48 protein-coding genes (1 of these 48 running past the window's edge) are annotated in these 57,671 nt (G+C 64.2%); 17 read left to right on the top strand and 31 right to left on the bottom strand.

Translation table 11 applies throughout. The features are described 5' to 3' along the window. On the bottom strand, positions 1-468 hold the 5' portion of the coding sequence (locus AC0L3U_RS28335; RefSeq protein ID WP_473364029.1) for a LysR substrate-binding domain-containing protein. It extends 432 nt beyond the left edge of the window; 468 of the gene's 900 nt are visible here — the first part of the coding sequence; it begins with the start codon at positions 466-468; the stop codon falls past the left edge of the window. 201 nt (positions 469-669) lie between these two features. Between AC0L3U_RS28335 and AC0L3U_RS28330 the strand changes: the two genes are divergently transcribed. Then, positions 670-1,467 carry a fumarylacetoacetate hydrolase family protein gene (locus AC0L3U_RS28330; protein WP_473364028.1) on the top strand — a complete coding sequence of 266 codons (798 nt, stop codon included), beginning with the start codon at positions 670-672 and terminating at the stop codon, positions 1,465-1,467. Between the two features lie 269 nt (positions 1,468-1,736). On the opposite strand, the gene AC0L3U_RS28325 is transcribed toward AC0L3U_RS28330, so the two are convergent. Then, complete coding sequence (locus AC0L3U_RS28325) at positions 1,737-2,588, bottom strand: HpcH/HpaI aldolase/citrate lyase family protein (RefSeq protein ID WP_473364027.1); 852 nt, start codon at positions 2,586-2,588, stop codon at positions 1,737-1,739. After that, on the bottom strand, positions 2,588-3,040 hold the full coding sequence (locus tag AC0L3U_RS28320) for a MaoC family dehydratase (protein ID WP_007613845.1): 453 nt from the start codon (positions 3,038-3,040) through the stop codon (positions 2,588-2,590). Before AC0L3U_RS28320 ends, AC0L3U_RS28325 begins: the two co-directional genes overlap by 1 nt. A gap of 228 nt (positions 3,041-3,268) precedes the next feature. Between AC0L3U_RS28320 and AC0L3U_RS28315 the strand changes: the two genes are divergently transcribed. Further along, a complete protein-coding gene (locus AC0L3U_RS28315) occupies positions 3,269-4,435 on the top strand; it encodes an acyl-CoA dehydrogenase family protein (RefSeq protein ID WP_007613843.1) in 1,167 nt (388 codons plus the stop codon). A 55-nt stretch (positions 4,436-4,490) separates the two neighbouring features. Here the strand turns inward: AC0L3U_RS28315 and AC0L3U_RS28310 are convergent, their stop codons facing one another. From AC0L3U_RS28310 to AC0L3U_RS28270, 9 genes are all read right to left on the bottom strand, one after another. Then, positions 4,491-6,077 carry an AMP-binding protein gene (locus tag AC0L3U_RS28310; protein ID WP_473364026.1) on the bottom strand — a complete coding sequence of 529 codons (1,587 nt, stop codon included), beginning with the start codon at positions 6,075-6,077 and terminating at the stop codon, positions 4,491-4,493. 33 nt (positions 6,078-6,110) lie between these two features. After that, entirely contained in the window at positions 6,111-6,746 is a 636-nt protein-coding gene (gene upp / locus AC0L3U_RS28305; protein ID WP_473364025.1) for a uracil phosphoribosyltransferase, read from the bottom strand. A 159-nt stretch (positions 6,747-6,905) separates the two neighbouring features. Further along, positions 6,906-7,034, bottom strand: coding sequence for a hypothetical protein (locus AC0L3U_RS28300; protein WP_256374891.1), 129 nt, complete (start codon positions 7,032-7,034; stop codon positions 6,906-6,908). Positions 7,035-7,124: 90 nt separating this feature from the next. Further along, positions 7,125-7,511, bottom strand: coding sequence for a hypothetical protein (locus AC0L3U_RS28295; protein ID WP_473294068.1), 387 nt, complete (start codon positions 7,509-7,511; stop codon positions 7,125-7,127). 17 nt (positions 7,512-7,528) lie between these two features. Next, on the bottom strand, positions 7,529-7,720 hold the full coding sequence (locus AC0L3U_RS28290) for a hypothetical protein (protein WP_473263599.1): 192 nt from the start codon (positions 7,718-7,720) through the stop codon (positions 7,529-7,531). Positions 7,721-7,832: 112 nt separating this feature from the next. Next, positions 7,833-8,813 (bottom strand): 4-hydroxy-tetrahydrodipicolinate synthase, encoded by a 981-nt coding sequence (gene dapA / locus AC0L3U_RS28285; protein ID WP_473364024.1) that lies wholly within the window; start codon positions 8,811-8,813, stop codon positions 7,833-7,835. Positions 8,814-8,837: 24 nt separating this feature from the next. Continuing rightward, on the bottom strand, positions 8,838-9,092 hold the full coding sequence (locus tag AC0L3U_RS28280; RefSeq protein ID WP_473364023.1) for a hypothetical protein: 255 nt from the start codon (positions 9,090-9,092) through the stop codon (positions 8,838-8,840). A 132-nt stretch (positions 9,093-9,224) separates the two neighbouring features. Continuing rightward, positions 9,225-9,485, bottom strand: a complete 261-nt coding sequence (locus tag AC0L3U_RS28275) for a hypothetical protein (RefSeq protein WP_473364080.1) — start codon at positions 9,483-9,485, stop codon at positions 9,225-9,227. Positions 9,486-9,523: 38 nt separating this feature from the next. Next, complete coding sequence (locus AC0L3U_RS28270) at positions 9,524-9,994, bottom strand: hypothetical protein (RefSeq protein ID WP_473364022.1); 471 nt, start codon at positions 9,992-9,994, stop codon at positions 9,524-9,526. 340 nt (positions 9,995-10,334) lie between these two features. On the opposite strand from AC0L3U_RS28270, the gene AC0L3U_RS28265 reads away from it, so the two are divergent. The 7 genes from AC0L3U_RS28265 (at position 10,335) to AC0L3U_RS28235 (ending at position 18,756) form a co-directional block, all read left to right on the top strand. Beyond that, a complete protein-coding gene (locus tag AC0L3U_RS28265) occupies positions 10,335-10,502 on the top strand; it encodes a hypothetical protein (RefSeq protein WP_473294052.1) in 168 nt (55 codons plus the stop codon). Between the two features lie 11 nt (positions 10,503-10,513). Then, the gene (locus AC0L3U_RS28260) at positions 10,514-10,603 is read left to right on the top strand and encodes a K(+)-transporting ATPase subunit F (protein WP_007595755.1); all 90 of its coding nucleotides are present in this window, start codon (positions 10,514-10,516) and stop codon (positions 10,601-10,603) included. A 111-nt stretch (positions 10,604-10,714) separates the two neighbouring features. Then, positions 10,715-12,418, top strand: coding sequence for a potassium-transporting ATPase subunit KdpA (gene kdpA, locus AC0L3U_RS28255; protein WP_473364021.1), 1,704 nt, complete (start codon positions 10,715-10,717; stop codon positions 12,416-12,418). 65 nt (positions 12,419-12,483) lie between these two features. Further along, on the top strand, positions 12,484-14,598 hold the full coding sequence (gene kdpB / locus AC0L3U_RS28250; RefSeq protein ID WP_473364020.1) for a potassium-transporting ATPase subunit KdpB: 2,115 nt from the start codon (positions 12,484-12,486) through the stop codon (positions 14,596-14,598). Between the two features lie 108 nt (positions 14,599-14,706). Continuing rightward, entirely contained in the window at positions 14,707-15,309 is a 603-nt protein-coding gene (locus AC0L3U_RS28245) for a K(+)-transporting ATPase subunit C (RefSeq protein ID WP_473364019.1), read from the top strand. A gap of 37 nt (positions 15,310-15,346) precedes the next feature. After that, a complete protein-coding gene (locus AC0L3U_RS28240; RefSeq protein ID WP_473364018.1) occupies positions 15,347-18,070 on the top strand; it encodes a DUF4118 domain-containing protein in 2,724 nt (907 codons plus the stop codon). Further along, positions 18,067-18,756, top strand: coding sequence for a response regulator (locus tag AC0L3U_RS28235; protein ID WP_446479964.1), 690 nt, complete (start codon positions 18,067-18,069; stop codon positions 18,754-18,756). The genes AC0L3U_RS28240 and AC0L3U_RS28235 overlap by 4 nt, the downstream gene beginning before the upstream one ends. A 223-nt stretch (positions 18,757-18,979) precedes the next feature. On the opposite strand, the gene ku is transcribed toward AC0L3U_RS28235, so the two are convergent. Beyond that, a complete protein-coding gene (gene ku / locus AC0L3U_RS28230; RefSeq protein ID WP_473364017.1) occupies positions 18,980-19,864 on the bottom strand; it encodes a non-homologous end joining protein Ku in 885 nt (294 codons plus the stop codon). A 118-nt stretch (positions 19,865-19,982) separates the two neighbouring features. On the opposite strand from ku, the gene ligD reads away from it, so the two are divergent. Beyond that, positions 19,983-22,673, top strand: coding sequence for a DNA ligase D (gene ligD, locus AC0L3U_RS28225; RefSeq protein WP_473364079.1), 2,691 nt, complete (start codon positions 19,983-19,985; stop codon positions 22,671-22,673). Positions 22,674-22,781: 108 nt separating this feature from the next. Here ligD and AC0L3U_RS28220 read toward each other — a convergent pair whose 3' ends face one another. Further along, on the bottom strand, positions 22,782-22,946 hold the full coding sequence (locus AC0L3U_RS28220) for a DUF3309 family protein (RefSeq protein WP_007595743.1): 165 nt from the start codon (positions 22,944-22,946) through the stop codon (positions 22,782-22,784). Positions 22,947-23,131: 185 nt separating this feature from the next. On the opposite strand from AC0L3U_RS28220, the gene AC0L3U_RS28215 reads away from it, so the two are divergent. After that, entirely contained in the window at positions 23,132-23,449 is a 318-nt protein-coding gene (locus tag AC0L3U_RS28215) for a polyhydroxyalkanoic acid system family protein (protein ID WP_219681182.1), read from the top strand. 3 nt (positions 23,450-23,452) lie between these two features. On the opposite strand, the gene treY is transcribed toward AC0L3U_RS28215, so the two are convergent. The 6 genes from treY to AC0L3U_RS28185 are packed head-to-tail and all read right to left on the bottom strand — an operon-like array spanning position 23,453 to position 37,459. Next, the gene (gene treY, locus AC0L3U_RS28210; RefSeq protein WP_473364016.1) at positions 23,453-26,239 is read right to left on the bottom strand and encodes a malto-oligosyltrehalose synthase; all 2,787 of its coding nucleotides are present in this window, start codon (positions 26,237-26,239) and stop codon (positions 23,453-23,455) included. 1 nt (position 26,240) lies between these two features. Then, positions 26,241-27,995, bottom strand: coding sequence for a malto-oligosyltrehalose trehalohydrolase (gene treZ / locus AC0L3U_RS28205; RefSeq protein ID WP_473364015.1), 1,755 nt, complete (start codon positions 27,993-27,995; stop codon positions 26,241-26,243). Continuing rightward, entirely contained in the window at positions 27,992-30,070 is a 2,079-nt protein-coding gene (gene glgX / locus AC0L3U_RS28200; protein ID WP_473364014.1) for a glycogen debranching protein GlgX, read from the bottom strand. Before glgX ends, treZ begins: the two co-directional genes overlap by 4 nt. Positions 30,071-30,073: 3 nt before the next feature. Next, a complete protein-coding gene (gene glgB, locus AC0L3U_RS28195) occupies positions 30,074-32,212 on the bottom strand; it encodes a 1,4-alpha-glucan branching protein GlgB (RefSeq protein ID WP_473364013.1) in 2,139 nt (712 codons plus the stop codon). Next, the gene (gene treS / locus AC0L3U_RS28190; RefSeq protein WP_473364012.1) at positions 32,205-35,501 is read right to left on the bottom strand and encodes a maltose alpha-D-glucosyltransferase; all 3,297 of its coding nucleotides are present in this window, start codon (positions 35,499-35,501) and stop codon (positions 32,205-32,207) included. Before treS ends, glgB begins: the two co-directional genes overlap by 8 nt. An 11-nt stretch (positions 35,502-35,512) precedes the next feature. Continuing rightward, positions 35,513-37,459, bottom strand: coding sequence for a maltotransferase domain-containing protein (locus tag AC0L3U_RS28185; RefSeq protein ID WP_473364011.1), 1,947 nt, complete (start codon positions 37,457-37,459; stop codon positions 35,513-35,515). A gap of 204 nt (positions 37,460-37,663) precedes the next feature. On the opposite strand from AC0L3U_RS28185, the gene malQ reads away from it, so the two are divergent. Together malQ and AC0L3U_RS28175 are read left to right on the top strand one after the other, a co-directional pair. Further along, positions 37,664-39,625: a 4-alpha-glucanotransferase gene (gene malQ / locus AC0L3U_RS28180; protein WP_473364010.1), complete on the top strand. Its 1,962-nt coding sequence runs from the start codon at positions 37,664-37,666 to the stop codon at positions 39,623-39,625. 43 nt (positions 39,626-39,668) lie between these two features. Next, positions 39,669-41,474: a glycoside hydrolase family 15 protein gene (locus AC0L3U_RS28175; RefSeq protein ID WP_473364009.1), complete on the top strand. Its 1,806-nt coding sequence runs from the start codon at positions 39,669-39,671 to the stop codon at positions 41,472-41,474. A gap of 9 nt (positions 41,475-41,483) precedes the next feature. Here AC0L3U_RS28175 and AC0L3U_RS28170 read toward each other — a convergent pair whose 3' ends face one another. The 7 genes from AC0L3U_RS28170 to AC0L3U_RS28140 are packed head-to-tail and all read right to left on the bottom strand — an operon-like array spanning position 41,484 to position 49,706. Continuing rightward, complete coding sequence (locus AC0L3U_RS28170) at positions 41,484-42,170, bottom strand: phytanoyl-CoA dioxygenase family protein (RefSeq protein WP_473364008.1); 687 nt, start codon at positions 42,168-42,170, stop codon at positions 41,484-41,486. A 13-nt stretch (positions 42,171-42,183) separates the two neighbouring features. Beyond that, positions 42,184-42,996, bottom strand: a complete 813-nt coding sequence (locus AC0L3U_RS28165; RefSeq protein WP_473364007.1) for an HAD family hydrolase — start codon at positions 42,994-42,996, stop codon at positions 42,184-42,186. 35 nt (positions 42,997-43,031) lie between these two features. Then, on the bottom strand, positions 43,032-43,562 hold the full coding sequence (locus AC0L3U_RS28160) for a gluconokinase (RefSeq protein ID WP_007595717.1): 531 nt from the start codon (positions 43,560-43,562) through the stop codon (positions 43,032-43,034). Next, positions 43,549-44,298 carry a 6-phosphogluconolactonase gene (gene pgl / locus AC0L3U_RS28155; RefSeq protein ID WP_473364006.1) on the bottom strand — a complete coding sequence of 250 codons (750 nt, stop codon included), beginning with the start codon at positions 44,296-44,298 and terminating at the stop codon, positions 43,549-43,551. The genes AC0L3U_RS28160 and pgl overlap by 14 nt, the downstream gene beginning before the upstream one ends. Beyond that, positions 44,295-45,806, bottom strand: a complete 1,512-nt coding sequence (gene zwf, locus AC0L3U_RS28150; RefSeq protein ID WP_473364005.1) for a glucose-6-phosphate dehydrogenase — start codon at positions 45,804-45,806, stop codon at positions 44,295-44,297. The genes pgl and zwf overlap by 4 nt, the downstream gene beginning before the upstream one ends. Before the next feature lie 38 nt (positions 45,807-45,844). Then, the gene (gene gnd, locus AC0L3U_RS28145; protein ID WP_473350228.1) at positions 45,845-46,843 is read right to left on the bottom strand and encodes a phosphogluconate dehydrogenase (NAD(+)-dependent, decarboxylating); all 999 of its coding nucleotides are present in this window, start codon (positions 46,841-46,843) and stop codon (positions 45,845-45,847) included. 13 nt (positions 46,844-46,856) lie between these two features. Next, complete coding sequence (locus tag AC0L3U_RS28140) at positions 46,857-49,706, bottom strand: bifunctional transaldolase/phosoglucose isomerase (protein ID WP_473364004.1); 2,850 nt, start codon at positions 49,704-49,706, stop codon at positions 46,857-46,859. Between the two features lie 307 nt (positions 49,707-50,013). On the opposite strand from AC0L3U_RS28140, the gene AC0L3U_RS28135 reads away from it, so the two are divergent. The 4 genes from AC0L3U_RS28135 (at position 50,014) to AC0L3U_RS28120 (ending at position 55,748) form a co-directional block, all read left to right on the top strand. Then, positions 50,014-50,676, top strand: coding sequence for a hypothetical protein (locus tag AC0L3U_RS28135; RefSeq protein WP_473364003.1), 663 nt, complete (start codon positions 50,014-50,016; stop codon positions 50,674-50,676). A gap of 299 nt (positions 50,677-50,975) precedes the next feature. Further along, complete coding sequence (locus AC0L3U_RS28130; protein WP_007595704.1) at positions 50,976-52,919, top strand: PrkA family serine protein kinase; 1,944 nt, start codon at positions 50,976-50,978, stop codon at positions 52,917-52,919. A 19-nt stretch (positions 52,920-52,938) separates the two neighbouring features. After that, positions 52,939-54,216, top strand: a complete 1,278-nt coding sequence (locus tag AC0L3U_RS28125; RefSeq protein ID WP_473294067.1) for a YeaH/YhbH family protein — start codon at positions 52,939-52,941, stop codon at positions 54,214-54,216. Continuing rightward, a complete protein-coding gene (locus tag AC0L3U_RS28120) occupies positions 54,213-55,748 on the top strand; it encodes a SpoVR family protein (protein ID WP_007613791.1) in 1,536 nt (511 codons plus the stop codon). The genes AC0L3U_RS28125 and AC0L3U_RS28120 overlap by 4 nt, the downstream gene beginning before the upstream one ends. 217 nt (positions 55,749-55,965) lie before the next feature. Here the strand turns inward: AC0L3U_RS28120 and AC0L3U_RS28115 are convergent, their stop codons facing one another. The 4 genes from AC0L3U_RS28115 to AC0L3U_RS28100 are packed head-to-tail and all read right to left on the bottom strand — an operon-like array spanning position 55,966 to position 57,429. After that, on the bottom strand, positions 55,966-56,409 hold the full coding sequence (locus tag AC0L3U_RS28115) for a DUF1801 domain-containing protein (protein ID WP_473364002.1): 444 nt from the start codon (positions 56,407-56,409) through the stop codon (positions 55,966-55,968). Positions 56,410-56,411: 2 nt separating this feature from the next. Beyond that, the gene (locus AC0L3U_RS28110; RefSeq protein ID WP_473364001.1) at positions 56,412-56,630 is read right to left on the bottom strand and encodes a hypothetical protein; all 219 of its coding nucleotides are present in this window, start codon (positions 56,628-56,630) and stop codon (positions 56,412-56,414) included. A gap of 44 nt (positions 56,631-56,674) precedes the next feature. Continuing rightward, entirely contained in the window at positions 56,675-57,106 is a 432-nt protein-coding gene (locus AC0L3U_RS28105) for an SRPBCC family protein (RefSeq protein ID WP_456768297.1), read from the bottom strand. Then, positions 57,103-57,429 (bottom strand): ArsR/SmtB family transcription factor, encoded by a 327-nt coding sequence (locus AC0L3U_RS28100; protein ID WP_027570575.1) that lies wholly within the window; start codon positions 57,427-57,429, stop codon positions 57,103-57,105. The genes AC0L3U_RS28105 and AC0L3U_RS28100 overlap by 4 nt, the downstream gene beginning before the upstream one ends. Between the last annotated feature and the right edge of the window lie 242 nt (positions 57,430-57,671).

Here is a 57,671-nt window from a genome sequence, read left to right as displayed (position 1 = left end):
CGTAAAATCGTTCATGCGGGTGACGAGCGCGATATCGACATCGCCGCGCTTGACGAGGCCCACCAGCGGCGTCGAGAGCGCGCAATTGAGCTCGACCTGGACGCGGGGGAAGGATTTTCGGAACACGCTGAGGATCTGCGGCAGCATGAAGGCCGCATAGAGATCGGGCGTGCCGAGCACGACCTGACCCTCGATCTCCTGTGACGCCAGTTGCGAAATCAATTCGTCATGCAACCGCAGGATGGATTTGGCGTAGGTGAGAACCGTGGTGCCGTCCTCGCTCAGCGTCAGCCGGCGCCCGACATGCTCGAACAATTGCTTGCCGGTCAGCTCCTCCAGCCGCTGCAATTGCAGGGTGATCGCCGGCTGGGTGCGGCCTAGCCGCCGCGCGGTCTCGGTGATGCTGCCGGTCTCGACCACGGAGATCAGCGACCGGAGCATGCGGATATCGAGGCTGATGAGGTTCATGCGGCGTCCATGTCGCCCAGAATTTATGCAAGTTCCATGCTAGGGCTAAAGGGAGCCGGTTTGGAAGGCGCGGCTGCGGGCGGCCTGTTCTCGTCGATCGGAGGACGTGCCGGTCCAGCATTGCTGGCATACTGAATATTGATTATCAGGCGGCTCGGCGCGCATGATGCGCCCAACGAACATAAAAAGGGAGCACAAAACATGAAAGAGACATCCGCAACGCGACGAGAGCTGCTCGCAATTGCCGCGGCCGCAAGTGCTGCCTCAATCGCGGAAGTTGCGCCGGCTGCGGCGCAGCCCGCGCCGAAGCCGATCTTTCCGGTGCCGATGGTCACCATCCCGATCGTCGGAGAAATCCAGGTGTTCCAGGTCCGCCGCATCTACTGCATCGGACGCAATTATGCGGCGCATGCGATCGAGCGCGGATCGGACCCGAACCGCGAGCCGCCGTTCTTCTTCCAGAAGCCGACCGACGCAATCCAGAACGTCGCTGTGGGCGAGGTCGCCGACCATCCCTATCCGTCGCTGACCAAGAACTATCACCACGAGGTCGAGCTGGTCGCCGCGTTGAAATCCGGCGGCAGCAACATCCCGGCAGAGAAGGCGCTCGACCACGTCTATGGTTACGCCCTTGGCCTCGACATGACCCGGCGCGATCTCCAGAACGGGATGGCCGCGGAGAAGAAGCCGTGGGAGATCGGCAAGAGCTTTGACCACGCCGCGGTGATCGGCCCGATCCACCCGGCCAGCAAGACCGGCCATTTCGACAAAGGCGCCATCTCGCTGGCGATCAACGGGACGGTGAAGCAGAGCTCGGATCTCAGCAAGATGATCTGGAGCGTGGCCGAGCAGATCGCAAAACTGTCGGAAGCGTTCGAGCTGAAGGCCGGTGACATCATCTATTCCGGCACGCCCGAGAATGTCGGCCCGGTCGTGAAGGGCGACGTGCTCTTGTGCAAGCTCGACGGCTTGCCGGACATGTCGATCAAGATCGTCTGATCTTCGCCTCTCCCCGCGTGCGGGGAGAGGCCGGAATTTGCGCGAGCAAATTCCGGGTGAGGGGGACTCTCCGCGAGTTCAACTGCTACCGTGATCGTGGAGGCAGCCCCTCACCCCAACCCTCTCCCCGTAAGAACGGGGCGAGGGAGCGCACTGCCGGTAGGGCTATAGCTCGGGCGCAGTCGTCTTGGAGCTTTGCGGGGAGCACTCCATGATCTCCAGAACATTGACGGCTTGGCGCACAATCATGGTGAGGCTTGCGTCCTGATCTAGCTCTGGCCGAGGATCTTCTTCGCGGCGCGAAGATGCGGCTTGTCGATCATCTGGCCGTCGAGGCGCAGCGTGCCGGAGTTCGGATTGCTCGCGAACGCCGCGATCACCTTCTCCGCCCAATTGCGCTCGGCCTCGGTCGGCTCGAACGCCGCGTTGACCACGTCGACGTGCTTGGGATGGATCAGCGCTTTCGCCGAAAAACCGTCGCGCCGCGCCGCGCGCGTTTCCTGTTCGAGCCCCGCCAGATTGTCGATGTCGGTATAGACGGTGTCGATCGGCGCGACCTCGGCCGCGGCGGCGGCCATCAGGCAGAGATCGCGCGCCAGCCGATAAGGGCTGTGGAACACGCCGCCTGACGCCTTTTCGGTCGCGCCGAGCGAGGCCGAGAGATCCTCCGCGCCCCACATCAGGCCCGCGAGGCGAGGGGAGCAGCCCTTGTAGCTGCCGAGCCCGAAGATCGATGCTGCGGTTTCGGTCGCGACGCAGACGATGCGCGTTGCGCCGATCGCGATGCCAGCCGCAGCCTCCAAAGCTTCCAGCCAGGTCGCGACCTGTCGCACGTCGTCGCCACCCTGCGATTTCGGCAGCACGATGCCGTCGGGCTTGCCTGGAATCACCGCGGCAAGGTCGGCGAGCGTCATGCCGGTGTCGAGCGCGTTGACGCGGACATAGAGCTGATGGGGTTTGTTGCGGCCCTTGAGCATCGCCAACGTCAACCCGCGCGCCTCCGGCTTCTTGTCGGTGACGACGGAATCTTCGAGATCGATGATCAGCGCGTCGGCCTTGCCTTCGCTGGCCTTCTCGAATTTGCGCGGGGAGTCGCCCGGCACGAATAGCATCGAACGCATCAGACCGGCCTCTTGTGCATCATCGCCATGCGGCGGCATTTTCCGACGATCTCGTCGTTCTGGTTGAGAGCGTGGTGCTCAAACTCGACGATGCCCGCCTTGGGGCGCGATTTGGATTCCCGCAACGAAAGCACCTTGGTCGTCGCCCGCAGCGTGTCGCCATGGAAGACCGGTTTCGGAAAAGTGACGTCGGTCATGCCGAGATTGGCAACGGTGGTGCCCATGGTCGTATCATAGACCGTCATGCCGATCATGATGCCGAGGGTGTAAAGGCTGTTGAAAATGCGCTGGCCGAACTCGGTCTGGGCCGCAAAATGCGCGTCGATGTGCAGCGGCTGCGGATTGAGCGTCAGCAGGCTGAACATGGTGTTGTCCATCTCCGTGACGGTCCGCGTCAGGGGATGCCTGAACTCCTGGCCCACGGAAAAGTCTTCGAAATAAAGTCCGGCCATCGCGGTTTCCTCCTGCGAAATAACGGCGCGCCCGCATCCTCGCGCCGCATGACCCTATGCATGCTACACACAGTTGATAGGGAAATTCACGTATCTGTACCCTGTTTTTCAAGTTAAAGAACGCAAGCAAAGGCACGTTCGGGCGCAACAATCCGCCACGGCCTTCGCGTGGGGAACGCGACGAGGGGAGATTGCGCGGTCGCTTCTCCCAAGAAGGAGATCAGGAACATGGATTTCGCGCTCACCGCTCAGCAGGAAGCCATTCGCGACGCCGTCGCAAAGGTTTGCGAAGACTTTCCCGACGCTTATTGGCTGAAGAAGGATCACGACGGCGGCTTCCCGCACGACTTTCACAAGGCCATGGCGGACGCCGGCTGGCTCGGCATCTGCGTGCCGGAGGAATATGGCGGCTCCGGCCTCGGCATCACCGAGGCCGCGATCATGATGCGCGCCATCGCGGAATCCGGCGCCGGCATGTCCGGCGCATCCGCGGTGCACATCAACGTGTTCGGCCTCAATCCCGTGGTCGTGTTCGGCACCGAGGAACAGCGCAAGCGCATGCTGCCACCGATGGTCGAGGGCCGCGAGAAGGCGTGCTTTGCCGTCACCGAGCCCAACACGGGCCTCAACACCACCCAGCTCAAGACCCGCGCGGTGGCCAAGAACGACCGCTACATCGTCAACGGCCAGAAGGTGTGGATCTCGACCGCGCAGGTCGCGCACAAGATCCTGCTGCTGGCGCGCACCACGCCGCTGGAGGACGTGCGCTCGCCGACGCATGGGCTGAGCCTGTTCTATACGGACTTCGATCGCAACAGAATCAAGGTCCACGAGATCGAGAAGATGGGCCGCAAGGTCGTCGATTCCAACGAGCTGTTCTTCGAGGACTTTGAAATCCCGATGGAGGATCGCATCGGCGAAGAAGGCAAAGGCTTCCAGTACATTCTCGAAGGCATGAACCCGGAGCGCATCCTGATCGCAGCGGAAGCCGTCGGCCTCGGCAAGCTCGCGTTGTCGCGCGCGACCGAATACGCCAAGACCCGCGTGGTGTTCAACCGGCCGATCGGCAAGAACCAGGGCATTCAGCATCCGCTGGCCGTCAACTGGGTCGAGCTCGAGGCGGCCTGGTTGATGGTGATGTCGGCGGCCTGGCAATACGACAAGGGCATGCCTTGCGGCGGCGCCGCCAATGCCGCGAAATACATCGCGGGTGAGGCCGGATATCATGCCTGCGAGCAGGCGGTGATGACCCATGGCGGCTTCGGCTATGCCAAGGAGTTCCACGTCGAGCGTTACTTGCGCGAAGTTCTGATCCCGCGCATCGCGCCGGTCAGCCCGCAGCTTGCGCTCAGCTTCATTGCGGAAAAGGTGCTTGGGCTGGCCAAGTCATACTAGGTAATGCGCGACCTTTTGGCCGGGACGAGTTCGCGCGCTATCCCAGTGGCCGTGCTTATTCCGCGGCGATCCGCTCCATCGCCATGGCCCGAAGTCGGGCGCGCTGGATCTTGACGCCGTTGGCGCTGTCGGTGACGGGGAAGGCCTCCACGACATAGATCCGCGCCGGGACCTTGTAGCCGGCGAGCCGCTCGCGCAGGCGCGCGGTCAACGCATCCTGCCGCGGCGGCTCGTGATGGGGGTCCTGGGTGGCAATCACGAAGGCAACGCAGCGTGCGTTTCCCTTCAGATCGACCGCGACGACCTGGGCGTCGGCCACGCCAGCGCACGATTTGAGCTCGTCCTCGATCTCGCCGGGCGCGACAAGGAAGCCGCCGAGCCGCATGGCGTCGCCCGCGCGGGTTTCGTAGACGAAGGAGCCGTCGCCGCGCAGCCGGCCGATATCGCCGGTGCGGAAGAAGCCGTCCGCGGTGATCGCGTCGCGCGTCGCATCGGGATTGTTGTAGTAGCCGAGGAAGCGTGACGGCGCATGGATCTCGATCTCGCCGGAGACGCCGCGAGCCGCGAGTTCGCCGGTCTCGGTGTCGCGCACGCGGACCTTGGCCTCTGGCGACATCGGCCAGCCGCCGCCGTCGATGCGATCGGTGAAGGCGTCACTCGAGCGTGCGATCGAGAACAGCGCCTGCACCTCGCTCGAACCATAGAGGCCGTGCAACCGCATGCCGCGCGCCTCGGCCTCCGCGGCAAGCTCGCGCCAGCCGGGCTGGAACGCGGCAAAGCCGCAGACTTCGAGACGCGGAAACGGACGCGGCGCGTCGGTGAGGCCAAGGATGCGGCGGAACATCTCGTCCGAGCCAAAGGCATGCGTGATCCCGCACTCGCGGAGAAGCTTCAGCGCCGGCGCCGCCTCGAAGGCGTCGAGCACATGGACGGTCGCGCCCGCTGCGATGAAGCCGAGCAGGCTCGTCATGCCGAAGGTGCCGCAGAACGGCAGCATGGCCAGCAGCGCATGGCGTTGCGGCGAGAGTTTTAGAGCCTCGGCGACGGAGGCAGCGTGCGTGGCCAGCGTCCGCTGCGAATGCGCGACAAGCTTCGGTCCTTTGGTCGTGCCTGACGTCGTGTAGAGCAGAACCGGCAGATCGAAATCATCCTGAGCCGGCGGGGCAGGCGGATAGCGCTTGTCGAAGGCGTCGAAGCGCACGCATGGCCATTGGGCGGGAATCTCATCCGCGCCGACCACCGCAATCTCTCGCAGCGCAGGCACCTCGTCCTTGGCGACGTCGGCGAGAATAGCGGCAAAGTCGATCGAGCGAAACGCGGCTTCGATCACCATCAGACGGGCGCCGGACAGCTTCAGGAGATGCGCGACCTCCGCGCTGCGGTAGCGCGTATTGACGGCGGCGACGATTGCCCCGAGCCGCCCGGCGGCGAACAGCAGCGTGATCCATTCGATCCGGTTGACCAGCCAGACCGCGACGACGTCGCCCTTGCCGACACCGTGCGCGGCAAGCCAGGCGGCGGTCTGTTCGACCTTTTCCGAGAATTCAGCGCGCGAGACCGGCGTGCCATCGAACACGAAGGCGGGATCGGCGGCGGCTTCGGTCCGGATCAGTGATTGCAGCGAAAATTCGTTGGCGCTCATGGCAACCGGACTAACCCGACCGCGCGAACCTGTCTACTTGGTGCCGAACATCCGGTCGCCGGCGTCGCCCAGCCCCGGCACGATATAGCCGTGGTCGTTGAGCCGCTCGTCGATCGCGGCGGTCCAGACCGGCACGTCGGGATGCTCGCTCTGGAACTGCGCGATGCCTTCAGGTGCCGCCAGAAGGCAGACGAAGCGGATGTCGCGGGCGCCGCGCGCCTTCAGCAGCGAGGCGCCGGCGCAGGCCGAGTTGCCGGTCGCCAGCATAGGGTCCATCAGGATCACGGTGCGGTCCGACAGGTCCTGCGGCGCCTTGAAGTAATACTCCACCGCCTGCAACGTATCAGGATCGCGGTAGAGCCCGATATGGGCGATGCGCGCCGACGGCATCAGCGCCAGCATGCCATCGAGGAAGCCGACGCCGGCGCGCAGGATCGGCGCCAGCGTGAGCTTCTTGCCGGCGATCTTGGGCGCCCGCATTGGCGAAATCGGCGTCTCGATATCGACCAGCTCCAGCGGCAGGTCGCGCGTCACCTCGTAGCCGAGCAGCATCCCGATCTCGTTCAGGATCTCGCGAAAGCTCTTGGTCGAGCGGTCCTTCTCCCGCATCAGGGAGAGCTTGTGCTGAACCAGGGGATGGGCGACCACGTTGACGTTGCTAATGCTCATGAAACCGATCTACACGGTTCCGTGAAATTGCGCCAGATCGGCCGGGTATTTTCCGCGGGATACGTGGCCTCAGGCGGGTATCGCGACCGCGCTGTGCGCCCGGCTGCTTGCCTCGTAGGCAGCCATGGTCAATTGGCGGTCGATCGCCGCGCGGAAATCCTAGACCCCGAGCCCGCGCGCGACGAGCGTGATCACGATCGTTAGGATCGCGCCCCAGACCAGACTCAGCGTCATGGTCAGGATCGTCGTGGTGACCGCGTGCTCGAGATTTCCCTTGAGGAGCTGCACGTTACCTGTCCGGGGCAGGCGCAGCGCCGATGCGCGTGCCGAGCAGCAACGCACCCAGCAATGCGACCAGGATGGCGATCTTGAGCTCGATCACGGCCACAGCCTTGCCGCCACGCGCGCAAGAATCTGCCTGGCTCGCTGCGCCAGCACGATCAGGAAATTGCCGCGGTTCTCGACGTCGAGTTCGAAGGTGTCGGTGGGGAACACCAGGGCGCAGTGCGCCGGTGCGCTCTGACGGTTGGCAAAATCCACCGCCGAGCTCTTGAACAGGAACAGACCGCCGACACGTTCATTCGCTTCGCGCGCGACCCAGAGGCCGGCGCTGTTGCGCCCAATGAAGAAGGCGGGAATGGCGGTGCTGACGACATCCGGATCGAGCGGCCTGAGCGTTGCCGCCTGTTTGATGTGAGCTCCGCGACGGGAAGTCTGAAGGCTAATTGCGGCCATGGCGGCCTCTTCACACATCTGCAAGGTCATGATGGTCTCCATGCCGGTCAGACGTGCATGTGCCAGACATAGATTGCGGTCCTCAGTGCGATCAGCGCAGTGAGTACGCTACCCATCGAGAGCAGCGTGAGCGCGCCGAGGACGAGGCGCTTGAGCTGGGCTTTGCGCGCGGTCGAGATCCCCGACGGGCGATCGGCCTCACCGAAGGGCCGGTCAAGGCTATGTGTCAGCATCGACATCTTGAAAGTCCTTGTCAGTGGAGCGGCGAGACGGCCGCTCCAATCTGCCTCTCATGATGACCACCGCAGCGTAAGATTGCGAGATGACTGCCGGGGCCGCCGCATAGGAATGTCATAAAGACGCCGGCGGTCGCACCTTGGCTGCATGCGATATCCGCAACGCTACGCGAGGCGTCAGGCCCCCGACGCTGTCGGTCAGCTCCTCGTCGGCGAGCGCCGCGAAGGCGCGTACCACCTCCCGCTGCGCGGCCGCGTCCAGCGGCACGATCGGCAGCCTTGTGGCCGGCGACATCAGACCCAGCACGCTCAGTGCGCTCTTGAGCGCCGCCGGGCTGTCCTTGGCGAGGCAGGCGATGAGCGGGATCAGGCGCTTGTGCAGGTAGCGGGCGGATTGCAGGCGGCCTTGCCTGACCTGGGAAAAGATCGTTCGGCACAGACCCGGCGCGATGTTGGCGACCTCCGAGATCGCGCCGTCGCCGCCGCTTGCGATATAGCCTAAGGCGGTGACGTCGTCGCCGGAGAGCAGGCGAAAGCCTGATGGCAGCAGCCGGGCGAGGCGCATCGGGCGGGTGATGTCACCGCTTGCGTCGCGCAGGCCCACGAACTGACGGGATTCGACGAGGCGCAGAAGCGTCTCGTCGGCGAGTGGGCGCAGCGTACGGGAGGGAATGTCGTGCAGGATCAAGGACAAACCGGTCGCACCGGCAATGGCGCGGAAGTGCGCGAGCATCCCGTCCTGCATCGGCTTGTTGTAGGCCGGCACCACAGCCATCATGGCATCGGCGCCGGCGGCCTCGGCGCGGCGGGCAAGTTCGATGGCATGGCCGGTCGAATTCGACAGCGCGCCGGCGATGATCCGCACGCGGCCGCGAGCGACATCGACCGCGGTGCGAATCACGAGCTCCTGCTCGGCCGGCGAGAGCGTTGGTGCCTCGCCGGCGGTCTCGCAGACCACGATGGCGGGGACGCCCGCCGCGACTTGGCGCTCGCAGAGCGCTGCGAACGCCTTGAGATCGATGGCGTCAGCCGCGTCGAACGGCGTCGGCAGATCCGGAATGAAGCCGGTGAACCAGGCAGAGGGAGGAATGAACATGGCTTCCCGCGGAAAAGCGCCGGCTCAGGCGGCGCCCTGCGAGACGATGGTGTTAGGGTTCTTGCCCATGTCGAGCTCGATCTCGCGCGGCAGCTCGACGACGGTTTCCGGATGCTGTCCGTTCTCGAACAGCGCATATTTGACGGCCTGGGCGCGGCTGACGAACAGGCCGCCGTAGAGGCCATCCTGCTCCTGCGCGATCCACTGGCCGCGACTGTTCCTGCCAATGAAGACGATGGTGGAAGGCGCGCTGCACGAGGGAGGTTCGACGAGTTTCACGGATGTATTCCTTCTGAACAACGCCGGCGCGGGAGGCATGTCCCTGCCTGCGCGCTCAATATCCTGTCTTGCGAATATGATTTCGAGGGCGCCTGCGCGGCGATCTCATAGGAAGGTCATAAAGGCGGTCGCTCAGGCCACATCATTGGCGATGTGGACCAGCGCGAACAATGCGCCGAAGGCGACAGCTTCGTCCCAATGATTGAGGGCAGGGCTGAACAGCGGTTCGCGCCTGACGAGGCCGGCGAGCGCGCATAGGATGATCGACATCCAGAGCAGGACGGCGAGGCTTCGGCCAAAACCGACGCTGCCGAATGCGGCAAAGACAACGAGCAGCACAACGCGAACGGCGAAGCGTGCGATCACGCGCGCCGGGCTCAGCGTGTGCGACATGTCGGGGGCTTGCGACACGGCGTGAATCCGTCAGGCCGCTAGCCGAAATTGTCGCAGGCGAGCGGTTCGTAAAGCGGATCCAGTGCATGACGAACGGAGGGAACGCTCGGCCGCGACGCTTCCGCGGCGAGTGCCTGGACCTCGACGAACGCCGACAGCAGGGCGACCGCGAGGTCGCTATGGCATCCTTCGATCGCGGCGTCCAGCCAGTCCGGTAATTCGCGCTCCCGCGAGAGCGCGCAGTGCCATTCGCCCTCGTCATAGGCGAGGCGGCGGACCTGCCACATCGGCAGCTCGAGCTCGATCAATGCCAGCGCCGCATCGGCCCAGGCCTCGGCATCGATCAGGCGCATGACACGTGCCGTGCGCTCGCTTCGGCCGAGTGAAGGGAAGCGCCGGCAGGCCTTGTCGATGATCTCGAGCATCAACGGTTGCGTCATCACCTGCGCATTGCGCAAGCGGTCGCCAAGTGACGGGGGATCGTAATGTCGGAGAGCGGCGGTGGTCATGTCAGGCCTCCTGGAGGTGGCGTCGGTCAGTCGGCCGGCGTCTCCAAGATGGCCAAAGCGGCATTTGAAAACGAGATGGGGAAGGGGCGGCAGATATAGGGATTTCATAAGTGTGGGATGGGGCGGTGGCACGCCATTCTCCGCCGTCGTCCCGGCCCCGTGCGCAATTGCGCACTAGGCCGGGACGACGATGTGATGTGCCTCGCGAGCGTTGTCCGACCACGCCGTCAGCCCCGGCCTTTTATGAGATTCCTATAACTTCACCATGGCCCTCGTCTCGAAAACCTATGCCCGTGGTGGCACTTCAGCACGGTCAAAAGTCCTGGTTGGCGTTGTGGAAATGGACTGCGCTTCCTCCCACTCACTCACCAGGTCTCCCGAGAAATGTTGCACCGAAGCCAAGGGCGCAACGAGGAGTATCTCCATGATGGACATTCTGATGCTGGCGCTGGGCTTCGGCTTCTTCGCCCTTGCGATCGGCTACACCTACGCCTGCGAACGGCTCTGAGGGAGCGGACCATGATCTTCGATTATTCGCTCGCCGGCGTCGTCTCGCTCGGCCTCCTGTTCTACCTCACTTACGCGCTGCTGCGGCCCGAGCGATTCTGACCGTGCTCCTGCTTCTCAAACTGCTGCTGGCGGACGCCGCGCTCGTCGCCTGCCTGCTTGCACTGCTCCTGCCGCTCCTGCGCAGGGCACAAGTCCTAAAGGGTTAAATCCATGACCGTGATCGGTTGGCTCCAGATCATCCTATACTGCGTCATCATCGTCGCGCTGGCGAAGCCGCTCGGCTGGTACATGACGCGCGTCTTCAACGGCGAACGCACCTTCCTGTCGCCGGTGCTGCGTCCCATCGAGGCCGGCATCTATTGGTTCTCCGGCGTCGACGAGAAGCGCGAGCAGCATTGGCTGACCTATACGGTCGCCATGCTGCTGTTCCATGTCGGCGGCTTCCTCATCATCTACGGCGTGATGCGGCTGCAGGATGTACTGCCGTTCAATCCGGCCGGGCAGTCGGCGGTCGCCGCGGATCTCTCCTTCAACACAGCGATCTCCTTCATCACCAACACCAACTGGCAGAACTACGGCGGCGAGAGCACGATATCCTATCTCGTGCAGATGCTCGGCCTGACACACCAGAACTTCCTGTCGGCGGCAACCGGCATTGCGCTCGCAGTGGCGCTGATCCGCGGCTTCTCGCGCGCGTCGGCGCGCACCGTCGGAAATTTCTGGGTCGACGTCACCCGCTGCACGCTCTATGTGCTGTTGCCGATCTGCATCGTCTACACGCTGTTCCTGGTCTCGCAGGGCATGCCGCAGACGCTCGGTGACTATGTCGATGCCACCACGCTCGAAGGCGCCAAGCAGACCATTGCGGTCGGGCCGGTCGCGTCGCAGGTCGCGATCAAGATGCTCGGCACCAACGGCGGCGGCTTCTTCAACGCCAACGCGGCGCATCCGTTCGAAAATCCGACCGCGCTGTCCAACTTCATTCAGATGCTGTCGATCTTCGTGCTGGGTGCGGCGCTGACCAATTTGTTCGGCCGCATGGTGGGCAACCAGCGCCAGGGCTGGGCGATCCTGTCCGTGATGGGCGTGCTGTTCGTCGCCGGTGTCGCCATCACCTATTGGGCGGAGGCCAACGGTACTTCGACCCTGCACGCGCTCGGCCTGACCGGCGGCAACATGGAAGGCAAGGAGGTTCGCTTCGGCATCGTCGCGTCCTCCCTGTTCGCCGTGATTACGACGGCCGCCTCCTGCGGCGCCGTCAACGCCATGCATGACAGCTTCACCGCGCTCGGCGGCATGATTCCGCTGATCAACATCGAGCTCGGCGAAATCATCGTCGGCGGCGTCGGCGCCGGCATGTACGGCATGCTGCTGTTCGTCATCCTCGCGATCTTCGTGGCGGGCCTGATGGTCGGTCGCACGCCGGAATATGTCGGCAAGAAGATCGAAGCGCGCGAGGTCAAGATGGCAATGCTGGCCATCCTGGTGCTGCCGCTGATGATCCTCGGCTGGACGGCCGTCGGCGTGGTCTATCCGGCGGCGGTCGCCTCGATGGCGAATGCCGGGCCACATGGCTTCACCGAGGTGCTCTACGCCTTCACCTCGGCGACCGGCAACAACGGCTCGGCCTTCGCAGGCCTCACCGGCAACACCTTCTTCTACAATCTCACGCTTGCAAGCGCGATGTTCGTCGGCCGCTTCTTCATGATCATCCCGGCGATGGCGATTGCGGGGTCGCTCGCCGCCAAGAAATCGATCCCGCCGTCCGCGGGCACCCTCCCGACCACGGGCGGACTGTTCGTCGGCCTGGTCGTCGGCGTGATCCTGATCATCGGCGGCCTCACCTTCTTCCCGGCGCTCGCCCTCGGCCCGATCGTCGAGCATCTCGCGATGAACGCCGGCCAAATCTTCTGACCAGCAAGTGTTTTGAACAGCAAGTGTTCTGATCGACAGCCTTCTGATTGTTTGGAGTGACCTCCATGGATACCATGAAACTGCAAAAACGCGCGTCCGTCTCGGCGATGCTCGATCCCAAGATCGTCGTGCCTGCGATCCGCGCGTCCTTCACCAAGCTCGATCCGCGCTTGATGATCAAGAATCCCGTGATGTTCGTGGTCGAGATCGTGGCTGCGCTCACCACCGTGATCTTCCTGCGCGACCTCGTCACGGGCGGTGGGAACCTCGGCTTTACCTTCCAGATCATCGTCTGGCTCTGGTTCACGGTGCTGTTTGCCAATCTTGCCGAAGCGGTGGCCGAAGGCCGCGGCAAGGCGCAGGCGGAATCGCTGCGCAAGACCCGCACCGAGAGCCAGGCCAAGCTGCTGACCGGCGCCGGCCTGGCCTTCAATCTCGTGCCGGGCACCAGCCTCAAGGTCGGCGACATCGTTCTGGTCGAGGCCGGCGATACCATTCCCTCCGATGGCGAGGTGATCGAGGGCGTCGCGTCCGTCAACGAGGCCGCCATCACCGGCGAGTCCGCACCCGTGATCCGCGAATCCGGCGGCGACCGTTCGGCGGTGACCGGCGGCACCCAGGTGCTCTCCGACTGGATCCGCGTGCGGATCACGGCAGCGCAGGGCTCGACCTTCATCGATCGCATGATCAAGCTGGTCGAGGGCGCGGAACGGGCGAAGACCCCGAACGAGATCGCGCTCAACATCCTGCTGGCCGGCCTCACCATCATCTTCGTGTTCGCCACCGTCACCATCCCGAGCTATGCGGCCTATGCCGGCGGCTCGATCTCGGTGGTTGTGCTGGTCGCGCTGTTCGTGACGCTGATCCCGACCACGATCGGCGCGCTGTTGTCGGCGATCGGCATCGCCGGCATGGACCGCCTGGTTCGCTTCAACGTGCTGGCGATGTCCGGCCGCGCGGTCGAGGCCGCCGGCGACGTCGACACGCTGCTGCTCGACAAGACCGGAACGATTACGCTTGGCAACCGCCAGGCGACCTCCTTCCGCCCCGTGCGCGGGGTCACCGAGCAGGAGCTCGCGGACGCGGCCCAGCTCGCCTCGCTCGCCGACGAAACCCCGGAGGGCCGTTCGATCGTGGTGCTGGCCAAGGAGAAATACGGTATCAGGGGCCGCGACATGGCCGAGTTGGGAGCCACCTTCATCCCGTTCACGGCGCAGACCCGCATGAGCGGCGTCGATGCCGGCGGCTCGTCGGTGCGCAAGGGTGCGGTCGATGCCATGCTCAACTACGTCGGCGGCGGTGCGCCGCTGGCCGTTGCCTCGGGCAACACCGCCCGCGCCATCCAGCCAATGGCATTGTCGGACGTCGGCCGCGAGATCCAGACCATTGCCGACGACATATCGAAGGCCGGCGGCACGCCGCTGGCGGTCGCCAGGGACGGCAAGCTGCTCGGCGTCATCCAGCTCAAGGACATCGTCAAGGGCGGCATCCGCGAGCGCTTTGCCGAGCTGCGACGCATGGGCATCCGCACCGTCATGATTACAGGCGACAATCCGATGACGGCCGCCGCGATCGCAGCGGAGGCCGGTGTCGACGACTTCCTGGCGCAGGCAACCCCCGAGGACAAGCTCAAGCTGATCCGCGACGAGCAGGCCAAGGGCAAGCTGGTGGCGATGTGCGGCGACGGCACCAACGACGCCCCGGCGCTCGCGCAGGCCGACGTCGGTGTCGCCATGAACACGGGCACCCAGGCGGCCCGCGAGGCTGGCAACATGGTCGACCTCGACTCCAATCCGACCAAGCTGATCGAGGTGGTCGAGATCGGCAAGCAGCTCCTGATGACGCGCGGCGCACTGACCACGTTCTCGATCGCCAACGACGTCGCGAAATATTTCGCGATCATCCCGGCGATGTTCCTGGCGTTCTACCCCCAGCTCAACGTGCTCAACGTCATGAACCTGTCGAGCCCGCAGAGCGCCATCCTGTCGGCGATCATCTTCAACGCGCTTGTTATCATCGCGCTGATCCCGCTGGCGCTGAAGGGCGTCGCCTATCGCGCGGTCGGGGCCGGCGCACTGCTCCGGCGCAACCTGCTGATCTACGGCCTCGGCGGCATCGTCATTCCCTTCACCGGTATCAAGGCGATCGACCTCGTGGTGACCGCTTTACACCTGGCTTAACCCCGCCATTGCGAGGAGCGAAGCGACGAAGCAATCCAGACTGCCTCCGTGGAAAGATCCTGGATTGCTTCACTTCGCTCGCAATGACGAAAGAGATTGGAGAAACACATGCTCAGAGAAATCCGCCCTGCCATCGTCCTGCTGCTGGTGCTCACCGCCATCACCGGACTTGCCTATCCGCTCGCGATGACCGCTATCGCCGGCGCGATCTTCCCGGCGCAGGCGCAGGGCAGCCTGATCGAGAAGGACGGAAAGGTGGTCGGCTCCGCCCTGATCGGGCAGGAGTTCAAGGACGACAAATATTTCCACGGCCGTCCCTCGGCGACGGTGGCGCCCGATCCGAACGATTCGACCAAGACGGTATCGATGCCCTACAACGCCGCCAATTCGGGCGGCTCCAATCTCGGCCCGACCAGCAAGGCGCTGGCGGACCGGCTGAAGGAAGACGTGGACAAGCTCAGGGGCGAGAACCCGAATGCCGCCGTGCCGGTCGACCTCGTGACGACCTCAGCCAGCGGCCTCGATCCGGACATCTCGCCGGAAGCGGCGCAATTCCAGGTGCCGCGCGTCGCGAAGGCGCGAAACGTGCCGGAGGATCAGGTCAAGCAACTGGTGGCTTCCAACACCGAGGGCCGCCTGCTCGGCCTGATCGGCGAGCCCCGGGTCAACGTGCTGGCTCTGAACCTCGCGCTCGATCGTGCCACGAAGTAGTCTAGGCTAGGTCCGCGCGGATGATTATATTGATCTGATGGTCCGAGAGCGCCGCGATCCCGAACAACGTCCTTCGCCCGAGGCGCTGCTGGAAGCCGCGCGCCGGGAGGAGGGCGTGAGCGGCAAGCTGAAAATCTTCGTCGGCGCCGCGCCCGGCGTCGGCAAGACCTACGAGATGCTGCAAAGCGCCCACGCCAAGCGCAAGGCCGGCATCGACGTCGTGGTCGGCTTCGTCGAGACCCATGGCCGCGCCGAGACCGAGGCGCTGGTGCGCGGGCTGGAAGTGATCCCGCGCAAGGAGCTGGATTACCGCAGCCAGATTGTCGAGGAAATGGACCTCGACGCCGTGATCGCGCGCCGGCCGAAAATCGCGCTGGTTGACGAACTCGCCCACACCAATGCCGCCGGTAGCCGCCATCCGAAACGCTATCTCGATGTCGAGGAGCTGCTGTCCCACGGCATCGACGTCTACACCGCCGTCAATATCCAGCACATCGAGAGCCTGAACGACGTCGTCGCGCAGATCACCCATGTGCGGGTGCGGGAGACCGTGCCGGATTCGGTGTTCGACCGCGCCGACGCCATCGAGCTGATCGACCTCACGCCCGACGACCTGATCCAGCGCCTGAAGGAAGGCAAGGTCTATGTCCCCAGGCAGGCCGAGCGGGCGCTGGAGCATTATTTCTCGCCGGGCAACCTGACGGCGCTGCGCGAACTGGCGCTGCGGCGCACGGCCGAACGGGTCGACGAGCAGCTGCTCACCCACATGCAGGCGAACGCGATCGCGGGTCCCTGGGCCGCAGGCGAGCGCATCCTCGTCTGCGTCAGCGAAGATCCGCGCGCGGCCAGCCTCGTGCGCTACACCAAGCGGCTGGCCGACCGGCTGCACGCGCCGTTCATCGCGGTGTCGATCGAGACGCGGCGATCCCTGCAAATGTCCGATGAGGAGCGCGACCGACTGGCCGATACGCTGCGGCTCGCGGAATCGCTCGGCGGCGAGGCGCTGACGATTCCGGGCGTCGGCCGCCGCCTCGCCGACGATGTCGTCAACTTCGCGCAGGGCAACAACGTCACCCAGATCGTGATCGGAAAGTCGACGCGCTCGCTCTGGTTCGAGATGACGCGCGGCTCCGTCGTGCACGATCTGGTACGCCGCGCCGGCAATATCAGCGTGCATGTCATCCCTGGCGACGAACTCACGGGTGAGCCGGCGCCGAAGACGGCGGTGCAGACCGCAACGCGATCGGACCCGCTCGATGCGCGGCCCTATCTGAAGGCACTCGGGATCACCGCGCTTGGCCTCGCTGCCGCCGTGGCGATCAAGCCATATTTCGGCATTGAGAACGTCGACCTGATGTTTCTGACCGCCGTGGTGACGGTTGCCGTGCGCTACGGATTGTGGCCGTCGCTGCTTGCGAGCGTCGCGGCGTCGCTCGCCTACAATTTCTTCTTTCTGCCGCCGGTCTATACCTTCACCATCACCGATCCGACCAATGTCGCGGCGTTCTTTTTCTTCATGCTGATTGCGTTCGTGGTGTCGAACGTGGCGGGGAGGGTCCGCACCCAGGCTGATGCTGCGATCGGCCGCATCCGGACCACCGAGCAGCTCTATGCTTTCAGCCGCAAGCTCGCCGGCACCGGCACGCTCGATGACGTGCTGTGGGCGACCGCCTACCAGATCGCGCTGATGCTGAAAGTCCGCGTGGTGCTGCTGCTGCCGGAGGACGGCCTGCTCACGGTGAAGTCGGGCTATCCCCCCGAGGACGATCTCGATCAGGCCGACCTCGCCGCCGCCAACTGGGCCTGGAGCAATGACCGGCCTGCAGGCCGCGGCTCGGACACGCTGCCGGGTGCAAAACGGCTGTTCCTGCCGATGCGCACCGGGCGCGGGCCGATCGGCGTCATCGGCATTGACAACGACCGCACCGGTGCCTTGCTGACGCCGGACCAGCGCCGGCTGCTCGACGCCCTGGTCGACCAGGGCGCGCTGGCGATCGAGCGCGTGCTGCTGGTCGAGGACGTCGATCGCGTCAAGCGCTCCGTCGAATCCGAGCGGCTGCGTTCCGCATTGCTGACCTCGATTTCACACGACCTGAAGACGCCGCTCGCATCCGTGCTGGGTGCGGCCTCGACCATGCGCGATCTCGCCAGCGCGCTCTCCGACACCGAGAAGCGCGACCTGCTCGCCACCGTGATCGACGAATCCGAGCGGCTCAACCGCTTCATCGCCAATCTGCTCGACATGACCAAGCTCGAATCGGGCGCCATCGTGCCGAACGCTGCGTTGCACGATCTCGGAGAGATCGTCGGCAGCGCGCTCCGACGCGCAGCCAAGATCCTCACCGCCCACAAGGTGGAGCTGGAGTTGGCCGCAGACCTTCCTATGCTCCAGCTCGATGCGGTGCTGTTCGAGCAGGTGCTGTTCAACCTGCTCGACAACGCCGCCAAATATTCGCCGCCCCACGCGACGGTCTCGATCCGCAGCCGGCGCGACAGCGATCATGTGGTGCTCCAGATCGCCGACGAGGGCGACGGCATTCCGTCCGAGGAGCTCGAGAGCGTGTTCGACAAGTTTTATCGCGCGCAGAAGGGCGACCATGTCCGTCCCGGCACCGGGCTCGGGCTCGCCATCTCTCGCGGCTTCGTCGAGGCGATGCGCGGCACGATCTCGGCCGCGAATCGCAGCGACCGGAGCGGCGCGGTTCTGACCATCCGTCTGCTCATACCGGCCCGGACCCACGCATTGGATACCGCCGCATGAGCGCTGCCCCGATCAAGGTGTTGGTCATCGACGACGAGCCGCCGATCCGCAAATTGCTGCGGATGGGGCTCTCGACGCAAGGCTATGAGATCCTGGAGGCGTCGAACGGCAAGACCGCGCTGGAGAAGCTCAGCGAGGATCCCGCGCTGATCATCCTCGATCTTGGCCTGCCCGACATCCAGGGCCATGAGTTGTTGCGCACCATCCGCGCCCGCAACGAAGCTGTGCCGATCGTGGTGCTGTCGAGCCGTGGCGATGAGGCCGGCAAGGTGGAGGCGCTCGATCTCGGGGCCGACGATTATCTGACAAAGCCGTTCGGCATGGACGAGCTGCTGGCGCGCCTGCGCGCCGCGCTGCGGCACCAGCTTCAGATCCAGGGCGAACGGCCGGTGTTTCGTGCCGGCGATCTTTCGGTCGATCTGGTGCGCCGGATCGTCAGGGTCGGAGAGCGCGACGTCAAACTGTCGCCGAAGGAATATGACCTCCTACGTGTGTTGGTGCAGCACGCCGGCAAGGTGCTGACCCACAGATTCCTGCTGAGGGAGCTCTGGGACGAGCTGACCGACGCGCAATATCTCCGCGTCTATGTCCGCCAGCTCCGGCAGAAGATCGAGGCCGATCCGGAGCGGCCGCAATATGTGCTGACGGAAACGGGGATCGGCTATCGGTTGAAGGCGGGGGATTAGGCTGACCACGTGCGACGATCCGTCATGGCCGGGCTTGTCCCGGCCATCCACGTCCTGACGCCGCATCGAGAACGTGGATGCCCGGGACAAGCCCGGGCATGACGACCGAAATGGCGGCGCAAGCCTGCATCAACATCGTCATTGCGAGCGCAGCGAAGCAATCCAGACTGCCTCCGCGGAAACATACTGGATTGCTTCGCTGCGCTCGCAATGACGGATTAAGTCAACCCGCCTTCCTCTGCCGCGCTGTCGATCGGTGCGTCTTCTTCGCGGCCCGCTGTCGTCCCGACGCCCGGCGCGCATGGGGCTTCGCCGCCGTCTTCTTCCCGCCGCGCGCCTTCAAGCTCTGCTTCAGCGCATCCATCAGGCTGACGACATTGCTCGGCTTCTCCTCGGGCTCCGGCAGCTGGATTGTCTTGCCGCTGGCCTTGCGCTTCACCAGGGCCTTCAGCGCGTTCTCGTAGTCGTCCTTGAACTTGCTGGGATCGAAATGAGAGGCCTTGGTCTGGAGGATATGGCCGGCGAGCTCAACCATGTCCTTGGTGATCTTCGGGCTCTTGATGTCGTCGAAGAACTGGTCCTCGTCGCGCAGTTCGTAGGGGAAGCGCAGTGTGGTGCCGAGCAGGCCCTTGCCGAGCGGCTCGATCGCGATGATGTGCTCGCGATTGGTGAGCACGATCTTGGCGAGCGCGACGCGATCTTGGTCCTTCATGGCGTCACGGATCACGGCGAAAGCATCGACCGCCGCCTTGCCGTCGGGCGCGATATAGTAGGGATGGTTGAGGTAGCGCTGGTCGATCTCGTCGCTCGGCACAAAGCTCTCGATGTCGATGGTGTGGTTGCTCTCGATCTGGACGGCTTCGAGCTCCTCCGGCTCGATCTCGACATATTTGCCCTTACGCAGCTCGTAGCCGCGGCCCTTCTGGTCGCTTTCGACGACGTCGCCGGTCTCGGCGTCGATCATCTGCTGCTTCAATCGGTTGCCGGTCTCGCGGTTGATCATGTGAAACCGCGTCTTCTCGGCCGCGGTGGTCGCCGGATAAAGCACGACGGGGCAACTGACCAGCGAGAGCTTCAACGTTCCCTTCCAATAGGCGCGCGGTGCCATTCCGTTCTCCAGCGTCTGCGAGTCATTTTGGAACCCCAACCGTCCCGCGGGGTTTTGGTTCCGGGTGGGATGCGGGCCGTGATAGGCTTCCATGCCGAAAGAGAATCCGGGACCAGTCGTGCTGCAAAAGCTCTCCAAGTATCGACAGAAACGTGATTTCGAGAAGACGCCGGAGCCGTCGGGCAAGACCGCGGTGGCGCCGTCGAAGCAGCGCCGCTTCGTGATCCAGAAGCATGACGCTTCGCGGCTGCACTACGATCTGCGGCTCGAGTTCGATGGCGTCTTCAAGTCCTGGGCGGTGACGAAAGGGCCCTCGCTCGATCCGCACGACAAGCGGCTGGCCGTCGAGGTCGAGGACCATCCGCTCGACTATGGCGACTTCGAGGGCACGATTCCGGAGGGCCAGTACGGCGGCGGCACGGTCATGCTGTGGGATCGCGGCACCTGGGAATCCGAAGATCCCGAACGCGGTTTCAAGAAGGGCGATCTGAAATTCACCCTGCATGGCGAGAAGCTGCATGGCAGCTGGGTCCTGGTGCGCATGCGCAACGACCGCACCGGCGGCAAACGGACCAATTGGCTCTTGATCAAGCATCGCGACGAACATGTTCGCGAGGGCGCAGACAACGACATTCTCGAGGAAGACAGATCGGTCGCCTCCGGCCGTGCGATGGATCAGATTGCCGAAGGCAAAGGGCGCGCGCCAAAGCCGTTCATGCTGGCGAAGGGCACCAAGGCCAAGGCCGACGCGGTCTGGCAGTCCAACCGGGCGGACGACGCGAAAGAGCGCACGGTCAAGCCGGCCCCGCGCGCAGCGTTGAAAACCGGCAAAACGGCAAAGAAGAAAGCCACGACCGCCACGACCGCGAAGGCCGCGGAGATGCCGGATTTCGTGGCGCCACAGCTCTGTACGTCGGTCGAGCGCCCGCCGGGCGGCGACGGCTGGTGCCACGAGATCAAGTTCGACGGCTACCGCGTGCAGCTACGTGTCGAGGGCGGCAAGGCGACGTTGAAGACGCGCAAAGGCCTCGACTGGACCGAAAAATTCGCAAGCATAGCGAAGGAAGCGGGCGCGTTGCCGGGTATGATGATCGACGGCGAGATCGTCGCGCTCGACCACAACGGCGCACCGAACTTTTCGTCGCTCCAGGCCGCGCTGTCGGACGGCAAGACCGACCATCTCATCTTCTTCGCCTTCGACCTCCTGTTCGTCGAAGGCCTCGATTTGCGGCGGCTACCGCTCGGCGAGCGCAAGGCGCGGTTGAAGGATCTGCTGGAGGCGCGCAAGCGCAAATCGAGCCAGATCCGCTATGTCGAGCATTTCGAAAGCGGCGGCGACGCCGTGCTGCAATCGGCCTGCAAGCTCGAGCTCGAGGGGGTGGTGTCGAAGAAGCTGGACGCGCCTTATCGTTCGGGGCGGACGGAAAGCTGGACCAAGGCCAAATGCCGCGCTGGCCATGAGGTCGTGATCGGCGGCTACAAGACCACCAATGGCAAATTCCGCTCGCTGATGGCGGGCGTGCACCGTGGCGATCATCTCGCCTTCGTCGGCATGGTCGGCACCGGCTTCGGCGCCGACAAGGTCAAGCGTATCATGCCGTCCTTGAAGGCTATGGAGGCGAAGCAAAGCCCCTTCGGCGGCAAGAACGCACCGAAAAAAGCGAGGGAGGTGCATTGGCTGAAACCGGAGCTCGTGGCGGAGATCGAGTTCGCCGGCTTCACCGCCGACGGCAATATCCGCCAGGCCGCCTTCAAGGGTCTGCGGCAGGACAAGCCGGCGGAGGAGGTCGAGGCCGAGACACCGGTGGTGGATACCGAGCTTGCTGAGCCCTCGACGAAGCGGCGCGCCAAGCCGCGCGCGCAAGCGAAGACTGGCGCACGAACGGCCCAGGCTGGCGGCAGTGCCGAAGTGATGGGAGTCGTCATCTCCAAGCCGGACAAGGAGCTCTGGCCCGACGACGGCAATGGCGATCCCGTCACCAAGCTGGATCTCGCGCGCTACCTCGAAGCCGTCGGCGAATGGATGATCGTGCACCTGAAGGGCCGGCCATGCTCGCTGATCCGCGCCCCCGACGGCATCAAGGGCGAATGCTTCTTCCAGCGCCACGCCATGCAGGGCACCTCGAACCTGCTGGAGCTCGCGCGGGTCTCCGGCGACCGCAAGCCTTACCTGCAGATCGATCGCATCGAGGGGCTCGCGGCCGTAGCACAGATCGGCGGCGTCGAGCTGCATCCCTGGAATTGCGCGCCCTACGCCTACGACACCCCGGGCCGGCTGGTGTTCGATCTCGACCCGGCGCCCGACGTCGTCTTCGCCGAGGTCGTCGAGGCCGCCAAGGAGATGCGGCAGCGGCTGACCGAGATCGGCATGGAAAGCTTCTGCAAGACCACCGGCGGCAAGGGCCTGCACGTCGTGGTACCGCTGCGTCATGGCGCGCGCGATCAGGTGAGCTGGAAGGAGGCCAAGGCCTTCGCGCAAGGCGTTTGCCAGTGGATGGCGGACGACGATCCCGAGCGCTATCTGCTCAACATGTCGAAGAAGCTGCGAACGGGAAAGATCTTTCTGGACTATTTGCGCAACGACCGCATGTCGACGGCGGTGGCCCCTCTGTCGCCGCGCGCGCGCGCCGGTGCCACTGTGTCGATGCCGCTCACCTGGGCGCAGGTGAAGACCGATCTCGATCCGAAGCGGTATACGTTGCGGACGGTGCCTGCGCTGCTGCCGCGGTCGAAGGCGTGGGATGGTTATGACGATGCGGCCGTGTCGATCAAGGCGGCGATCAAGAAGCTCGCGACGAAAAAGAAGTAGGGTGGGTTAGCGAAGCGTAACCCACCACTTCTGTTGACGCGGAAAGAAAAGAGGTGGGTTACGCCTTGCGGCTAACCCACCCTACCGAACTAGATCTTCGCTCGGTCGCTAGATCCGTCCCAGCAGCAACAGGATCAGCAAGATCACGATGACGAGCCCGAGGCCGCCGCCGCCGTAATAGCCGGTGCCGTAGAACGGGCCGCCACCGATGCCGCTGAAGCCGCCGAGCAGCGCGATGACCAAAATGATCAGAATGATCGTACCGATAGACATGCCAAATCTCCTCCGGCCCTTCGTTTGAAGGGTCTCTTGCAACCTGTCCCGTGGTGCGAGGGCAACTTGCCGCAGGTTTTAAAGTTCCCCCAATGAAACACCGGTTGCACGCTCCACTTGCATGGAACCTTTATGGTACCGGCGGGCATGATTATGTGAGGTTCAATCACTAACCGGGCAGAGCCATGTCAGCACCACTTGTCGTCTCCATTCCCCACCGCCTCGGCCGCGAGGAGGCGGTGCGCCGGCTCAAGACCGGGCTCGGCCGCGCTGCCGCCAGCATTCCGGTGATGCAGGTCGAGGAGGAGCGCTGGAGCGGCGACAGCATGAACTTCCGCATCCGCGCGCTCGGGCAGATCGCGACGGGGCAGGTCGACGTCGCCGACGACCATGTCAAGGTGCAGGTGGTGCTACCCTGGCTATTGCAGCGCTTTGCGGAGATGGCACAGGCCACGATCCGCAAGCGCGGCCAGCTGCTGTTGGGCAAAGACGCGAAAAGTTAGCGTTCAAGCGCGGGCGCGCTGTCGCACCGGCTTCGCCGCACCCGCGGGGCGCGCCGGGATCACAGAAGCGGGAAAACCGCGAAGCGCCTGCGCGAGCGGCAGATCGTTCCCTGCAAAGCCCGGCACGCTGTAGCTCGTGATGTCGACGGTGGCATCGACCCCATCGAGCGCCGGCCATTCGCGTCCTGCTTGCGTGAAAGGTGCGAAGTGGCGCCCGACCGCGACGATCGCAGCAGCGCGGCCGTGGCGGCGGGCAAAGGCCACGACATGGTCGGCATGTGCGCCCCGCACCTCAAGCGGCTGGTAGTCACCTCGCGCGAAGACGTCGAACAACTCGTTGCGCAGCTTGAGCAGGTGCCGCGTCCAGGCGAGCTTGAGCTGGCCGTCCGGCCAGCTCTTGATCAGATGATTCCAATCCGGATTCTCCAGCGTGCCCAGCGCCGCGTGTCGCGCGGAAAAATCCACCGGGCGGCGGTTGTCGGGATCGACCAGCGACAAATCCCAGAATTCGGTGCCCTGGTAGAAGTCGGGCACGCCCGGCAGTGTCGCCTTCAGCGTGAGCTGGCTCAGCCCGTTCAGCGCGCCGAGCAGCGCGACGCGACGAGCCAGGGTTTGCAGCGCCTCCAGGAATTCGCCTGACAGTGCGGGATCGAGGATCTTCGCGATGAAGCTCTTGACGCCGTTCTCATAGGCCTCGTGCGGGTTGAGCCAGCTGGTTTCCTCCTTGCCCTCGCGCGCGGCCTTGAGCGCATAGGCTTGGATACGCGCGACGAAACCGGCTTCGGCCGACTCCCCAAGCGGCCAGGCGCCGAGCAGGGTCTGGTAGAGCATGTATTCGAACGTGGCCGACGGAGCGCGCAGATTGCCGTCGAGCGCGAGGTGCGGCGCGTTCAGGACTTTCCAGCGTGCCACGGCGCTGGTCCATTCGCCGGGAAGTTCACTCAAGGCCGCGATCCGCGCCCGGGCGTCCTCGCCGCGTTTGGTGTCGTGCGTGGCGGTCGCCGTCATCCCTTGCGGCCATTCCCTGGCGCGGGCCTGCATGGTCTCGTGGAAAGCGGGAATGGTGAGCCCCTTGCTCGCGGGGTCGCCGCCGACCTCGTTCAGGGCGAGCAGCCGGTGGAATTGATAGAAGGCGGTGTCCTCCAGCGACTTCGCCATCATCGGCCCGGTGAATTGCTGCACCTTCAGCGCAAAGCGGCGCACCCGCGGGGCGCTGTGCGGGGGACGACCGGGCTTGAGCAAATCCATGGTAAGCGCGTCGCGCAGGAAGTCGAAAATGCCTTCGTCCGCGGCGAACCATTCCCGGCGCGCTTGCTCGATGGTGTCGTCGATCAGCTTGCGATCGTTCGCCGTCGGCGCGCCTGTCGTCAGATAGGTGCGGTACACCGGGAAATGCAGCACGTAGAGCTCGAGCGCCTGCCGCAGGCTGTCGGCCGAAAAGTCGCGGGTCGAGTAGTGCCCGTTGGCGATGCGCGCAAGCAGGCGCGTCAGAACCGTGAATTCGCTGGTCAGCAGCGTCTCCAGCACGCGCCTTTTGGCGTCCTTGACATAAGGCGCGAGCCTCGGCGGCCGGTTGCTGATCTGGCGCCAGGTCTCGTCCAGGGCCTCCAGCCCTTTGGGGTCGACCAGAACGTGAGTGATGGCATTCATCCACTCATAGCCGGTGGTGCCCTGGACGCCGGCGAAATGCGGCAGGCGCTCGTGCTCGCACAGGATTTTCTCGATCACCGTATAGAACGGCTTTGTGGTGCCCTGCGCGTCGCGCACCAGCCGGCGCAGCCGCTGACAATATTGCGCGGGATCGCGCAGCCCGTCGATATGATCGAGCCGGATGCCTTGCAGTTTGCCGTCGGCAATGAGTTGCTTCACCAGCCGGTGCGTGGCGGCGAACGTGCCGGGATCCTCGACGCGCATGCCGGCGAGCCCGTTGACGTCGAAGAAGCGACGATAATTGATGTCGCTGGAGGCAAGCCGCCAGTGCCCCAGCTTGTAGTGCTGGCGCTCCAGCAAATGATGCAGTGCCAGCGTCTGCGCGGGACGGTCCTTGGCGGCGCGATAGGCGCCGAGGCCGCGCGCGATGATATCGGCGCCGCCTGCGATCTCTTTGAGCTCCGCCTTGAAGCCGGGCCCTTCCTTGCGGTTGGGACGGCGCAGTCCCGTGTAGCGGGCCGCAAGCGACAGCAGGCGCTTGCCGGCCTCGGTCCCGGCGGCGTCGGCGTCCTTCACGATCATCCGCAGCATCTCGCCATAGCGCTCCGGCGCGATCGGCAATCGATGCTCGAAATACCAGGCGGAGAAACTACCTTCGGCCGGATCGTAGCGCAGCTCGATATCGCCGCTCTCGAGCGCTTCGCCATAGGACGCTCCAAGGATCGGCAGCAGCACGCCGCCACGGGCGCGGAAAGCCAGTTGATCCCAATCGATATCGAAGGAGACGGCGTGCGGCGAGGCTTGGCCCCATTCCAGCACGTCCAGCCACCAGGGATTGTCGGCAAAGTGGACGCCGACATGGTTCGGTACGAAGTCGATGATGAGGCCGAGGTCGTTTTGCGTCAGCGCCTCGCTCAACCGCGCGAAGCCGGCCTCGCCGCCGAGCTCCGGATTGAACTGGCTGTGATCGACGGTGTCATAGCCGTGGGTCGAGCCCTTGCGGGCCTTCATCACCGGCGAGGTGTAGAGATGCGTGATCCCCAGCGCCTTCAGATAGGGCACCACCGCGGCGGCTTTGTCGAAGTCGAAATCCGCGGTGAGCTGAAGCCGGTAGGTCGCGAGAGGAATGGCAGAAGGCATGTCAGCCTCCGAGGCGCCAGACCACCGACCAGGGCGTAAGCCGGTCGCTGCCTGCGCCGCCCCAGATCGGGGTCCCCACGCCGCTGTCGGGGTATGCGATGTCCTTGTCGGAGAGATTGGCCACGAGGCGCAACGTCGCGCCATCTCCCATGTTCCAATGCGCGGTGAGCAGGCCGCTATCGGCCACGGCGGCGTCACCGAAGCGCGCGCCTTTCAGTCGTGGCGCGATCTCCTTGTGGCGGAGAGCGAGCAGCTCCCGCACCAGCGCGAGACGTGCATCCTGCTCCGGCGTGCGGCCGGTCCAGTCGAGCACGGCCGATTGCAGCGTTGCCGGATCGAGCGGGTCGGGCACCTCGTCGCCGTACGTCTCATAGGCCCAGGCGTATTCCTGCCTGCGCCCCTTGCGGACGGCATCAGCCAGCCCGCCCTGGAAGTCGCAGAAGAACGGGAAGGGCACGGTGGAGCCCCACTCCTCGCCCTGGAACAGCATCGGGACCATCGGCGCGAGCAGGGTCACCGCGAGTGCTGCTTCAATCTGCTTCGGCGATGCCAGGCTTTCGAGCCGGTCGCCGAGCGGCCGGTTGCCGATCTGGTCGTGGTTTTGCAGGAAGTTGACGAAGGTTGCCGGCGGCAGCTCGCCGCTGTTCTCGCCGCGCGCCTTCTTGCCCCAGAATTCAGAGATCTCGCCCTGATAGACGAAGCCGGAGGCGAGCGCGCGTGCGAGATCGAGCCGCGGCGTTTGATAGTCGGCGTAATAGCCGGCCAGCTCACCCGTCAGCGTCACGTGCCAGGCGTGGTGGTAGTCGTCGTTCCACTGGGCGCGATATTTGCCGTTTGGGGGCTCCTGCGCCGCGTCGAGCAGGCTCGCGCGGTTGTCGCCGTTCTCCAGCACGAGATGGATGTGCCGCCCCGTCGCCCTGGCAAGCTCGCCCGCGGCGACGCTGAGGTCTTGCAGCATCGATTGCTCGCCGGGGATCGCCATGATGTGATTGGCGGCATCAAGCCTGAGGCCGTCGAAGCGATAGTCGCTGAGCCATGACAGCGCATTTTCGACGGCAAAAGCGCGAACCTGCGGCACGCGATAATCGATCGCACTGCCCCACGGCGTGTGCGCGTCGGTGAAGAAGGTCGGCGCGTAGCGTCCGAGGTAATTTCCCTCGGGCCCGAAATGATTATAGACGACGTCGAGGAACACCATCAGCCCGCGCAGATGGGCTTCGTCGATCAGCGTCTTCAAATCATCGGGACGACCATAGGCGCTGTCGGGCGCATACCACAGCACGCCATCATAACCCCAGCCGCGGCGACCGGCGAAGTCGGCCAGCGGCATCAGCTCGACCGCGGTGATGCCGGTCGCGACGAGATGATCGAGCTTGTCGATCATGGCGCGATAGGTGCCTTCCTCGGTGAAGGTGCCGACATGCGTCTCGATCAGCACCGTCTCTTCCCAGGGACGGCCGCGCCAATCGGATGCGCGCCAGGCAAAGCCGTCGTGATCGATCACCTCGCTCGGGCCGAACACGTCGTCGGGCTGGAATGCAGACGCCGGATCAGGCACGTCGATCTCGTCGTCGATCCTGAATTTGTAGTTGCTGCCGACGGGCAGATTGGCAATCTCGGCGACATACCAGCCATCCTGCCGGCGCTGCATCGCGTGCCGTCTGTCGAGCAGGAGATCGACACGGCGCGCGGCAGGCGCCCACAGCCGGAACGACACGCCGTCCTTCGTCGGCCTCGCCCCGAAGGATGGCCTCATAGCGCCCCCGCGAAAGCGAGCACGGAGCGCGGCGGCGCCTTGCTGTCGCTTCCGGGCAGGAAGTCGACCGTGTTCAGCTTGGCGTCGGTCGTGTTGAGGATTTGCTGCCAACTCTTGTATTCGGTCATTTTTGGCAATTTGAATGCGATCTCTTCGGGGGCTGCGTTGAGTACGATAAAGATCGCGGCGCTGCCCGGTTCCATCGGCCCCATCACATAGGAGAGAAACCGCCCTTCCGGGAATTTCCAGTCGCTTTCCGTCATTTCGTCGCCGGCCGGCGTCAGCCAGAGTGCGCCGTAGGAGATGCCATCCTTGGGGCGGCCGTCGAGCCAGCGATGGCTGCGAAGCTGCGAGAACCGGCGACGGATATCGGCGAGCTCGGCGACGAAATCGACCATGTCGTCGCCGTCCTTGCCGAGATTGTCCCAGCCGACCCAGCCAACCTCGTTGTCCTGGCAATAGGCGTTGTTGTTGCCTGATTGCGAATTCCCGACCTCGTCGCCGGCGAGGATCAGCGGAATGCCCTGCGCCAGCATGAGGCAGGCCAGCACGTTCTTGCGAAGCTGCCGGCGCAAGCTGACGATTTGGGGATCGTCGGTCGGGCCCTCGACACCGCAATTGTTGCTGTGGTTGTCGTTGGAGCCATCGCGATTGTCCTCGCCATTGGCCTCGTTGTGCTTCTCGTTGTAGCTGAAGAGATCGGCGAGGGTGAAACCGTCATGCACGGTGATGTGGTTGACGCTGGCGCGCGGCCGCCGTCCATCGTGGTTGAACAGGTCGGAGGACGCCGTCATGCGGCTGGAGATGTCGCCGATCAGGCTGCCTTCGCCGCTCCAGTAGCGGCGCATGGCGCTGCGGTAGCGGTCGTTCCACTCCGACCATTGCGAGGGAAATGCGCCGACCTGGTAGCCGCCGAGGCCGAGGTCCCAGGGTTCGGCGACGAGCTTGACGCTCGCCAGCACCGGGTCCTGGCGGATCGCGGTCAGGAACGAGCTGCCGCGATCATAACCATTCGGCCCGCGCGCCAGCGTGGTGGCGAGGTCGAAACGGAAGCCGTCGACGTGGCAGACCTCGACCCAGTAGCGCAGGGAATCCATCACCATCTGCAGCACGCGCGGGTGGGTGAGGTTCACCGACGAGCCGCAGCCGGTGAAGTCGTCGTAATAGCGCGGGTTCTCGCGGTTCAGCCAGTAATAGGAGGCGTTGTCGATGCCGCGGTAGCACAGCGTCGGGCCGAGGTGATTGCCCTCGGCGGTGTGGTTGTAGACGACGTCGAGCATCACCTCGATGCCGGCATCGTGCAGGCGCGCCACGGTGGTACGGAAGGAATCGAGGGCGTTGTCCTGGGCGTAGCGCTGCTCGGGCGCGAAGAACGACAAGGTGTTGTAGCCCCAGTAATTGGCGAGCTTCTTCTCCACCAGGATGCGGTCGTCGACGAAACTGTGCACCGGCAGAAGCTCCACCGTGGTGACGCCGAGCTTCTTCAGGTGCTCGATCATCGCCGGCGAGGACAGGCCGCCATAGGTGCCGCGCAAATTCGGCGGCACGTCTTCGCGCTTCTGTGTCAGTCCCTTGACGTGGGCCTCGTAAATGATGGTGTCTTCCCAGGGAATGTTGGGCCGGATCTCGCGGCGGCCCCAGTTGAAGGTCTCGTCGACGACGACGGCCTTGGGCATGCCGCGCGCGTTGTCGCGCCGGTCAAACGACAGGTCCTCGCGCGGGCTTCCGGTGCGATAGGCGAAATGCGCGTCGCTCCAGACCAGCCGCCCGGAAAGCCGCTTGGCGTAGGGGTCGAGCAGCAGCTTGTTGGCGTTGAAGCGGTGGCCGTGCTCGGGCTCGTAGGGGCCATGCACGCGGTAGCCATAGAGCTGGCCGGGCGAGACGTCGTTGAGATAGCCGTGCCAGACATCCTCGGTGCGTTCCGGCAGCTCGACGCGCTCGAGTTCGCGGCGGCCCTGCATGTCGAACAGGCACAGCTCGACCTTCTGCGCGTTGGCGGAGAACAGCGCGAAATTGGTGCCGCGTCCGTCCCAGCTTGCGCCGAGGCGTGCGGGCGATCCAGCAGTCAGGCGCATCGTTCAGCTTTCCGGAACGAGGAAGATCGCAGCGAGCGGCGGAATGGTGAGGCGGAGCTCGCCATTGACGGCGTGGACTTCGCCGATGTTGCCGACATTGCTGCCGCCGTAATGGGCGGAGTCGGAGTTGAAGACTTCCTTCCACTTGCCACTGAGGGGCGCGCGAACGCGGTAGTTGCGATAGACGTTGGGTGAGAAGTTGACGATCACCATGCACCGGGCATGCTCGTCAAATCCCTTGCGCAGCCAGGCGAAGACGTTGCGGTTGGCGTCGTCGGTGATCAGCCATTCGAAACCGGCCTGCTCGCAGTCCATCTGGTGCAGGGCGGGCACCGCGCGATAGAGCCGGTTGAGATCGCGGATCAGCGCCTGGATGCCTGAATGGGGCTTGTATTCGAGCAAGTGCCAGTCGAGCGACTGGTCGTGATTCCATTCGCGGCTTTGTGCGATCTCGGCGCCCATGAACAGCAGCTTCTTGCCGGGATGGCCGAACATGAAGCTGTAATAGGCGCGCAAATTGGCGAAGCGCTGCCATTCGTCGCCGGGCATGCGCCCCAGGATCGACCGCTTGCCGTGCACGACCTCGTCATGCGACAGCGGCAGGACGAAGTTCTCCGAGAAGGCGTAGTGCAGGCCGAACAGGATGTCGCCGTGATGATGCTTGCGGTGGATCGGGTCCTTGCTGATGTAATTCAGCGTGTCGTGCATCCAGCCCATGTTCCACTTGTAGCCGAAGCCGAGCCCGCCGAATTCGACCGGACGCGAGACCTGGGGCCAGGCGGTGGACTCTTCGGCGGCCGTGGTCGCTTGCGGGAAACGCGCGAACAGCTCGGTGTTGAAGCGGCGCAGGAACGCGATCGCCTCGATGTTCTCCCTGCCGCCATGCTGGTTCGGAATCCACGCGCCGGGCGGACGGCTGTAGTCGAGGTAGAGCATGGACGCGACCGCATCGACGCGCAGTCCGTCGATCGCGTAGCGCTCGAGCCAGAACAGCGCGTTCGATACCAGGAAGTTCGTCACTTCGGTGCGGCCATAATTGTAGATCAGCGTGCCCCAATCGAGGTGACGGCCCTGGAGCGGATTGGCGTGTTCGTACAGCGCTGTGCCGTCGAAGCTGCCGAGCCCGTGCGGATCGTCCGGGAAGTGGCCGGGCACCCAGTCGAGCAGCACGCCGACGCCCTCGCGGTGGCAGGCATCGACCAGCGCGGCGAAATCCTCCGGCGTGCCGAAGCGGCTGGTTGGTGCATACAGCCCGGTCGGCTGATAGCCCCACGAGCCGTCGAAGGGATGCTCGCTGACGGGGAGGAATTCGAGATGGGTGAAGCCCATGTCGCGGGCGTAGGCCGGCAGCTGCTCGGCCAGCTCGCGATAGGTCAGCCATTCATCGCCGTTCTTGCGCCGCCACGAGCCGAGATGGACCTCGTAGATCGACATCGGCGCTGACAATGCGTTGATGCCGTCGGGCGCCGGTCGCGGCCGCGGCAGATGCGCCTCGTCGAACACGATGGAAGCGGTCTTCGGCCGCACCTCGCTTGCAAAGGCCATCGGATCGGATTTCAGCGGAAGCAGATGGCCATGCGGTCCGATGATTTCGAACTTGTAGTGGTCGCCGGACTTGGCGTGCGGGATGAACAATTCCCAATAGCCCGCGCCGCGCACCCGCATCGGATGGCGGCGCCCGTCCCAGAAGTTGAAGTCGCCGACCACGGAGACGCGCCGGGCGTTGGGCGCCAGCACCACGAAGCCGATGCCGTCGACGCCCTCGAGCCGCATCGGATGCGCGCCGAGCTTGTCGTAAAGGCGCTGGTGGGTGCCTTCGCCGAGCAGATAGAGGTCGAAATCGGTCAGGATCGGCGGAAAGCGATAGGTGTCCTCGAATTCGATGACGTTGTCGCCGAACTTCGCGCGGAGCTGATAGTGCTTCGCGCCGTTCGGCAAAGCGCCGATGAACAGGCCGGCATCATGGACGCGGTCGAGCTTCGCCACCTCGCCGTGCTCGCCCACCGCCTCGACGTTGGAAGCATCGGGAAGAAACGCGCGCACCACGCTCTTGTCGCCCTCGGGATGCAGCCCGAGATAGTGGAACGGATCGGAGTGGCGACCCTCGATGATCGCATAGGCCTCGGCAGGGAGTTTAGGCATGGGCTTCGCTCTCGATACTGGACAGAATGCGAAGCAGTCCGGACAGCGGCGCATGGAGCCCCTCAGGCCGGTGGGACAGCTCGTACTCTACTTCCTCGAACGCTTGATCAAGCAGGAAAAACCTTAACAGGCCTGCCGCGGATTGCGGATCTTCCGGCCACAGCCGCCGATCGGCCATGGCTTCGCGGTAGGCGGTGAGGAACGTCGCGGTGGTGCGCTCGCGCCATTCGTCAAGGGCAGCCGTAAGCCGGCCCTGTTCGTCGGAAGCACCGGTGAGCGCGCGATGGAGCGCCGCGTTAACCGAAAGATCAATCGAGCGGATCAGGCCGGCAACGTCGCGCGCCGCAGGCAGCTTGCGCCGCTTGTCGGCCAGCGGCAAACGCGGATCTCCGTCGAAGTCGATGATGAAGATATCGTCCTTCACGATCAGAGTTTGCCCGAGGCGGAAGTCGCCATGATGACGGATGTTCAACCCGCCGATCTCGGAAGGTAATAGCGCGTTGAGCCGGCCGGACAGGGACGCGCGCTGCGCGGCGAGCTGATTGATCAGCGGCCGATCTGCCTCTCGCAAGCCGTCGCTGCTGCTGGCGGCCAGCCGCTCGAAGACCCGCTCGGCCCGTGCCTTCAGCTCGGATGACCAGCGTTTGATTTGTGCGGAGCCAATCGGCTCCGGCGCGAGGTCGCCTGGCTTTGCAGCGGCCAGAGCCACATGCAGCTCGGCGAGCCGTCGGCCGATCTGCGTAATGAAGTGCAGATAGGGCGCTTGCTCCTGGGTCTCGCGGGGCATCTCGCCCGGTGGCAGCACCCGCTGCTCGTCGATATAGCGGTCGAGATAGCCCGCGGTGACGCCCCAGCCGTCGCCCTGGTTCTCGACATAGGCGTGCAGCACGCCGACTGCGCTGCGACGGTCGTCTTCGACCAGCTCGACGCTGCCGAGCAGTGCCGGCGTATTGGCAAAGCGGGCGATTTCGGTGAGGTAGGAGCCGATCTCGATCTCGGGATTGATGCCGGCTTCGAGCTGGCGATAGATCTTGGCGACATACTGGTTGTCGACCAGCGCGGTGCTGTTCGACTGCTCGATCGCGCGGATACGTTCGGGCTCCTTGATGGTGTACTCGGCAAACCGGCTGGTCGCCTTGAACTCCAGCCGAAGATTGTTTTCTTCCACCACCAGGTTCTGCGACAGGTTGCGCAGGAACAGACCGATGAAGATCTGCTCCGTTGCCACATCCAGCAGCGTCCCTTCGCGGGCGCCCTGACGCACGGCGGCGAGCGCCCTGGGATTGAAGCGTTCGCGGTCGAAGCGCACCCATTCGATCTGCATCGGCAGCACGTAGCGCGTGGTGACGTCGCCCTGCGCCACCTCGAAGAACGCGATCCAGGGCCTGTTGTCGCCGATGTCGCAGAACGGCACCGCCGAGGTCAGCGTCGGCTTGATCTGCTTGGGATTGTGCTCCGGATACCAGCGCGTGCGCGACAGGAATCCCGGCAGCACCTCATGCTCGAACACGCCGCGTTCGCGCGCCAGCGACACCCAGGTCGAGTTCACCGGCACCACCAGCGTCTCGAATTCCGGCACCGCGCGCGGCATCACCGGCTCGGACTTGTCGCGCTCGGTGAGCTGGAACCAGTAGAAGCCATAGGGCCCCAGCGTGACCATGTAGGGCAGTTCGCCGATCGCCGGAAAACGCGTGCGGCCGAGCATCTCCTGCGGGATGCGGTCCTTCCAGGGCGACAGATCGAGCTCGGTCGCCTGTGCGGCGCGCGAGAGATTGGCGACGCAGAGGATCACTTCGTCGCGATACTGTCGGACATAGGCGAGCACGGCGCGGTTGGTCGGGCGGATGAAGGTCATGGTGCCGCGGCCGAAGGCAAGCGTCGACTTGCGCACCGAGATCAGCCGCTTGGTGGCGTTGAGCTGCGACGACAGGCTGCGTGACTGCGCCTCGACGTTCACCGACTCGTAGCCATAGACGGGGTCCATGATCGGGGGCGCGTAAAGGCGGGCCGGATCGGCGCGTGAGAAGCCGCCATTGCGGTCCGGGCTCCACTGCATCGGCGTGCGCACGCCGTTGCGGTCGCCGAGGTAGATGTTGTCGCCCATCCCGATCTCGTCGCCGTAATAGATGATCGGCGTTCCCGGGAAGGACAGCAGCAGCGAGTTCATCAGCTCGATCTTGCGTCGGTCGTTGTCCATCAGCGGCGCAAGGCGCCGGCGGATGCCGACATTAATGCGGGCCCGCGGATCATTGGCGTAGGTCGACCACAGATAATCGCGCTCGACATCGGTGACCATTTCCAGCGTCAGCTCGTCATGGTTGCGCAGGAAAAGGGCCCACTGGCAGCTTGCGGGAATGTCTGGCGTCTGGCGCAGGATGTCGGTGATGGGGAAGCGGTCCTCCTGCGCGATCGCCATGTAGATGCGCGGCATCAGCGGGAAGTGATAGGCCATGTGGCACTCGTCGCCGCGGCCGAAATATTCCTGCACGTCTTCCGGCCATTGATTGGCCTCGGCCAGCAGCAGTTTGCCCTTGGAGTAGGAATCCAGCTCGTGGCGCAGCCGCTTGATGATGGCATGCGTCTCCGGGAGGTTCTCGTTCGAGGTACCTTCGCGCTCGCAGAGATAGGGAATGGCGTCCAGACGGAAGCCGTCGACGCCGGCGTCGAGCCAGCGTTTCATCACCTGGATCAGGGCGCTGACGACGCGCGGATTGTCGAAATTGAGATCCGGCTGGTGCGAGAAGAAGCGGTGCCAATAGAACGCGCCGGCCTCGTGATCCCAGGTCCAGTTCGACTTCTCGGTGTCGGTGAAGATAATGCGGGTGCCCTGGTATTTCTGGTCGGTGTCGCTCCAGACATACCAGTTGCGGGCGCTCGAGCCCGGAGGGCTGCGGCGCGCGCGCTTGAACCAATTGTGCTGGTCCGAGGTGTGGTTGACGACGAGCTCGGTGATGACGCGCAAGCCGCGTTTCTGCGCTTCCTGGATGAAGCGCTTGAAATCCTTCATTGTCCCGAAATCGGGATTGACCGCGCCGTAGTCGGCGATGTCGTAGCCGTCGTCGCGGCCGGGCGAAGGATAGAACGGCAGCAGCCACAGCGCGGTGACGCCGAGCTCCTGGAGATAAGGCAGCTTCTCAGTCAGCCCTGCAAAGTCGCCGATGCCGTCCTGATTGCTATCGGCAAACGCCTTGACGTGGAGCTGATAGATGATGGCGTCCTTGTACCAGAGTTCATCCACGATCTCGGCAGCCTCGGCTTTTTTGGTGTCGACGGAAGACAATACGTTCATGGCGTGCGCCCTTACGCCAGGCAGCGGAACAGCAGCGCCGGATCGCGCTCGGGATCGATACGCAATTTGATCCCGCCCCATTCGATGCGGGCTTGTTCGCCGGTGAGGAGGTTTTCGAGTGCCGACACATGGTGTCGCTGCCCGCCGTCGTCAACCGTGACGTCGCCGAGCGGCAACCAGAATTCGCGCACGTGGCGCGAGAGCGCAACCACGGCCACGACGACATTGGCCGGGTCGGTCGCTTCCTTGACGAAAGCGATCGTCTCGCCGTCTTCGATGCCGAGGAAGCGCAGGTTCGCCGTCTGCTGAAGCGCAGCATTCTCCTTGCGGATGCGATTGAGCTCCGCGATGTAGGTCTTGATATGGACGGGCTTGTTCCAGTCGCGCTGCTTGATCTGGTATTTCTCGGAGTCGAGATATTCCTCGCGGCCGGGGACCGCGTCGTGCTCCAGCAACTCGAACCCGCTATAGACGCCGTAATTACCGGACAGCGTCGCCGCCAGCGCGACGCGCGATTTGAACGCCCAGGTCTCGCCGCCCTGGAGATGATAGGGCAGCAGGTCGGGCGTGTTCACGAACAGGTTCGGCCGATAGAAATCACGTTCGGGATAGCGCGTCAGCTCGCCGAGATATTGCTCCAGCTCCCACTTCGCCGTGCGCCAGGGGAAATAACTGAAGGATTGTGCAAAGCCGAGCTTGGCGAGGCCCTTCATCAGCTTCGGGCGCGCAAACGTCTTGGAGAACAGGATCACCTCGGGATGCCGGCGACGGATGTCACGGATCAGCCACTCCCAGAAGGCGAGCGGCGCGGTATCGTGATTGTCGATGGCGAAGATGGTGACGCCGTGGTCGATCCAGAACAGCATGGCGTCGCGAAACGCATTCCACAGTCCAGCCCGGTCGACGGACGTGAAATCGGGGATGACGATATCGGAATAGGGCCCGTCAGCCGTCCGCACCGAGCGATCCGGGCGCCATTTGAACCATTCCGGATGCTGCGTCAGCCACGGGTGGTCCGGCGAGCATTGCACGGCGAAGTCGAGCGCGAGCTCGAGACCATATTCCAGGCAGGTCGCGACCAGCGCGCGAAAATCCTCGATCGTGCCGAGTTCGGGATGCAGCGCGTCGTGCCCGCCTTCAATGGCGCCGATCGCATAAGGCGAGCCGGGATCGCCGTCGCCCGCCACCGGCGTGTTGTTGCGGCCCTTGCGCCGGCTACGGCCAATGGGATGGATCGGCGTGAAGTAGAGCACGTCAAAGCCCATCGCGGCGATGTCGGGCACGCGCGCGATGCAGTCGCGGAGCGTGCCATGCTGTCCTGGCACCACGCTCTGGCTGCGCGGCATCATCTGATACCAGGCGCCGAAGCGTGCCTTGTCGCGGTCGACGAACAGCGGGAATAGTGCCGAGCGCGTGAGATCAGGCCGCGACTGGCTCTCGGCCATGGCGGCGCCGAGCTCGGTTGCCAGCAGCGGGGCAACGTCGCCGGTCTGAAGATAGTCCTCGCATTGCCTGACGATGACGGCGGCGGCGTCCTGCTGCGCGCCATGCGCCTTGGTCAGAAGGCCGGCGCCCTCGATCGCGTCGAGCGTGACGTCGGCACCGGAGCGTTGCTTGCGCGCGACCGCGTGCGACCAGGTGGCGAATTCGTCGGTCCAGGCTTCGATCGCATAGACATATTTGCCGGGCTCGACGGGTGTGAACGCGCCGGACCAGCGGTCATTGCCGTGAGGGATCATCGGCTCGCTCTGCCATTCGCGGTCCTGCTCCTGTCGCCAGATCAGCGCTGCGCCGATCACGGCGTCGCCGTCCCGGTAGATGTCGGCCCAGACCTCGACCGGTTCGCGCGCGATCCGCTTCACGGGGAAGCGCCCGCCGTCGATCAGGGGATAGACGTCCTCGATGAGGAAAGTGCTGCCGGCTGCGGCACTCTCGACAGTTTGAATTGTCTTGTTCACGGTGATGCCATTGACAAGAAAGCAGGAGCCCGTTTCCCTTGCCGGGAACCTACGCTTGATACCACTATAGAAAGCCGCTTGTGTGTCATTGGTTCCGTTGGGAACGGCAGGTGCGGTTTGCGAGTTAACCCTGACTAACCTCTTCCGCGACCTCGTTAAAATCAATTCCCCCGGCCAGAGAATGGCTTGCAAGCTGCGTGCCGAATGGATCTTTTAGCTCAAGCCCGGATCAAGGGCGTTCAATCTGAATTCGTCGATGCCCTTGGAAAGCTGCGGGTCACCGATCCCGTGGCCCTCAAATCCATCCTCGACGCCCTGCCGGAAAAGCGGGTTTACCGCTTCGTCAGCGGGCCCGTGGTGGTCCGCGCCTTGGGACAGCCGCGCACCGAATTGGTGACGATCGGTGCGACGCCGCTCAAATGGAAGATGACCGGCAACGGCAATTTGATCGCGCAAGGTGAGACGCGCGAGCCCGTGATTGCCTGGCCCGCCGGCCTACCGCTCGGCTATCACCGCCTGACGCTGACCGATGCCGAAGGTGTGACGGAAGAGGTGCCGATGATCGTGGCGCCGGAGCGGGCCTTCGGCGGCGATTTCGACCGGGGCTGGCTGCTTGCCGTGCAGCTCTACAGCGTCCGCTCGGAGCGCAATTGGGGCATCGGCGATTTCACCGACCTCGCCGGTCTCGTCCGGCTCGCCAAGCAGTTGGGGGCCGACGGCGTCGGGCTCAATCCCCTGCATGTTTTGTTCGACGACCATCCGGCCGATTGCAGCCCCTATTCGCCGAACAGCCGGCTGTTTCTCAATCCGCTCTATATCGACGTCGAGGCGATCCCGGAATTTTCCCCCGATCTCGTCCCCGACGCGGCCGCAACCGCGGCGCGGCTCCGCGACGGCGATCGTGTGCCCTATCCGGACATGGCGGCCTTGAAATGGCTCGGCTTGCGCGCCGCCTTCGAGAGCTTCGTGAAAACCGCGAGCGGCGTCCGCCGTAACCAGTTCGACGCCTTCCGCGCGGCTCGCGCGCCGCTGTTGTCCCGCTTTGCCTGCTTCGAGGTGCTACGCCATCGCTTCGCGGCGCCGTGGTGGGAATGGCCGATGGAATGGCAAAAGCCGGACGAGGCGAAATGCGCCGAGCTGCGCAGCGGGCCCGACAAGCACGAGGTCGAGTTCGTCGAATTCGTGCAATGGACCGCCGATAGTCAATTGCATGCCGCCAAGGAGCTGGCCGGCCAGCTCGGCATGCGGGTCGGGCTTTATCTCGACGTTGCTGTCGGCGTGCAGTCGAACGGCTTCGATGCCTGGAACGAGCAGGGGGCGATCTCCCGTCATCTCGCGGTCGGCGCGCCGCCGGACGTGCTCAACACCATCGGCCAGGATTGGGGTCTTGCCGGCTTCAATGCCGGTGGCCTGGAGGCGCAATCTTTCGTGCCGTTCGCCGACATGCTCGCGGCTTCGATGCGCCATTCAGGGGCCATCCGTCTCGATCACGTGCTGGGCTTGAAGCGGCTGTATCTGGTGCCGCGCGGCTTCAAACCCGACAACGGCGCCTATGTGCAGATGCCGTTCGAGGCGCTGCTGGCGACCGTGGCGCGCGAGAGCGCGGCCCATAAGTGCATCGTGATCGGCGAAGACCTCGGCACGGTGCCGGAAGGATTTCGCGAGACCATGCAGGATTTCGGCATCTGGTCCTACCTCGTCATGATGTTCGAGCGCGACGATGCCGGTCACTTCCGGCCCGTCGATCACTACCGGCCCAACGCGCTGGTGACGCTGAACACCCATGATTTGTCGACCTATGCCGGCTGGCGCTCATTCAGCGATCTCAAGATGAAGCGCTCGCTCGGGCTCGATCCCGGCGAGAACGATCAGGCCCGCTGGGATGCGCTCGGCCTGCTCGACGAGATCCTGCGTGCCAACGGCATCCGTGCCAATGATGTCTATTCGGTGCTCGCCTTCCTGTCGCGCACGCCGTCGCGGCTGCTTGCGGTGTCGCTGGAGGATCTGCTCGGCGTGATCGACCAGCCCAACATTCCCGGCACGATCGACGAGCATCCGAACTGGCGTCAGCGCCTGCCTGTGACGCTCGACAAGATCGCCTCGAAAGTCGATCTCGCGGCTTTGAAGGCCGCGACACGGGAACGCTCATTGCCCGGCGGGCGTTGATCGCCGGGGCTCCGAGGCTGCCGTTTTCAAGGCTCGTACGCCATTGTCTCAGAAAATTGAGGACTATGCGCTGATCGGCGACTGCGAGACCGCGGCGCTGGTCGGCCGCAACGGCTCGATCGACTGGCTGTGCTGGCCGGCCTTCGATTCCGATGCCTGCTTTGCCGCGCTTCTCGGCACACACAAGAACGGCCGCTGGCTGATTGCGCCGGGCGAGGACGTCACCGCGACGTCGCGCCGCTATCTCGGCGACACCCTCATTCTCGAAACGCGCTTCGAGACGAAGAGCGGCACCGTCGCGCTGATCGACTTCATGCCGCCGCGCGGCAAGGCCTCCGACATCGTGCGGCTGGTCCGCGGTGTCAGCGGCACGGTCAAGATGCGGATGGAGCTCGTCATCCGCTTCGGCTTCGGCGTCGACATCCCGTGGGTGCGGCGGATCGACCATTCCCTGCTGGCGGTCGCCGGGCAGGACATGACCGTGCTGCGGACGCCGGCGCAGACCCGCGGTGAGGATCTGACCACGGTTTCCGATTTCGAAGTGAAGGCCGGCGAGACCGTGCCGTTCGTGCTGACCTACGGCCCCTCGCATCTCGAGCCGCCCCCGCCGATCGACCCGGAGTTCGCGCTCCAGGAGACGGAAAAATTCTGGCAGGACTGGTGCAGCCACTGTCATCGCGATGGCGACTACCGCGACCTGATCGTGCGCTCGCTGATCACGCTCAAGGCGCTGACCTTCGGTCCGACCGGCGGCATCGTCGCGGCGCCGACCACCTCGTTGCCGGAGAAGCTCGGCGGCGCCAGGAATTGGGACTACCGCTTCTGCTGGCTGCGTGACGCCACCTTCACGCTGCTGGCGCTGATGAACTCGGGCTATACCGAGGAAGCCCTGGCCTGGCACAATTGGCTGTTGCGTGCGGCGGCAGGCTCACCGTCGAACATGCAGATCATGTACGGCATCTGGGGGCAGCGGCGGCTGCTGGAATGGGAAGCCGGTTGGCTCGATGGCTACGAAGGCGCGCAGCCGGTGCGCGTCGGCAATGCCGCGCATGCGCAGCTCCAGCTCGACGTCTACGGCGAACTGATCGACGCCTTCCACCAATCGCGGATGGCCAAGCTCAAGCTCGACGACGAGACGACCTGGGCGCTGGAATGCGCCGTGCTCAAGCATCTCGCCGAAGTCTGGGACCAGCCCGATCATGGCATCTGGGAGCGGCGCGGAGAGCCGAAGCACTATGTCTTCTCCAAGGTGATGACCTGGGTCGCCTTCGACCGCGGCATCAAGAGCGCCGAGACCTTCGGCTTCAAGGCGCCGCTGCTGCACTGGCGCACGTTGCGCGAGGCCATTCATCGCGACGTCTGCAACAGGGGCTTCGACGCGGAGGAGAATGCCTTCGTCGAGTCCTACGGCTCGAAACTGCTCGATGCCAGCGTGCTGCTGCTGCCGGCCGTCGGCTTCCTGGAAGCGTCGGATCCGCGCATTCGCGGCACCATCGCGGCGATGGAAAAGCACATGATGCCTGACGGCTTTGTGTTGCGGCACGATCCGCGCGAAGTGTCCGAGGAGAAGCAGCCGATCGAGGGCGCCTTCCTCGCCTGCACTCTGTGGCTGGCCGATGCCCATGTGCTGTCGGGCGATCTCGACAAGGCGCAGATCCTGTTCGATCGCGTGGTCGGTATCGCCAATGATGTCGGGCTGCTGGCCGAGGAATATGATTCAGGCGCCAAGCGTCAGACCGGCAATTTCCCGCAGGCGCTGACGCATATCGCGCTGGTCAACACCGCGCATAACTTGTCGGCGGCAAGGCAGGGCAGCGAGAAGCCGGCGATGCAGCGGTCGAAGCAGTGACTCTTGCCCCTAGACTCCGAGCCATTCCAGGCCGGCTGGGAGCTCGCCTGTTGTAAAATCCACCTGAAGCACGCGGCGTTGCATCGGAGTGATGGCCGCGTCCGATGCATGGAGAATGGGTGTCGCATAGAGCCAGATGTCGCCAGCATTGGCCAGGCAGGCGACCGTGCCACAATGCCGCACGACGTCCTTCACGTCCTGCTCGGCAATCCGTCCAAGCTTGTGCGACCCGGGCGCAATCAACAGCGGTGCGTTGGTGTCGGGGATTGTATCGATATGAACCCGCAACGTCACCATGTCCGACAGCAGCGCAAAGGGCGGCTCGACATGCTGCATACCACTCTTGACGCTCCAGGTCTCGAAGCCGTCAACGGCGATGCGTTCCTTCACGGCGATGGTGCGGTCCTGGTGCCAACCGAGCGCCCAATTCGTCGCGGCGGTCTTGTTGAACAGGATGGCTCTGACCGGACGACAGGCTGCTCCGAGCACTGATGCGGCGCAATTTCCGACAGGTCCGCTCGCGGCAAGGAAAGCTGCGAGACCTTCGACGCCTCTCAGCCTCAGCCCGGCGTGATCGGGCGGCAAATGAGACAGGATTTTCTCAAGCTGGTGCAATTGATCGGAGGCCAGCGCTTGCCGGAATAGCTGCGCGCCATCCTCGAAAAAAGTTAGCTGTTCGAGTCCCAAGTTGCGCACCACAGTCGATCGCTTAGCCCACCTCGTTCCGCTTCAAGATCATCTCCATCGCCTCCGCAAAACCGTCCTGCTCGTTGGACGCGGTGACGTGGGTCGCCTGCTCCTTGACACTGTCGGCGGCGTTGCCCATGGCGATCGAGGTGCCGCTGACGCGGAACATGGCGAGGTCGTTCTGCATGTCGCCGATGGTGGCGACCGCGTCCGTTGAGATGCCGAGGCGCCTGGCCATGGCTTGCACGAATGTGCCCTTGTCGAAGCCGGGCGGGGTGATGTCGAGGTAATAGGTTTGCGAACGCACTGCCATCGCCTCGCTGCCGAGTGCCTGCTGCATCGCCTTCTCGCAACGCTCGAGGCCAGCCGCATCGGCGCTGGCGCCAACGATCTTGCAGGCGCTGGCGAGATACGGTGAAAAGTCCGTCACGATGGTGGGATCGGAGCGGATGGTGTGCTGCTCGTGAGCGACGTATTGGCCATCAGGCTTGTCGATCAGCCATTTGTCGGTGGTGAACAGCCAGATGTCGGCGCCGAAGTCCCGGAGAATTTGCAAGCTTCGCTCGGCCGCGCCGGCGGGGATGAGATGCTGCTCGACCGGATTCATCTCGGGGTCGACGATCGAGGAGCCGTTGAACGGGCCGACCGGCAGCCAGAGCGCCAGCGGCTCGATCAGGAAGCGCATGCCGATCGCGGGGCGGCTCGACGTAATCGTGAAACCGATGCCGGCCTGGTGCAGACGCTGCACCGCGGACCTCGCGCGGTCGGTCAGCGTCTTGTCCTTGGTCAGCAGCGTACCGTCGACGTCGGAGACGACGAGCGAGATTTTTGTCATGGCGGTCCCTTGGATGTTTTCTTGGGTGTTTGGCCTCAGCGTTTCGCGCCGCCCAGTTTCAACTGCCGCACCGCGCCGTCCACGATCGCTTCCACGGATTCGTCGATCGAGACGGTGATCACGTGCTCGCCAGCCTCCGGCGGCTCCAGCGTGTTGAACTGGCTCGTCAGCAGGCCGGGCGGCATGAAGTGCCCCTTGCGTTGCGCCAGGCGTGCGGCGATCAGCTCCTTCGTGCCCCTGAGGAAGACGAAGCGGACGTCGTCGCGTCCGCGCAGCAGCACGTCCCGATAAGTATGCTTCAGCGCCGAGCAGGCGATGATCACGTGCTCGCCCTTGTCACAGACCCGCGCGATCTCGTCGGCGATGGCGTTGAGCCAGGGCCAGCGGTCCTCGTCGGTGAGGGGATGGCCGGCCCGCATCTTCTCGACATTGCTGGCGGGATGAAAGCTGTCGCCGTCCTCGAATCGCCAGCCCAGCCGCTCGCCCAGCGCTTTTGCAACCGTGCTCTTGCCCGAGCCCGACACGCCCATCACGATCAATGCACAAGGTGCTTCAACGCCCGTCACGAATTCCCCCCGGAAGCGCGGCTTGGTCGACCAGCCAGACGGTCTCGCCATTCGAGCGCGCGCGTACAGCCGGCAGAGTCTCGCCATTGAGCAGGCGCGTCAAGATCGGCTGCTTGTCGTGCCCCGCTATCTCGAACAGCATTTCGCGGCAGGACGCCAGCGCGGGCAGGGTGAGCGAGACCCGTGGCACGAAGGGGGCAACATTGGCCTTGAGGACGCCGACCACCCAGCGCTCGGTCTCCTCGATCGCGGGGTAACCCGGGAAGAGCGACGCGGTGTGGCCGTCGGGACCTGCGCCCATCAAGACTATGTCGAACAGCGGCCGCGCCGGATCCAGGCTTTCCGCGCCATAGAAAGCCTGCAGCTCGCGCGCATAGGCCTCGGCGCTCTGATCGGGGGTGTCAGCCGTCGTCGGGATCGGGTGAACATGGCCGGAGGGCGCGTTGCGATCGAGAAAGGTCGCGCGGGCAACCGCCATATTGTTGAGGGGGTCGCTTTCGGGCACGAAGCGCTCGTCACCGATGAACCAGTGCACGCGCTCCCACGGGATTTTTTCGCGCCAGGCCTCGCTGCCCAGCAGCTGGTAGAGCTTCTTCGGGCTGGAGCCGCCGGTCAGGCAGATCGCGATGCGCCCGGGATTGTCGGCGATTCGCGCCATCACCCGCTCGGCCGCGGCCCGCGCGAGAGCCTCGGCGTCGGCCGCGACGATGAGCTTCGGCTGTCCGGCTGCCGTCACGAAAACTTGCGCCAGCTTCGGCCGTCGCGGCGGAGCAATTCATCGGCGCAGGCGGGGCCGTCGCTGCCGGCTTGATAGGTCTCGATGCCGTTGCTGCCCGCGTTCTTCCAGGCGTCCAGGAACGGCTGCACCGCCTCCCATCCGGCTTCGATGCCGTCGGCGCGCTGGAACAGGATGTTGTCGCCGATCATGCAGTCGTAGATCAGCGTCTCGTAGCCGGTCGAGGGATCGGCCCGGAAATAGTCGCCATAGCGGAACTTCATCTCGACGCCGTCGATGGTGACGCTCGGCCCCGGGATCTTGGCGTTGAACTGGAGCTCGATGGTCTCGGTCGGCGCGATGCCGATCGTCAGGAAGTTCTGGGAGAGGCGATCGACAGCGGTGCCTGAGAACATCGACAACGGTGCCTGCTTGAACTTGATCGCGACCTCGGTGCGCTTGTGGCCGAGCGCCTTGCCGGTGCGCAAGTAGAACGGCACGCCGGCCCAGCGCCAATTGTCGATCATCAGCTTCAGCGCGACATAGGTCTCGGTGGTGCTGCCGGGTTTGACGTCCTCGGTCTTGCGATAGTCCGGGATCTCATCGTCGCCGATTTGCCCCGACAGATATTGGGCGCGCACCGAGCTCTTCAGCGCTTCTTCTTCGCTCGGGCGCTGAATCGAGGTCAGAATCTCGGCCTTCTCGGAGCGCACCGAATGGGCGTCGAAACGCGCCGGCGGCTCCATCGCGACCAGCGACATCAGCTGAAATAGATGGTTCGGCACCATGTCGCGCAGCGCGCCGGTGGCATCGTAGAAGCCGCCGCGATGGCCGACGCCGAGCTTTTCCTCCACCGTGATCTGGATGTGGTCGATATGGTTGCGATTCCAGATCGGCTCGAACATGCCGTTGGCAAAGCGCAGCACCAGGATGTTCTGCACCGTCTCCTTGCCGAGATAGTGATCGATCCGGTAGATCTGGTGCTCGTCCATGATCTTCAGCAGCTCGCCATTCAGCGCGCGCGCCGAGGCGAGGTCGGTGCCGAACGGCTTTTCGATCACCAGCCGCCGCCAGGCGCCGTTCTCCTTCATCATGCCGGTGCGGCCGAGCTCGCGCGCGGTCGGCGCGAACGCAGCCGGCGGGGTCGCGAGGTAGAACAGCCGGTTGCCGCCGGTGTCCTGCGCGCATTCCAGGGAATCCAGATGCTCGCGCAGGCGATCAAAGGATGGCGGATCCTTTGCGTCGGCTTCGACGAAGGTCACGCATTCCAGCAGCTTCCTGGCAATGTCGTCGTCCACCGGACGGGTCGCGAACTGGCGCAAGCCCTTCAACAGGCTGTCGCGCAGCTCGTCGTCCGACTGGCTCCGGCGGGCGACGCCGACCACGCAAAACTTTTCCGGTAACAGATGCTCGGCCGCAAGATTGTAGAGCGATGGCATCACCAGCCGATGGGTGAGGTCGCCGGTGACACCAAAGATGACGAAGGCGCAATTTTCCGGCTTGCGCTTGGCTTGCGGGTCTTTTGTCACGAACTATTGGCCTTCGCTTGTTACGTTTTACTTCCGAGCTATTTGGGCTTCGAAGCAGCCGGCTGCTTCGGCTCCTTGTGGCCGCCGAAGCCGGCTCGCATCGCTGAGAGAATTTTCTCCGCGAAGGTGTGTTCCTTGCGGGAACGGAAACGTGCGAACAGCGCCGCGGTCAGGACTTCGGCCGGCACGGCCTCGTCGATTGCGGCGTTCACGGTCCAGCGTCCTTCGCCGGAATCCTCGACGAAACCGGAATATTCCGTCAACGCCGGGCTGTCGGCGAGCGCCGTCGAAGTGAGATCGAGCAGCCAGGACGGAATCACGGAGCCGCGGCGCCACACTTCGGCAATATCGGCGAGATCGAAATCGTAACGATGATCCGCCGGCAAGGCCTCGATGTTGGCGTTCTTGAGAATATCAAAACCTTCGGCGTAGGCCTGCATCAGGCCGTATTCGATGCCGTTGTGGATCATCTTGACGAAATGCCCGGCGCCGACGGGGCCGGCATGGATGTAGCCCTGCTCGATGCGGGGATCGCGGCCCTCACGTCCCTCCGTGCGCGGAATGTCGCCGGCGCCGGGCGCGAGCGCGGCGAAGATCGGATCGAGCCGATCGACCACCTGTTTCTCGCCGCCGATCATCATGCAATAGCCGCGGTCGAGGCCCCAGACGCCGCCGGAGGTGCCGACGTCGACATAGTGGATGCCGCGCTTCTTCAGCGCCTTGCCGCGGCGGACGTCGTCCTGCCAGAACGTGTTGCCGCCGTCGATGATGACGTCGCCTTCCTGCATCACGCCCGCGATCGTGTCGATCGTGGTCTCGGTGATGTGGCCGGCCGGCAGCATCACCCAAGCCGTGCGCGGCCGCTCCAGTTTCGCAATGAACTCTTCGAGCGTCGCCGAGCCGACAGCGCCGTCTGCGGCAAGGCCCGCGACGGCCTTGGCATCCTTGTCGTACACCACCGTCGAATGTCCGTGGCGCATCAGGCGGCGAACGATGTTGCCGCCCATCCGGCCGAGGCCGATCATGCCGAGTTGCATTTGAGGAATTCCCTTAGTTCAGTGCGTCATTGAGCGCCGCATTGAGCGCCGCGAGACCCTTCTTGAGCCCACCCTTCAGGTGGACGCGCAGCGCGCGCCGGCCGCGCTCGGTAAGCACGTCGAAGTCGCCGCGCGCCTGCGCGGCCTTGATGACGCCGAAGCTGGCCTTCTGGCCCGGCACCGGCAAGTCCCTGGCATCGTCGGCGGTGATCTGGAGGAACACGCCGCTGTCGGGCCCGCCCTTGTAGGCCTGCCCGGTTGAGTGCAGGAAACGCGGTCCGAACTCGGCGCAGGTTGCGACATGTCGCTTCTCGCGCACTTCGAGCCGCATGGTCTGGAGTGCGTCGATCGTCGCCTTGTCGCGGGCGATGTAGCCGAGCAGGGCGACATAATCGCCATGTTTGGAGCGCGACAGATGCGCCTTCAGCCATGAGGTGAAGTCGCCGTTGGCGCCGGCGGCGCGCAGGGCCACGGCATTGGTCTCGTCGGTGTAGAGATCGGCCTCGGTGGTGCTGACCACCGGCCGTTCGGCCGGCAGCGCGCCGGTCTTTTCGAACGAGGCGGTGAGCTCCCGGGTCTTGATCTTGGCCGCTTCCACGTCCGGCTGGTCGAACGGGTTGATGCCGAGGATGCTGCCCGCCACCGCCGTTGCCATCTCGAAGCGGAAGAACTCCTGGCCGAGATGGTCGATCGACTTCATCACGATGCGCACGACGGGATGGCCGGCCGCTTCGATCGCAGCAAGCTGCGAGTCATGGGCGGCATCCGCCTCACCCTCGATACGGATGTCGATGAAGAGCCGGTCATTGCCATAGACCGCGGGCTCGCCCAGCGGCTCGCCGTCGATCGGGATCAGGCCCTTGCCGTTCTTGCCGGTCGATTCCGCGATGAGCTGCTCGGCCCAGGCGCCGAAATCGGCGATCTTCTTCGACGACAGGATCGTCACCTTGTCGCGGCCTTCGAGCGCTGCATGGCCCATGGCAAGGCCGAGCTGCACGCCGGGGTTCTCACTTGGCGGCACGTCCGGTCCGCAGGAGCGGGCCATCGCAAGCGCGTGCTTGATGAAGGTCTTGATATCGATGCCCGCGGTTGCCGCCGGCACCAGCCCGAACGGCGAGAGCACCGAGTAGCGTCCGCCGATGGAGGGCTCGCCGTGGAAGATGCGCGCGTAGTTCAGCGTCTTCGCCGCCTTCTCCAGCGACGACCCGGGATCGGTGACCGCAATGAAGCGGTGGCCGGTCTTGACCTTCGGCCCGACCGCCTGCGCGACGCGCTCGTGGAAATAATCCTTCATCGCATTCGGTTCGGTGGTGCCGCCGGACTTGCTGGAGACGATGAACACGGTGTTGGCGATGTCGATCCTGGCCTCCATCGCCCGCACCTGTGCCGGATCGGTGGAATCCAGCACGTGGAGCTTCGGGAACCCGGGCTTCTTGCCGAAGGTCTCGGCCAGCACCTCCGGCCCGAGGCTTGATCCGCCCATGCCGAGCACGACGGCGTCGGAGAATTTCTGGCCTTTCACGCGGCTGGCATAGTCCTCATAGTCGGCGACGTCGGCCTTGGCGGCGCTGTCGAGCCAGCCGAGCCATTTGTCCTCGTCGGTGCCGGTCCAGACCGATTTGTCGCGCTGCCACAGCCGGCGGATCTTTGCCGACGCGCGCCATTCCTCGGTGCTCTTGGCCACGGCCTTGCCGAGACCGTCGCCGAGCGAGAGAAGCTGGCGGTCGATCGCGGGCCCAAGCACGGTGGCGCGCTTGTGGGCGACCGCGCCATAGAGCTTGTCGGCGGCGTCGGCAAATTGCTTGACGCCATCCTTGACGAGCTCCTCGGTGATGGCATCGAGCGAGACGCCGGAGCGCTCCAGCTCTTCCAGCACGCGCCTGGCGTCGTCGACATTCTCTTCCAGGCTGTCGCGCGGCGTGCCATGGTCGCGGAACGCATCCAGTGTCGCCGGCGGCACGGTGTTGATGGTGTCGGGACCGATCAATTCCTCGACATAGAGGACGTCGCTGTAATCCTTGTTCTTGGTGCCGGTCGAGGCCCACAGCATGCGTTGCGGCTTGGCGCCCTTGGCGGCGAGCTTGTCCCAGCGGGGACCAGAGAACAGGCGCTTGTAATCCTGGTAGGCGACCTTCGCATTGGCGATCGCGACCTTGCCCTTCAGCGCGGCGAGCCGTTCCTTCTCGCTCGGGTCGTTGGCGCGGGCGATCTTCTCGTCGAGCTGCTTGTCGACCACCGAGTCGATGCGGCTGACGAAAAAGCTCGCCACGCTCGCCACGTGCGAGGGGTCGCCGCCACCTGCGACGTATGTCTCCAGACCGGCGAGATAGGCCTCGGCAACCTGCAGATAGACGTCCCTGGAGAACAGCAGCGTGATGTTGATGCTGATGCCGTCGCCGATCAGGGTCTCGATCGCCGGCAGGCCCTCCGGCGTCGCCGGCACCTTCACCATCAGATTCTTGCGGTTGACGTCCTTCCAGAGCCGCCGCGCCTCGGTGACCGTTTCACCGGTGTCCATCGCCAGATAGGGCGAGACTTCCAGGCTGACATAGCCGTCGCCGCCCTTGAGGCGGTCGTAGACCGGGCGCAGCACGTCGGCGGCGTTCTGGATGTCCTCGACCGCGACGGCCTCGAACAGGTCGGCGACCGACCGATCGCCGCGCTTCAACGCCTTGCCGATCGGCGCGTCGTATTCGTCCGAGCTGCCGATCGCTTTCTCGAAGATCGAGGGGTTGGAGGTGACGCCCTTGACGCCGTCGGTGTCGATCAGCCGCTTCAGGTCGCCCTTGGCGATGAAGCCGCGGGCCAGGAAGTCCAGCCAGACGGCTTGTCCGTGCTTTTCCAGTTCTTTGACGGGATTCATGATGCTAATTTATCTCCAAGCCTGCGGGCGAGGGGTTTCCGCGCCGGTCCTGACGCGCTATCCTCTAGCTTACATGCATCCTTGAGGGAACCAATCAAGGGTATGGGCGTCATATCCTCCAGTGTAACTCCGTCGCGGTCATGGCGATCCGCGTAGAGGGAGCCGAGTTGCGTAAAAGGTCGTTGGCCGTGAGAAAACGGCCTGGCCTCGTTGCGTAACGTCAGCTGCCTCGGCTCGTCGCTCGTGGCTGCGCGGAGTACTCATCAGCGGATTCCGGTCCGCCTGATGCGTCGTGGCTCGGTCGCGAATGGCCATGCTGGGGGAAAGCATGCAAGCACATCATGACCGTCTGGCGCTCGCTGTCACAGACAGTCCCCAATCGGCCCCGTCGACCGGAAGCGTCGATGCGTCCCACGATCTCGAAATCGGTCCATGTACGACCCAAACCCGGCTGCTGGTCGTAGCGGGCTTCGCCACGACGCTGCTCAGCGCGACACTCGCCTTGGGCTGGTGGGATGCTTTTGGCGATTACGACACGACGGTCGGCTCTGCTGGCGTGGTGGTGTTCGCCCTGATGACCGGTCGGCTGATCTGGATGCTCCCCGCCGAACGGGGATCGGTGGTGATCGTCACCCCCTATGGCATCCGCGATCTCCGCATCGGCAATGAATTTCTGCTGTGGGACTCGATCGCGGAGATTTCGGCTGAAGAACGCCGCGGGCGCAAGGTGATCGTGCTGACGCCGACGCCGGCCTTGCAGCGGCAGCTCTGCACCATCCGCGGCTTGGCCCGTTGTGCGCAGGACGATCGGCAGAACGACCGCATCGTCATCCGGTCGGAGGGCCTGGCGACCGATTTTGATACACTGCTGCGCGCTTGCCGCGACTGTCACGCCGCCGGCGGTCCACCCACCGCATTGCAGCAGGAAGATGAACGCGGCACCCAAGGCTTCGCCGTACAAGCGTCATAAGATCGCCGTTCGCAGATCGCTATGATGGGGCGCCGGATGAACGCATCCCCGGTAACGCCCGGATGTTGCGAGCGAGTGACATTTTCTGGAAATGAGCCAATATAGACAAAGATTCGCTCAAATATCAGGCAGGTGCCTGTTCGTAACTCACCCTGTGCCTACGTTGTGCGTTGCGCCGAGAAGGCGCCCGGGTGTCGAATGATCGTCATGTGCTCACGCTGATTCGAGAGTGGCGCTAAGGAACGGTCCGGTCGCTGCTTTCGTTCAATTGTGTAGCGGAACTCACGCGGAGAGGGATCATGTACAACGATTCTCTATTCAACGCTTTCGCTAAGTCGTTCGAGGCGAGAAGCCAACACGACATGTCGATGGCGGAATATCTGGAATCGTGTCGAAGCGATCCCATGAAATACGCGAACGCGGCCGAACGACTGCTAGCAGCGATCGGTGAGCCCCAGACGATTGACACGGCCAAGGACCCACGCCTTGGCCGTATTTTTTTGAACCGCACGATCCGCACCTATCCGGCCTTCGCTGGCTTCTACGGCATGGAAGAAACCATCGAGCGCATCGTCGGTTTCTTCCGTCACGCGGCGCAGGGCCTCGAAGAGCGCAAGCAGATCCTGTATCTGCTCGGTCCGGTCGGCGGCGGCAAGTCCTCGCTCGCCGAGCGGCTCAAGTCGCTGATGGAAGTGCACCCGATCTACGTGCTCAAGGCCGGCGACGAGCTCTCGCCCGTGTTCGAAAGCCCGCTCAGCCTGTTCGATCCGGATCAGCTCGGCCCGATGCTGGAAGAGAAATACGGCATTCCGCGCCGCCGTCTCACCGGCCTGATGAGCCCGTGGTGCTACAAGCGGCTGGAAGCCTTTGGCGGCGACATTTCCCAGTTTCGGGTCGCAAAGATCCAGCCGTCGCGGCTGCGCCAGATCGGAATCGCCAAGACCGAGCCGGGTGACGAGAACAACCAGGACATCTCCTCGCTGGTCGGCAAGGTCGACATCCGCAAGCTCGAAACCTATGCGCAGAACGATCCCGACGCCTACAGCTATTCCGGCGGCCTCAACCGCGCCAACCAGGGCGTGCTCGAGTTCGTCGAGATGTTCAAGGCGCCGATCAAGATGCTGCACCCGCTGCTCACCGCGACGCAGGAAGGCAACTACATCGGCACCGAGAACATCGGCGCTATTCCGTTCACCGGCGTCATCCTCGCGCACTCCAACGAAGCCGAATGGTCGAGCTTCAAGGCCAACAAGAACAACGAGGCCTTCATCGACCGCATCTGCGTGATCAAGGTGCCTTATTGCCTGCGGATCACGGAAGAGCAGAAGATCTACGAGAAGCTGATCCAGGGCTCCGAGCTCGCGGCCGCGCCTTGCGCGCCCGCGACGCTGGAAACGCTGGCGCGGTTCTCGGTGATGTCGCGCCTGCGGAAGCACGAAAATTCCACGACCTACGCCAAGATGAGGGTCTACGACGGCGAGAGCCTGAAGGAGACCGATCCGAAGGCGCGCAGCGTCCAGGAATATCGCGATGCCGCCGGCGTCGACGAGGGCATGGACGGTGTTTCCACCCGCTTTGCCTTCAAGATCCTGGCTGCGACCTTCAACCACGATCCGCAGGAAGTCGCCGCCGACGCCGTGCATCTGATGTACGCGCTCGAGCAATCGATCAAGCGCGAGCAGCTGCCCGAGGAAGTCGAGAAGCGCTACCTCGAATTCATCAAGGCCGACCTGGCGCCGCGTTATGCCGAGTTCATCGGCAACGAGATCCAGAAGGCTTATCTCGAATCCTACTCGGATTACGGTCAGAACCTGTTCGACCGCTACGTGGACTACGCCGATGCCTGGATCGAGGACCAGGATTTCAAGGACGCCGACACCGGCCAGCTGCTGGATCGCGAACTCTTGAACCAGGAGCTGACCAAGATCGAGAAGCCGGCGGGCATCGCCAACCCGAAGGATTTCCGCAACGAGGTGGTCAAATTCTCGTTACGGTCGCGCGCCCAGAACGGCGGTAAGAATCCGACCTGGATCTCCTACGAGAAGATTCGCGATGTGATCGAAAAGCGGATATTCTCCCAGGTCGAGGACCTGCTTCCGGTCATCTCCTTCGGGTCGAAGAAGGACGGCGAGACGGAGAAGAAGCACGGCGAGTTCGTCGCACGCATGGTGGAGCGCGGCTACACCGAGCGTCAGGTTCGCCGGCTCGTCGAATGGTACATGCGCGTGAAGCAGGCCGGTTGAGGCGGATGGAAAAGTGCCGATTCACATTATTGACAGGCGCCTGAATCCAGGCGGCAAGAGTCTCGAGAACCGGCAGCGGTTCTTGCGTCGGGCCAAATCCCTGGTGCAGGGCGCCGTCAAGAAGACCTCGCAGGAACGCGACATCAAGGACGTCCTGGAGGGTGGCGAGGTCACCATTCCGCTTGACGGCATGCACGAGCCGCGTTTCCGCCGCGACGGCGGAACGCGCGACATGGTGTTGCCCGGCAACAAGAAGTTCATCGAGGGCGACTACCTCCAGCGCTCCGGCCAGGGCAGCGCCAAGGATTCCGGTCCGGGCGAAGGCGACAGCGAGGACGCCTTCCGCTTCGTGCTCAGCCGCGACGAATTCGTCGATCTCTTCCTCGATGATCTCGAGCTTCCCGATCTCGCCAAGCGCAAGATCGCGCAGACCGAGAGCGAGGGCATCCAGCGCGCCGGCTACACCACGTCGGGCTCGCCATCCAACATCTCGGTGAGCCGGACGGTTCGGCGCGCAATGGCGCGCCGTATCGCGCTCAAGCGCCCCAGCAAGGAGGAGATCGAGGAGCTCGAAGCCGCCATCGCCGCATGCGCGGACGAGGACGAGCGTCTGCTGCTGCTGGCCCAGCTCGAAAAACTGAAGGCGAAGTCCAAGCGCATTCCCTTCATCGATCCGATCGACATCCGCTACCGCCGCTTCGAGACCGTGCCCAAGCCCGTTGCCCAGGCCGTGATGTTCTGCCTGATGGACGTGTCGGGCTCGATGTCCGAGCACATGAAGGATCTCGCCAAGCGCTTCTACATGCTGCTCTACGTCTTCCTGAAGCGCCGCTACAAGCATGTCGACATCGTCTTCATCCGCCACACCGATCGCGCCGAGGAGGTCGACGAGCAGACCTTCTTCTACGGCCCGGCTTCCGGCGGCACGCTGGTCTCCAGCGCGCTGCAGGCGATGCACGAGATCGTCCGCGAACGCTTCAGCCCGTCGGACTGGAATATCTACGCCGCGCAGGCCTCCGACGGCGACAATTCCTATTCCGACGGCGAGCTCGCGGGCATGCTGCTGACCGACAAGATCCTGCCGGTCTGCCAGTTCTTCGCCTATCTCGAGGTCGGCGAGTCCGGCGGCAGTGCCTTCGATCTGTCCGACTCCTCACTCTGGACCCTCTACGAGCGCCTGCGCAACAGCGGCGCACCGCTCTCGATGCGCAAGGTCAGCGAGCGCAGCGAGATTTTTCCGGTGTTCCACGATCTGTTTCAGCGCCGCGACACTGCCCAGGAGAAAGCCGCTCCATGACGGAACGCTTGTTCGAAGGCGCCGATTGGGATTTTCACACCTTGCAGCGCATCACGGATGCCTGCGAGGAGGTGGCGACGAAAGATCTCGGGCTCGACGTCTATCCGAACCAGATCGAGGTCATCACCGCCGAGCAGATGCTGGACGCCTATTCGTCGGTCGGCATGCCGCTGTTCTACAAGCACTGGTCGTTCGGAAAGCACTTCGCGTATCACGAGGCCTCATACCGCAAGGGCCTCATGGGTCTTGCCTATGAGATCGTGATCAACTCGTCGCCCTGCATCTCCTACCTGATGGAGGAGAACACGGCGACGATGCAGACCCTGGTGATCGCGCACGCCGCCTTCGGCCACAACCACTTCTTCAAGAACAACTATCTCTTCAAGCAGTGGACCGACGCCGACGGCATCCTGGACTATCTGGATTTCGCCAAGAACTACGTCATGCAATGCGAGGATCGCTACGGCCGCGTCGAGGTCGAGCGCACCCTCGATGCCGCGCATGCGCTGATGTCGCACGGGATCGACCGCTATCCCGGCAAGAAGAAGCTCGATCTGCGCGCCGAAGAGAAGCGGGCAGGGCGCCGCCGCCAGCACGAGGAGGAGGTCTTCAACGACCTCTGGCGCACCGTGCCGGCAGGAAAGAGCAAGACCCGGTCCGCGCTCAGCATCGAACGGCGCCGCAAGCTGCTCGGCCTGCCGCAGGAGAACCTGCTGTATTTCCTCGAGAAGAGCGCGCCGCGGCTGGCGCCCTGGCAGCGCGAGCTGTTGCGCATCGTGCGCCACATCGCGCAATATTTCTATCCGCAGAGCCAGACCAAGGTGATGAACGAGGGGACGGCGACCTACGTCCACTATCGCATCATGACCAAGCTGCATCAGCAGGGCCGCATCAGCGACGGCAATTTCCTCGAATTCCTGCAGTCGCACACCAACGTCGTGTTCCAGCCCGAATTCGACGACCAGCGCTTTTCCGGCTTCAACCCCTATGCGCTCGGCTTCGCCATGATGCAGGACATCGAGCGCATCGTCACGAGGCCGGAAGACGAGGACCGCGAATGGTTCCCGGACATCGCCGGCAAGAACGACGTGATGGGTGTGCTGCGCGACGTCTGGGCCAACTACCGCGATGAAAGCTTCATCGCCCAGTTCCTGAGCCCGAAGCTGATGCGGCACCTCCGCATGTTCCACCTGCACGACGATCCCGAGGAACGCGCCGGCATTCGCGTCGACGCCATTCATGACGAGCGCGGCTTCCGCCGGGTCCGGCGCGAACTGGCACGGCAGCACGATGTCGGCTACATCGACGCGAATATCGAGGTGGTCGACGTCGATCTCTCCGGCGACCGGCGGCTGATCCTGCATCACCATGTCATCAAGGGCGCGCAGCTCAACGAGACCGACGCCAAGCGCGTGCTCCAGCATCTGGCCGATCTCTGGACCTACGACGTCGCGCTGATCGAGGTCGACGCCAACGACAAGGTGCTGCGCGAATACGTCGTAAGCCCGCGCCCGATCTCGGCGGTGGCCTGACGGCGGCTGACTGTGCAGAGCAATACGTCGAGATGCGCGTTGATGTGCCCTCGCCCCTTGTGGGAGAGGGCGGCGATGCCAGGAGACACAAGCTCACTTGGGTGAGGGGTATCTCTCCACATTTTCCCGTGTCGATAGAGACCCCTCATCCGGCGCTTCGCGCCACCTTCTCCCACAAGGGGAGAAGGAAAGCGTTCGTGGCTCCGCGACGACTGTTCTATCCGGAACGTTTCGCCGGCTTGTTCTTGGCTTTCGACGCATTCAGCTCCACCGCCGCGCGGATCAGCGCCTTCAACGCCTTCTCGTTGATCTTGTCGCCTTCGCGAATATCGATCGCGCGGCGCACGTTGCCGTCGAGGCTCGAGTTGAACAGGCCCGCGGGATCCTCCAGCGCCGCGCCCTTGGCAAACGTCAGCTTCACCACGGCCTTGTAGGTCTCGCCGGTGCAGATGATGCCGTCGTGCTCCCACACCGGAACGCCGCGCCACTTCCATTCCTCGACGACATCAGGGTCGGCCTCCTTGATCAGGCCTCGGATTCGCCCGAGCATCTCGCCGCGCCAGTCGCCGAGCTCCTTGATCCTGCCGTCGATCATCCTGGATGGAGTAGCGCCATCCGTCTTCGTCGTGCTGCTGTTTTTCGCGGTCACGGCCTTCTTCATGTTCACGCCTCTTGTCGGGCGCCGCGGCCGCGGCCGAGATAGGGCTGCGCGAACATATAGAGCCCGGTCGCGAGCAACGGGATCAGTGGGACCAGCGCGAGGAAGCCGATCCAGATGGCCTGGAGCTGCATGGTCATGGCGACGATGTTGGCGATGACGGCAAGCGTGAAAGCGATCGACAGCCAGCGATGGATCTGCCGAATCCACATGTTTCCGGTCAATGAAACCTCCTTTTGAGATGATCGAATGAAGGCCGGCGGCCGAGCTAATCTGCCCGGGCCAGCAGTTCGTCCAGCTTGGCGAAAAACTGCTTCCAGCCGGCATGCGCGCCGCCGAAAGCCTGCTTCTGCGTCGGGCTGAAGCCCGCTTGCTCGACACGCAGATGCGTGCCTGCACCCGTGGGCGTCAGCGTGAAGGTCACGACGCTCTTGAGATCGAACGCCGCGTCGTCATGCGAGAAATTCCAGGTGTAGGCGAGCGTCTTCTGCGGCTCGATGGTGAGGACCTCGCAGTCCAGCACGCCGCCCCACTCGCCGCGAAGGTTGAAGCGGTGGCCCACGCTCGGCTTGAAGTCGTTCTTCATCAGCCATTCCTCGATCAGATGGGGCTGCGTCAGCGCGCGCCAGATCCGCTCTGCCGGAAAGGCAAATTCGCGCTCGACGACGACAGATCGGGTTTCGGTCGCGGATTCGTTCATTGGTCCATCCTCTTCAGGAGATCGTCGAGCGCGTCGAGCCGGTTCTGCCAGAATCCGGCCATCTGGCTGGTCCAGTCGATCAGCGGATTGAGCGCGCCGGGCTGGGCGCTGTAATGCGTCTGCCGCCCTTGATGCCGGTCGCGCACGAGGCCAGCCTGCTTCAGCGCGCCGAGATGTTTTGAGACTGCGGGTTGGGACACGCCCGACAGTGCTGTCAGGGCCCCGACCGTCTGTTCGCCCTCGCGGCACAAGCGCTCGAAGATCGCCCGACGGGTGGGGTCGGCGAGCGTCCTGAACAGAAGGTCGTGAGCGGCGACGGGCATGGAATCCATAACCTGTAAGTTATGGGTGTATTCATAACCGTGGGATTATGGGTAAGTCAAGAGGTTGTCTCGCCCGGCGGCAGCCCCACGTTTCCGTCATTGCGAGCGAAGCGAAGCAATCCAGAATCTTTCCGCGGAGGGACTCTGGATTGCTTCGTCGCGAGGGCTCCTCGCAATTGTGCATGTCCACTAATTCGCTGATCGAGTGGCGTGTGTCTTGGTCTCGGCAAATTCCTTTGGAG

The organism is Bradyrhizobium sp. Kon69, from assembly GCF_055807515.1.
Note: the sequence above shows the minus strand (reverse complement) of the source record. Positions and strands in the feature narration are given on the sequence as shown.

Bases quoted from the DNA above. Each gene is read 5' to 3' on its own strand.
- AC0L3U_RS28330 (WP_473364028.1), top strand. From the start codon at position 670: ATGAAAGAGACATCCGCAACGCGACGAGAGCTGCTCGCAATTGCCGCG.
- AC0L3U_RS28325 (WP_473364027.1), bottom strand. From the start codon at position 2,588: ATGCGTTCGATGCTATTCGTGCCGGGCGACTCCCCGCGCAAATTCGAG.
- AC0L3U_RS28320 (WP_007613845.1), bottom strand. From the start codon at position 3,040: ATGGCCGGACTTTATTTCGAAGACTTTTCCGTGGGCCAGGAGTTCAGG.
- AC0L3U_RS28315 (WP_007613843.1), top strand. From the start codon at position 3,269: ATGGATTTCGCGCTCACCGCTCAGCAGGAAGCCATTCGCGACGCCGTC.
- AC0L3U_RS28310 (WP_473364026.1), bottom strand. From the start codon at position 6,077: ATGAGCGCCAACGAATTTTCGCTGCAATCACTGATCCGGACCGAAGCC.
- upp (WP_473364025.1), bottom strand. From the start codon at position 6,746: ATGAGCATTAGCAACGTCAACGTGGTCGCCCATCCCCTGGTTCAGCAC.
- AC0L3U_RS28295 (WP_473294068.1), bottom strand. From the start codon at position 7,511: ATGACCTTGCAGATGTGTGAAGAGGCCGCCATGGCCGCAATTAGCCTT.
- AC0L3U_RS28290 (WP_473263599.1), bottom strand. From the start codon at position 7,720: ATGTCGATGCTGACACATAGCCTTGACCGGCCCTTCGGTGAGGCCGAT.
- dapA (WP_473364024.1), bottom strand. From the start codon at position 8,813: ATGTTCATTCCTCCCTCTGCCTGGTTCACCGGCTTCATTCCGGATCTG.
- AC0L3U_RS28275 (WP_473364080.1), bottom strand. From the start codon at position 9,485: ATGTCGCACACGCTGAGCCCGGCGCGCGTGATCGCACGCTTCGCCGTT.
- AC0L3U_RS28270 (WP_473364022.1), bottom strand. From the start codon at position 9,994: ATGACCACCGCCGCTCTCCGACATTACGATCCCCCGTCACTTGGCGAC.
- AC0L3U_RS28265 (WP_473294052.1), top strand. From the start codon at position 10,335: ATGGACTGCGCTTCCTCCCACTCACTCACCAGGTCTCCCGAGAAATGT.
- AC0L3U_RS28260 (WP_007595755.1), top strand. From the start codon at position 10,514: ATGATCTTCGATTATTCGCTCGCCGGCGTCGTCTCGCTCGGCCTCCTG.
- kdpA (WP_473364021.1), top strand. From the start codon at position 10,715: ATGACCGTGATCGGTTGGCTCCAGATCATCCTATACTGCGTCATCATC.
- kdpB (WP_473364020.1), top strand. From the start codon at position 12,484: ATGGATACCATGAAACTGCAAAAACGCGCGTCCGTCTCGGCGATGCTC.
- AC0L3U_RS28245 (WP_473364019.1), top strand. From the start codon at position 14,707: ATGCTCAGAGAAATCCGCCCTGCCATCGTCCTGCTGCTGGTGCTCACC.
- AC0L3U_RS28240 (WP_473364018.1), top strand. From the start codon at position 15,347: ATGGTCCGAGAGCGCCGCGATCCCGAACAACGTCCTTCGCCCGAGGCG.
- AC0L3U_RS28235 (WP_446479964.1), top strand. From the start codon at position 18,067: ATGAGCGCTGCCCCGATCAAGGTGTTGGTCATCGACGACGAGCCGCCG.
- ku (WP_473364017.1), bottom strand. From the start codon at position 19,864: ATGGCACCGCGCGCCTATTGGAAGGGAACGTTGAAGCTCTCGCTGGTC.
- AC0L3U_RS28220 (WP_007595743.1), bottom strand. From the start codon at position 22,946: ATGTCTATCGGTACGATCATTCTGATCATTTTGGTCATCGCGCTGCTC.
- AC0L3U_RS28215 (WP_219681182.1), top strand. From the start codon at position 23,132: ATGTCAGCACCACTTGTCGTCTCCATTCCCCACCGCCTCGGCCGCGAG.
- treY (WP_473364016.1), bottom strand. From the start codon at position 26,239: ATGCCTTCTGCCATTCCTCTCGCGACCTACCGGCTTCAGCTCACCGCG.
- treZ (WP_473364015.1), bottom strand. From the start codon at position 27,995: ATGAGGCCATCCTTCGGGGCGAGGCCGACGAAGGACGGCGTGTCGTTC.
- glgX (WP_473364014.1), bottom strand. From the start codon at position 30,070: ATGCGCCTGACTGCTGGATCGCCCGCACGCCTCGGCGCAAGCTGGGAC.
- glgB (WP_473364013.1), bottom strand. From the start codon at position 32,212: ATGCCTAAACTCCCTGCCGAGGCCTATGCGATCATCGAGGGTCGCCAC.
- treS (WP_473364012.1), bottom strand. From the start codon at position 35,501: ATGAACGTATTGTCTTCCGTCGACACCAAAAAAGCCGAGGCTGCCGAG.
- malQ (WP_473364010.1), top strand. From the start codon at position 37,664: ATGGATCTTTTAGCTCAAGCCCGGATCAAGGGCGTTCAATCTGAATTC.
- AC0L3U_RS28165 (WP_473364007.1), bottom strand. From the start codon at position 42,996: ATGACAAAAATCTCGCTCGTCGTCTCCGACGTCGACGGTACGCTGCTG.
- gnd (WP_473350228.1), bottom strand. From the start codon at position 46,843: ATGCAACTCGGCATGATCGGCCTCGGCCGGATGGGCGGCAACATCGTT.
- AC0L3U_RS28140 (WP_473364004.1), bottom strand. From the start codon at position 49,706: ATGAATCCCGTCAAAGAACTGGAAAAGCACGGACAAGCCGTCTGGCTG.
- AC0L3U_RS28135 (WP_473364003.1), top strand. From the start codon at position 50,014: ATGGCCATGCTGGGGGAAAGCATGCAAGCACATCATGACCGTCTGGCG.
- AC0L3U_RS28130 (WP_007595704.1), top strand. From the start codon at position 50,976: ATGTACAACGATTCTCTATTCAACGCTTTCGCTAAGTCGTTCGAGGCG.
- AC0L3U_RS28120 (WP_007613791.1), top strand. From the start codon at position 54,213: ATGACGGAACGCTTGTTCGAAGGCGCCGATTGGGATTTTCACACCTTG.
- AC0L3U_RS28115 (WP_473364002.1), bottom strand. From the start codon at position 56,409: ATGAAGAAGGCCGTGACCGCGAAAAACAGCAGCACGACGAAGACGGAT.
- AC0L3U_RS28105 (WP_456768297.1), bottom strand. From the start codon at position 57,106: ATGAACGAATCCGCGACCGAAACCCGATCTGTCGTCGTCGAGCGCGAA.
- AC0L3U_RS28100 (WP_027570575.1), bottom strand. From the start codon at position 57,429: ATGCCCGTCGCCGCTCACGACCTTCTGTTCAGGACGCTCGCCGACCCC.